Genomic DNA, 57671 nt, shown 5'->3' with positions numbered 1-57671 from the left:
GAAACGTTTGGTCAGTTTTTTTCCAAGTTCCTCCACATTTGTTTCAATGTCTCCTTCTTTATAAGGTACTTTGAAACCGCTTCCGAAGTCAATAAATTCAAGGTTTTCAAAATTTTCCGCTGCATTGAAAAGTATTTCCGAAGCGTAGAGGAACACATCAATATCAAGAATATCACTACCCGTATGCATATGGATTCCGTTTATATTCATGCCGGTATTTTCAACAATCCTTTTCAACAATGGCATTTGGTGGATTGAAATCCCAAACTTACTATCAATATGTCCCACGGAAATATTTGCATTTCCACCCGCCATAACGTGGGGGTTTATTCGAATACAAACAGGCGTTTTTGGATGCTTGGTTCCAAATTGTTCCAAAATTGAAAGATTGTCAATATTAATCTGCACACCAAGTTTTGCAGCCTTTTCTATCTCTTCTAAAGAAATCCCATTGGGCGTGTAGATAATGTCTTCGGGTTTAGCGCCAGCTTCTAAGCCAAGCATCACTTCTTGGATTGAAACCGTGTCTAAACCACTTCCCATATTAATGAGTAATTTTAATATCGAAATATTTGAAAGTGCTTTTACCGCATAATTTATTCTCAAACTTTCTACCTTATCAAAAGCGCTGGTTAGACGTTTATACTGCTTTTCAATTTTAGCGGCATCATAAACATAAACAGGGCTTCCGAATTCTTTGGCAATTGCCAAAAGGTCTTGATTTTTCATCTGGACAAAATATTTGAGATATAAGAAGATGGAATGCCCAAAACATCCTCGATTAGTCTAATAATTTTTAATGGGCATTTCATGGTTTTAAGAATAAATTTTAAAAATTAAGGCGTAAAAATAGGGATGTCTTCAGAAATACTTCATTAATAAATACTTAATTTTTCATTTTAGCAAATCTTTAATCTTCTAGAAGTACAATGCTTTAAAAAACATTAGTGCATTCCTGTTACATTTGTTATTTTTGCAATCCATAAACAAGTACAAAACCGCTACTATGAATTTACACGAATATCAGGGAAAAGAAATTTTAAACAGTTTTGGCGTTGAGATACAGCGCGGTATCGTTGCTACTACCCCAAAAGAGGCAGTTGAGGCAGCAAAAAAACTTACCGAAACAACCGGAACAGGCTGGCACGTTATCAAGGCGCAGGTTCACGCTGGTGGTCGTGGTAAAGGCGGCGGTGTAAAACTTGCAAAGAATTTACAGGAAGTTGAAGATATTGCTGGAAATATAATCGGGATGAACCTGGTTACTCCGCAAACCTCTGCCGAAGGAAAAAAAGTACATCAAGTTTTGATAGCTGAAGATGTTTATTACCCAGGCGATAGTGAGCCAGAAGAATATTACATGAGTGTTCTTTTGAACCGTTCCACAGGAAGAAATATGATTATGTACTCTACCGAAGGTGGAATGGATATTGAAACAGTTGCCGAGGAAACACCTCATTTAATTTTTACTGAAGAAATTGACCCAGCCGTTGGCATTTTAGGATTTCAAGCGAGAAGAGTTGCTTTCAACCTTGGATTGAGCGGAAAGGCATTTAAGGAAATGACAAAATTTGTTACTGCGCTTTACACAGCTTATAACGAGTCTGATTCTTCCCTATTTGAAATAAACCCGGTTTTAAAAACCAGTGATGATAGAATTATCGCGGTTGATGCAAAAGTGAGCATTGATGACAATGCACTTTTCCGTCATAAAGATTATTTGGAAATGCGTGATATTCGCGAAGAAAATCCGGTTGAAGTTGAGGCAAAGGAAAAAGGTTTAAATTATGTTGATCTTGACGGAAACGTTGGCTGTATGGTGAATGGTGCTGGGCTAGCAATGGCAACAATGGATCTTATTAAACAAGCTGGTGGTGAGCCTGCAAACTTTCTTGACGTAGGTGGAACGGCAGATGCAGAACGTGTTGAGGCAGCTTTCAAATTGATTTTGAAAGACCCTAGCGTTAAAGCAATCTTAGTAAATATTTTCGGTGGAATTGTTCGTTGTGACCGTGTGGCACAAGGAATAGTTGATGCATATAAAAACATGGGAACCATCAATGTACCAATCATTGTGCGTTTGCAAGGTACCAATGCAGATATTGCAAAAGAATTAATTGATAGTAGCGGTTTGGATGTTCAGAGTGCTATTGAATTTCAAGAAGCTGCAGATAAAGTTAAAGCAGTGCTTTCTTAAGACTTTATTTTACAGAAAAGCCCTTCGCATTATGCAAGGGCTTTTTTTTTGACCTTTTTTAATATGGAAAAAAATTCAAAAGCCCTTCTTAGCGATTTAATTAATATGGTAATGGCCGACGGAAAAATAAACGTTTCCGAATTGGAGTTTATTCAAAAAATAGCGCGGCGAATGGAAATTTCCAATCAAGAGGTTATCGATCTTTTTGAAAACCCCCAACCATCACAGATTTTATTTAGTGAGGTTGAACGCATAACCCACTTCTATAAGTTAATGTTGGTAATGAATGTGGATAACGAAACCCACGAAAAGGAAGTGATCGCCTTGAAAAATTTTGGATTAAAAATGGGTATCCGCTCAGTTGTAGCTGATCAAATCCTTAGAAAAATGGATCAATATGATAATAAGTTGGTTCCTGCGGAAGAACTACTGAAAATTTTCAAAATATATTACAATTAGTCTGAAGCCATATTCTCAATGGCAATTTCATCCTTTTTTGAATCAAATGCTTTCTTTGCTTGTTTCAACAATGTTTTCATTTCATTCTTCACTGCATTGCGGTATTCCTCCGAGGCAGCAGGCTGTACTTGAAGATATTTCAACATCCACAATAATTTTTCAACCATAATTGGATCATGCTTGCAATAGGTTCGCAGTGAGGCCATCACATTATAAATAAGCTCCTCAAAGCTAACGACTGCAATTTTAAGGGTAGCCTTTTCATCTTGCACAATAACCCCGTTATCCTTTTTTTGCATTCTTAATGCAAAGAGATCTGTAAGATAATCAATGGCATTTATTGCTGTTCCCGGGTCATTTATCCCTGGCGACATTGCCTTTACGGCAATTTCCGTAATTTGTTTGAAAGCCAATATATAGTTATCTTCAATCAACTCACCTCTCGCAAAGCTTATATTGGAAATAATAGAATCTACTATCTTTTCATCAAGTTTCTTTTCAGACTTTATAAAAACGCTATTCTTCAAAACAAAAAATCCTTTTGGAACTGTTAAATAGATCTTGGTTTTTTCTTCTTCACAAATATTCAAAATATTCATTATTGAAATATTCTGAAAATAGCCGCTGCGCCCCGCTTTGTATTCATACCAATTGTCTGTATTTGGAAAGTCATTATTTGCGCTATCCTCAGATTCTATTAATTTTTGAAGCCTTTTTTCAGCACTCTGAAAAATATTATCCAGAATATTGTTTATCTGTATGCTTTGCGAAATATTATGAATAAAATAGATAAAAGCCGCTAAGCATAGAATTGTAAAACCAATACCCAAAAGAACCGAAAACCCAGGAAGTGTATATTTCTTTTCGCTAGGCTCTATGGAAAAAAGCGTAAAAATATTATATAGAATTGTTGCCATATAAACACCCAGAATAAGTTGATGACGCTTATCGCTAATCAACCCAGGAAGTAAACGCGGAGAATAGTTGTTAGAGGCTTGACTAAGCAATAACATAACCATAGAGAAACTGAAAACCATCAAGGAAATTAATCCACCAAGACAAGCACTAAGTACGGTTAATGCCGTGTCACCATCTTCTACCATCAATAATGGAAACACATCCATTATTTTTCTTGAAATGCCATGTTGCTCCAAGTAAATCATTAAAAGAGCTACGAGAAAACCAGAGAATGCCAATAAAGTTGGATAAAATGCTATTTTACTCTCAATGGTGTTGAAGAAATCAAAAATACGAATGAAGAGTTTTTTCATAATTCAAAGTTAGTACTTTTTAAAAGTACTGAAACCCATATAAAATTCTTAAAAAGGAATTAAATATTCTGAAAGCCATTATTGAAAATGTCAAAAAGTCATACAAAATTATCGAAAATAAGTCAAAATGTCCTAATTTAAATATTGGAATTATTATTGAACATTGATCTGCAAACAGTGATAAATAAAAATATTCAAATATGAAAACAGTTAGTAAAAATAACATTTGGTTACCAGGACTTTTGGATAATTTTCTACTTGAGAATAAGTTAGATGCCTTTAATAAGAATTATGAAACATTTAGCATTCCAGCAGTAAATATTACTGAAAATTTCCCGAATTTTGTAGTCGAATTGGCTACGCCAGGATTACAAAAAGAAGATTTTACCATTGAAATTGAGGAAGATACCTTAAAAATAGCTTCCAAAAAGGTAGAAAAAAACAAAGACGAAAACAGTGATTCCCGTTCTTTAAAACAGGAATTTAATTATAAGGGTTTTGAGCGTTCTTTCAAGCTCCCCGAAAATATTAAAACTGAAGACATTCAGGCCCATTACGAAAATGGTATTTTAAAGATTACGCTTCCAAAGATGGAAGAAAAGAAAGCATTGAAGAAAATGGTTGAGATTTCATAATTGAAATTTAATTTGGTTAGTTAGTTGAAAATGACCGCGTGCTACTCAATCGGTGCGCGGTTTTTTCATGGGGTTACCTAGGCCCTCTTCTCCTTTTTCCACCTGTAGTTTTTTGTTCCCTTTTTAAATTTCTTTCCTCTCGCCTTTTTACTTCGGGCTTTATCGTTTCTTCTATTTTTGGTCTATTACTTCTATCATATACTTTAGGTAAACCATCGCTATCTTTTACAGCCTCTCTTAATGTTTTCAATTCTTCTGGGGTAAGATCGCGCCACTCACCAACTGGCAAATCGCCCAATTCCAGATCCATTATTCGAATGCGTTGCAAAGCCACAACTTCATAACCCAAATATTCACACATTCTTCTTATTTGGCGATTTAAGCCTTGCACCAAAATAATTCGAAATTCAAACCTACTTACTCTTTCAACTTTACAACGTTTCGTTACCGTTTCTAAAATAGGAATTCCTGAGCCCATGCGTTTTACAAATTCATCCGTAACATGTCTATCAACTTTAACGATGTACTCTTTTTCATGTTTATTTCCAGCACGGAGTATTTTGTTTACAATATCACCTTCATTAGTCAATAGAAGTAGCCCTTCACTGGGCTTGTCCAATCTCCCCACAGGGAAAATCCGCTCGGGATGTTTTACAAAATCTACAACATTATCATCAAACCGAGTATCTGTTGTGCAAGTGATTCCCACTGGTTTATTCAACATTATAAATACTTCTGTATTGTTTTCCTTGATAAGTTTTCCATCTACACGCACCTCATCTTCTGGCATTACTCTGTCTCCGAGCCCACTTTTTTCATTGTTTACAGTTACTAGTCCCTTTTCAATTAAAGTATCGGCTTCGCGGCGGGAACAGTAACCGCTGTCGCTTATTGCTTTGTTCAATCTTACGGAATCTGGATGATGCATCTCTTTTTTTTGTAAAGATACTATTTATGAAGCGCAAAAGGAAAAGGTTAAAATTGATTTAATTGCTACTTCAAACTTTATGAAAAATTGTAGTTTCAACAAAAATTTTAAAAATGGCAATTCTCGGCTCTATAATTAAAACCGCTATAGATTTACGCGGAGCAATCGTTTCAGAAAAATCACCGGTTGAATCTCAGCGTGAAGTTTTAAGAAATCTGCTTGAAAAAGCGCGCAATACTGCTTTTGGGAAATACTATGGCTTCTCAAAAATCTTGGAAGCCGACGATATTCAAAAATCATTTTCTGAAAATATTCCCTATTTTGATTATCACGAAATGGAAACTGAATGGTGGAGCAAGACGCAAGAAGGTTTAGAAGATATTAGTTGGCCTGGAAAACCTAGCTACTTTGCCAGAAGCAGTGGTACTACCGGTAAGTCTTCAAAGAGAATTCCTGTAACTGATGATATGATTGAAGCAATCAGAACTACGGGGATAAAACAGGTTGGCGCACTAACAAATTTTGACATTCCTTCAGATTTTTACGAAAAGGAAATAATGATGTTGGGCAGCAGCACGAATCTTGAAAAACAGGATCAATTCCTAGAAGGTGAGATTAGCGGTATAAGCGCAAGCAATATTCCATTTTGGTTTCGCGGGTTTTACAAACCAGGCGAAAAAATAGCACAGATGGAAGATTGGGACAAAAAGGTGGAAACCATTGCCAAGCGCGCTCTTGAATGGGACATAGGTGCTTTAAGCGGTATTCCCTCTTGGATGGAATTAATGCTTAAAAAAGTAATTGAACATCACGACGCAAAAACAATTCACGATGTTTGGCCTAATTTAAAGGTATATACATCTGGCGGTGTGGCTTTTCAACCTTATGAAAAAAGTTTTAATCAACTTCTCTCACATCCTATTACAATTATTGACACATATTTAGCCTCAGAAGGTTTCTTGGCTTTTCAAAATCGTCCTGAAACAACTTCAATGAAATTGGTGACTGACAATGGAATTTATTTTGAATTTGTCCCCTTTAAACCGGAATACATTAATGAAGATGGGTCGCTTTCAAAAGACGCCCCAGCTTTAACCCTTGCTGAAGTAGAACCCAATGTAGATTATGTTTTAATTATCACTACCGTTTCTGGTGCATGGCGTTATTTAATTGGAGACACTATTGCATTTACAGATGTTGAAAGAGCCGAAATAAAAATCACAGGTCGGACTAAATTCTTTTTGAATGTAGTTGGTTCACAATTGTCGGTTAACAAAATGGAAGTGGCTTTACGCGAAATGGAGGAGAAATTCGATATTAAAATTCCTGAATTTACACTTGCTGCGGTAAAGATTGATGGCGAGTTTTACCATCATTGGTATCTGGGAACTGAAACTGAAATCAATTCTGAAGAAATAGCCAGTGCTTTGGACGAAGCTTTAAAAGAAGCTAATAAAAATTATGCAGTCGCACGATCAAAAGCATTGAAGGGCGTAATAGTAAACACTATAAATCCAGAAGTTTTTCACGAATGGAACGCCAAGAATAAAAAGAAGGGCGGCCAAGTAAAGATGGAAAAAGTGATGGCTGAAGAAAAATTTAAAGCTTGGGAAAAATTTGCGAAATCACAGAAACCCTCAGAATAATTAATCCTCCATTTCAACAATTTCGGGTTCTTTCTCTACTTTATTCTCATTGATAAGTTCCATTACCTCTTCCGGAGAAATATATAATCTACGGATTCGGTCTTTGTACTTTTCTGAAAGATTGGCATTATCGAGAATGAAGTTTTTCGTTTTTAAAATGTAATCTCCCATGCCGTGGGCAATCGCGTAAGTATCTGCTGTGCGCTCCACCTCTTTAATATGAGCTGAAGAGAAAAGATACTTTATTCCAAATATTAACATCCCCAGATTTGTGCGTTCGCGATAATCCATAACATGACCCAATTCGTGACCAATCCAACCCACTTTTACTTCCGAAGGAATATCGTCCATTGTAAACTTCTCACCTTCAATTTGAATTCTTTTACTTATCAGAATTAAGTATTCGCGATTCTGCTTTGCTTTAAAAAAACTCGCAAACCGCGGTTGGGCCTGCATGGTAGATTTTTTAATATCATCTTTGAATTTGAATTCAATTGCTGTATCGTATAATTCTGGGTAAAAAGAAAGAGCCTCAATTACTTCTTTTTTGATACTTTCAGGAATTATTTTATTGTCTAAATTGATGCTTTGTGTTTGGGTCATAGAGAGGGTAAAGTACAAAATAGGTTTTATGAGTGACGTTAAAAGCATTATAAAATATATCGGTTTTACGTTATCGGTTATCGTTTATTTCTAGGCTCTAAGATTAAATTTCTTGTAATTGTTTCTGAAATGTATTTATTTTATCACGAAGCTTGGCAGCCATCATAAAGTCTAAATCTTTTGCAGCTTTTTCCATAGCTTTGCGAGTATCTCGGATTTTCTTTTCAATTTGGGCCTTAGTTAAATATTCGGTTTCGGCTTCTGCAGCAAGTGATTCTGCAGATTCAAAAGTATATGCGGTCTGCTTGGATTTTGTCAATGAATTTTCAAAAGATTTTTTAATAGCTGTTGGGGTAATGCCGTGCTCTTCGTTGTAGGCAATCTGCTTTTCTCTTTTATAAAGTGTATTGTCAATGGTTTGCTGCATACTCTTTGTTATTTTATCAGCATACATAATTGCTTTTCCATTTAGATTTCTGGCGGCGCGGCCTACGGTTTGCGTAAGCGAACGGTTGCTTCGTAAAAAACCTTCCTTGTCGGCGTCTAAAATTGCTACCAATGAAACTTCTGGTAAATCAAGACCTTCACGCAATAAATTCACTCCCACCAACACATCAAAAAGTCCAAGACGCAAATCCTGCATAATTTCCACACGCTCCAAGGTGTCCACATCACTGTGAATATAACGTGTTCTAACTTGAACGCGGATCAAATATTTGGTTAGTTCCTCCGCCATTCTTTTGGTTAGTGTTGTTACCAAAATACGTTCATCCTTTTCTATCCTAAGATGTATTTCTTCGAGCAAATCGTCAATTTGGTTTAAACTGGGACGCACTTCAATAGGAGGATCAAGTAAACCTGTGGGACGGATAATTTGTTCCACATAAACACCTCCACTTTTTTCCAATTCATAATCGGCCGGGGTTGCGCTAACGTAGATTACTTGGTTTTGCAGTGCTTCAAATTCCTCAAATTTCAACGGACGGTTGTCCATGGCAGCGGGCAAGCGGAATCCATAATCCACCAAATTTTCCTTGCGGGAACGGTCACCTCCATACATCGCACCTACTTGTGGGATGGAAACGTGGCTTTCATCTACAATCATTAAATAATCCTTCGGAAAGTAATCCAACAAGCAGAACGGACGCGTGCCCGGCAATCGTTGGTCCAAATAGCGCGAATAGTTTTCAATGCCGCTACAATAGCCAAGTTCGCGAATCATTTCAAGGTCAAAATTGGTGCGTTCCTCCAAACGTTTTGCCTCCAAATGTTTACCGATTTCTTTGAAATATTCAATTTGTAAAACCAAATCATCCTGTATTGAACGGATAGCGCCCTGCAAGACATCGGGCGAGGTTACGAACATATTTGCGGGATAAATGTTCAAGCGGTCGTACTTCGCTTTTATAGTATTGTTTAGTGGATCAAAAACTTCAATTTCTTCAATTTCATCACCAAAAAAGTGAATTCGGTACGCATCATCGGCATAGCCGGGGAACACATCTACCGTATCTCCTTTAATGCGGAAACGGCCGTGGTTGAATTCTGCTTCCGTTCGGGAATAGAGGCTTTGCACCAAACGGTGTAACAATTTAGTTCGGGAGATGGTCTGCCCTTTTTCCAAACTGATCACGTTTTTTTGAAACTCCACAGGGTTTCCGATACCGTACAGACAGGAAACCGAGGAAACTACCAACACATCCCTCCTACCCGAAAGCAAGGACGAGGTGGTACTGAGACGCATTTTTTCAATCTCTTCGTTTATGGAAAGATCTTTTTCAATATAGGTACCACTACTGGGAATAAATGCCTCTGGCTGGTAATAATCGTAATAGGAAACAAAATACTCTACTGCGTTTTCTGGGAAGAGGTTTTTAAACTCCGTGTATAATTGTGCTGCCAACGTTTTGTTGTGTGCCAGCACTAAAGTTGGCTTTTGAACCTGCTGCACCACATTGCCCACGGTAAAGGTTTTCCCGGAGCCAGTAACACCCAATAGGGTTTGGTATTTTTCGCCAGCTTCTAGGCCTTCCACCAAAGCTTTTATGGCTTGGGGTTGGTCTCCAGCAGGCTCAAATTCTGAGGATATTTTAAAGTTCATGTATTCTTTTTCATTGCGCTACAAAAGTAGTGAAAATAGAAGTGAATAGATAGTCGTGAGTAGTTAGTATTGAGTAAAGAGAGTTTTGGGATTTTGATTGAGACTCTGATTACATGAGCGGAACGCATGCACTTGTAGGGTAGTTATTTATTAAATCCAATAGGGCTATTACCCTTCCCATTATTTATTAGTTCTTTTTTTAAACTTTCAAATTCATCTAGCGTGATAATTTCTCGGTCCTTTAACCAAGATATATTCATTAATTGAGGTTCAAGAGGCATGTCTAGATCAATTGTTCCATATTTTAGTTTAAGGTATGAGGTTATTCTATTTGATAGCTCCCTTAAAAATTCATCAAACTCTTTTTGATTTGGTTTCGCTTTTAACAATTCAATATACCCATGATTTATAGTCGGGATCAATACCAAGTTTTTAGATTTAACATAAGTAATTATCGCGCTAAAAAATGTAAGTATGAAAATGAAAAGCGCAATACCAAACCATCCCTCATCTTTATAATTGTCTGGGTTCAATAAATAAATGATAAAAAACCCACCAAACAGGAAAGAGATTATTAACATTAAATTGTCTGTCTTTTTTTGAAAGATAAGCTTAGAGATGTCAATTTCTTCATAAGAAATATTCAATTCCTCAGAGCTGGTTAAGTCCGATGATTTAATGTTTAATTCTCCTTTATTCATTGTAAACTCTCTTCGTAGAAAGAGTTTCCTTTGTAATAGAGTCATATTCTTTCTTTAATTAAACACTAAGTGTTGGCATTAGATTAGTTGGATTATTTAAGCGTCTAATTTAGCAAATAAAAACTGACTCGAAAATCTGCGAGGCAAAAGCGGAACGCTTGCGCTAGTGGGGGAAAATTTCATTTTTAGAGATTATATATATTAATATGTCAGTCTACCATTACAGGATTGAATTTAATGTTTTTCGGATAGGCACCGACGTTAGGAATTACGCGTGGATTTGGATGCAGTCCAATCCGCCGTAATTTCGGTTAAGTATTGTTGTAGGTAGTTTTTTTATTACACCATACATATCCTATAAGTCCAATTCCAACAACTGTCATTAAAGTTTAATTTCAAATATAGCACAAAACCCAACTACTTCCCCACCACAGCCACCAAGGTTTCCACCTTATTTTTCAACTTCTTTTCCTTCGACATCGTAGCAATAAACATTTAACGGCAGCTTGGGGGACATAGCTTAACCACCAAAGAAAAATTATTCAGAAAGGATTTTTTTTTGCAAGCACTCTAATATTACATCAAAAAAATACTGCACGGATTACGCTTCTGGATCTCTTCTAAAAACCTCGACCAAATTAAATATCAAGATACAGAAAAACACCCAAATTAATCCTGCAATATATCCGCCAGCAATGTCAGAAGGAAAATGTACGCCTAGGTAAATACGGCTAATACCAATGCTCAGGATAACAAGGCATAATAAAAGAATGATACTATATTTGAGCCAACTTTTCATTTTGAATCTGTAAAAAAGATAAATTAAAAAGCCATAAAATGCCATGGCGCTCATAGCGTGGCCGCTTGGGTAACTTAATGTTTCTACGGAAACTAAATGCTCAATTCCAGGTCTTGCACGATCTATAAACCTTTTTAGCATAGTGTTTGAAATGGAAGCCAAAAGCAACACTAATACGGTTTGAGCAATGTAGCGCCAGTTTTTAAAAAACACCCATGAAACTATTAATGCAAGAATGAGTACAACTAGATAACCGTAAAAATCCCCAACATTAGTCATAAAAATAAAATATTGAGTGAGCGGAGGGCTTCGGTGGGCAATGAAAAAGTCAGTAATCTGCCGGTCATATTTGACTAGCATGTTTTCCTTTAATGTTTCAGTTAGTTCAATGAAAAGGTTTAATCCGCCAACAACTACAATAAATGCAACAATAACGATAAGAATATAAGGCAGTTTAGGATTATCCTTATGAAAGGTACGCCACAGAAAGTTTCTGAAATTCTTTATAAATACTATTAGGGATTGTCTCATTTTAAAAGGCAAAATTTAAAGATAAATACATTTTTGGTATTAGCACTTGAAAGCTCAAAGTGGATTATAAAAAAACCCAAAAAAGACTCCAAACTGGGGTCTTTTTGAGTTAATATATTTTAAATCAAAAGAATTTTAAATTTTTTGACAACCTATTTAGAAGAAAGGATTTCAATCTTTTGTATTTTCGGATCCTCTGAGAGCAGTGTGCTGGCATTGGCCATCAAGGCTTTTGCTATATCGCCGTTAAGGTGTGCCTCGCGGCCTTCTTCATTTTCAAAAGTATCAAATATTCCGAAGGTGTTGCTATCTATTTTAAAACTGTACCACGTAAGCGTTTTGTTCTCTTGACGGGCAAGATCTATAGCGCCTTTTATAAATGATTCTACTTCTGCTTCTTTACCTGTTTTAGCCTTTAGCGTAGCCAATAATCCTAACTTTTTCATTGCTTAATATTTTTTATAATTAGTAATTAATAAAGATAAATAGCTTGATTTTAAAAGTCGTGAAGATTGTGTTAAGGTGTGGCGCTGTTCTTATTCAATAAGGTTTTCGCTTCAATCCATTTGCTCAAATACTTTGTGCTTTGCAAACTGTGGTGCTGCAGGATTTGTCCTATGAAGTTTTCTTGGCGATGTTTTTCAAGATTTTTAGAAAGAGTGCGAACGTGTTTTTTAAAATCTTCGGAAAAAAGATCTTTTAGAAAGCGCTTTTGAATGATTTCGAAACCATTTTGTCGGGCTTCCTTCCAAAGTTTTTCATCAGTATATAATTTTATCGAAGCATTTATAAAGTCTTCATTTGAAGTGGTAATGCTTCCGCCGAATTGAAATTCCCCGCACATACCTTCAACTCCTACTTTTGTGGTTACAGAGGGCAATCCAAAGTGCATAGCATCCAAAAGTTTGCCTTTTAGTCCTGCGCCAAATCGCAAAGGTGAAAGTTGTAAGCGATAATTTTTCATAACCGTTTCCACATCTGCTGCCCAACCTTTAATTATAAATCCATCTTTTTTATTGTTAAGCTGAAGAATTTGTTGAGGCGCATAGGCTCCATATATATGAAGTTCTGCCTTTGGAAGTTGTTTTTTTATCTCTGGCCAGATTTGCTTTAGCTGCACGACCGAATCAACATTTGGTGCGTGCAAGAGATTACCGATAGCTAGAAAATTCTGTCGGTCTTCAAAAGAAGGAATTGATTTTTCTTCTGAAAAGGTTTCGACCAAAAAAGGCAGGTAGTAAAGTATTTCTGAAGAAATATTAAACGTATTTTGAAGCAATTCCATCTCATATTCCGAGATGATTAAAGACAGATCACAACGTAAAATACTTGCCAATTCACGTTTGGCATTTTCAGAAAAAAGATTTGCTTCGGAAACAGCATTGCCTCTTTTTATTGCTTCTTCCCTAGCCTTCCGCAGAAAATGTAAATCTTCGGTGTCGAGTATTTTTAAAGTTTTAGGACAATTTTCAGAAACCCGCCAACCGAATTGTTCTTCGGTAATGTAGCGATCAAAAATGACGGTTTCGGGATTTAATTCTTTTATAAATTCATCAAAAGAAACATCATTTAACAGAATATTTTTTACTGAAATATTTCGCTTTTGGAGATTAGCAGTTCTTTCAGAAATAGCGGCGGTACTGGCAAAAGTGATTTGGTAATGCTTTTCAGCAAACAATGCAACCAATTGCATCATTCTGTTTCCCGCAGCGGTGGTGCTAGGTTCTGGAAAGGTGTGGCCTATTATTAAAAGTTGTTTCAATTTTTGGATTTCAAGTTTGGAGTTTCTGGTTTCTTTACAGATTTTTCAGTAAACTTTTATATTCTCTATAGATTTACAAAATTACATAAAGAATGACAGCGTTTAACCACAGTTGTGTTTTCTATGATAGAAATTGAAATCCTTAACTGGGGTTTCTTTAGTTAAATTGAATGCAAAATAATTTAAAAAACCTTCCTGAAAGTTATTCCAGAAAGGCTTTTTAAATTTGGTCAATTATTGAAAGTGCTTAGTTCACCTTCAAATTATTTTTAGTTACTTGTACTCCCTAAATTACCTCCCCTTAAAACAAGAGGAGAGGTAACTATTAAAGGCTAATTAAATAATCATTCTTACTCTTTTATAATTTTATAGGTACCTGTTTGGCCATCTACCTCAACTTTCATCACATAGATGCCAGAAGCAAGTGAAGAAATGTTGAGGGATGGACTTTTCTGTTTTGGAGAAGATTGCAGTACTTCCTGCCCCAACAAAGAATATATTGAAACATTTTCAATGGTATTTTTTGCGGAAAGATTTACAATATCTTGCGTTGGGTTTGGATAGAAAGTGAAATCTTTTAAACTGTTTTGTTCCACACCCAAAGTAGACTTACGATCAAAGTAGAGATTATAGCCGTATCGAATTCCTGTACTAACATCTGTTCCTGCAAAGGCCACACAAGGCAATTCGTCTTCGGTCTCTGCAATTACCGATGGAAAGCCTTCAAAAACATCTTTATTGGCATCGGCTACTGGTTCAAAAGAGTCAAAACTGGTACCGTTAAAGGTCAATGATCTATTGGTGTTATTTTCGGACTCGTCTATTCTATTACGAACATAGGCGGTGCGGATTATTTCAGTATCATTAGTTTTACGCACCCAGCTGTCTGGTTGCACAATACTCCAATCGCCTCCACCACCTGCGGGATAATTATTGAACTCAGCAAAGCTTCCACCATTTTCACGGATATATCCTTTTGCGTCATAATTATCTGTAGTTCCCGCATTCCTAGATGAAGTAAAGATAATTACCTTATCTGAAGCAGGAGCATATCTAGCAGCGCGAATAGTGGGATTAAGAGACTCCAATGTCGAGCCGTTAACAATATTGTCATTATTTTCCCAGGAACCCGGATCGTTACTGCTGGAATTAAATTTAGCATATAAACTACCGCTAACACCTCCAATAAAAGTGGTATAGCTTCCGCCATCCCTTCCGTATGCAAAATCCAGTTGTCTTGCACATGTGCCCAGATTGGTTTCATCTACCCAATCAAATCCATAACTGCCAGCCGTACTTCTTGCTGAAACCAACAAATCTCCATCACTACAGCCTCCATCTGTCTTTAAATAGGTAGCATAAACTCGCTGTCCAGAAGTGCTTCCCGGATAGTTCCTGTCCACTCCAAAATCGGTCACATCCGTACTAACAATATCGTTATCAACATCTTTTGTAGCCATATTAATTCTTACGGCAAAGAACAATGAATTTTCGTCCAACATATAAGCAAGCAGATAATTATCACCGCTACCATCTATGGAGATGGTCTCAATTTTCTCAAAAACTGTGTTATTGAATACGATACTTTTCCATAGCTCAAAAGAAGTACCGTAATCTGTAGAGCGATAGACATAGAGGTTTGCATCGGTTCCTACATAGTTTTCGAAGGCGGTAACATAGATATCACCATTATTACTCGAGACATCCATATCTAAGCCATCAATAAAACCCTCGCGTAGGAGACCATCGCTATCCCAATCTTGAGGAGACCTTGATTCGTCATAACTTCCTTCAGACATTGTTGGCAGGCTCACATTTCCGGTTTCAGTAGGCTTATAAAGTGCGGCTACTGCAGGATCTACTTCCTGCCACGCATTTTTAATGGCAAGTCGGTTGGCATTGATTTCTGCCGCCGTTCCATTATTTTCAAGCTGGTTAGTCTGTAAGTACAAGGCCTCGAGCTCTGGTGTTCTTTCGGGAATTACCATTTGGCTTCCACTAAGATCTGTTTGAGCAATACCTGTGAAGACACAGAGGGTGCACATTAAAAAAGTAATTACATTTTTCATGATTTCTGTTTTTTAAAATTAATTTTAGTTTATTTCACTTTAATAATTGAGGAGTTTTTTTCTACGTGATCGTAAACTTGATAAAAATCTGTAGTCTAGTTTGCGGCGAAAATATTTTTGCACCGAAAATTGTTATCCAAAAAAATCTTAAGATTCTTCAAAAACTTTAAGAAGAGCCTTCGTTTTGTAGAAGTTTTTTTCATAATTGCAATGATTTGGATTTTATATTTGTAAGAATTAAGATACAAACTTACCCATATAGATCTCTCAATAAAACCCACAGCTAGCATTTGGCAAGGATCAATTAGAATTCGGGAAAAAGTAGAAAAGCACACCGAATACTAAATAAAAGCTACCGAATTCTAAAAAACTCAGGAATGTAGCAGATAGAATAGTATTTTAGTAAACTGATGAAAATTCGACTTTTATTAGCGCTTTGTCTTTTAGCCAATTTGACACAACTTTATGGTCAAATTAGGGTCGATTCTATGGCAAATAAACTTCCGCTGGTTAATAATGAATTTGTCCAAGCTTTAGAAACAGCTTTAGAAACTCCTTTTGAAGCCATCAGGAAAAAAAACAATTGGAAGCCTTATGATGCTTCATACAAGGCAAAACCAAACACAGCGCTTTGGTTAAAATTTCAGCTTGAAAACCGAACGGAAGATACACTTCACAGCTATTTATACAGCTTAGACCATTTTACTACCATTTATCAGCAAAAAGGAGAAAATTTTAAAACCTTTAAAAACGGCACGTTCGTACCGTTACCGGAACGTGCAAATAAATCGATAGACTTTTTTACAGAATTAACTTTGGAGCCTTTTAAAAAGTCACAGTTTTATGTTAAGCTAAATGCCAACCATTTTACGGGAATACTCAATTACCCTATTATTTATAGTGACAAAGGCCATTTTAACTATTTTCAAAACAATTATGAATACCAATCAAACGAGATAGCATTTATTTATTTTTATATCATTTCGTTGATTACCATTATCATTTTTATGGTGGTATTTTGGCTACGGCTATCTGCAAACCTTTACCTGTATTATTTAGGCTATCTTTTTTTTCAACTCATTTATGGATTTATAGTGCTAAGAAGCACCTTGGCGCCGGTTGGGAATTTTTTTGAATATTTCCCAAAGCTTTCCTATAATCTAAATGAGCCCGTACAATTCGCCTTTATTGGGTTTTATATTTTTTTCATTATAAACTTGCTAACTGTAGAAAAATATGACAAAGCATTGGCGCGAGCCCTGAAATATTTAGGTTACGCTTGTTTTATATATGCCATATCCCGTTTTCTCATCGCGCAATTTTTTTATGATGCGTATTTAATGGTTCTTGTTTTTACGATAGTGAGAATAATTATTCTTCCATTAAACTTCGTTTTGATTTTTTGGATAATATTCAAGGTGAAACATCCCTTATTAATCTATTTCATTGTTGGACAATCGTTCTTTTTTATTGCTGCCTTATCGGCTTCCTATATTGGTTCTGCCGGATTGCAATATTCATCAGACAGCATCTTTGGTTTTAATGAATCGCCAAATATTATTTTTCAAATTGGGCTATTGATAGAGGTTTATTGCTTTTCGCTGGCTTTGGGGGAAAATGTAATTCTACTTCAGAAAGAAAAAGAAATTGCCAATGATGCCTTGATAACACAATTACAGGAAAACAAGCTTTTACAGGAAAATATGAATCTGGAACTGGACAAGCAGATAAGTGAGAAAACGGCAGAATTAATCAAGCTTTATTCTAAAATTGAAAAGGAAAAAGAGCAAAAAATAAAGGACGATTTTACCCAAAAAATAAAAGAAACCGAAATGGTTGCATTGCGCTCCCAAATGAATCCACATTTCATTTTTAACAGTCTAAGCGCGATTAAACACTTAATAATGACTTCCAGGAACGATGATGCCGTAAAATATCTTGATGATTTTTCCAGCCTGCTTCGTGGCATACTAAAAAACAGTAATCTAAAAAAAATAACTGTTGAAGAGGAACTAGAAATTTTAGAACTTTATTTATCCCTTGAAGAAAACCGTATGGGAACAGAATTTAGTTACAGCATTCAATATGTTTCCAAAGAAGCGCTTTCCCAATTTCAAATTCCCCCATTATTATTACAACCTTTGGTGGAAAATGCCATTTGGCACGGATTGCATCCCAGCTTAAAAATTAAGAAGAAACTCAACGTAATCTTCGACACCACAGAAAATCTACAGATAATAATTGAAGACAACGGCATAGGCAGAAAAGAAAGTGGAAAGAAGAAAAAACTACACGAATCTATGGGCACAACCATTGTTCAAGATCGGTTAACACTTTACAACCACTTAAATGATCAAGCAATTCACTTTAAAATTATAGATCTAGAAAACGAAGGAAGGGCGTTGGGAACTAAAATAATATTAACTTATGAAGATTAACTGATGACGAAAATAATTATAATAGACGATGAAAAGCACTGCACGAACGTGCTGCAGAATTTAATAGAAAAAACACATTCTGATTATACCATAACGGGCATTTTTAACAACCCGCTTCAAGGATTGGAGTTTATCAAGAAAAATCCGCCTGATTTATTATTTTTAGATATTGAAATGCCCAATTTAAATGGTTTCACTTTGTTAGACAATCTACTTCCAATAGATTTTGATATTATATTCACCACCGCTTATGATCAATATGCTATAAAAGCATTTCGCTACAGCGCAATCAATTATTTACTGAAACCGATCACAGAAAAAAATATTGTAAAAGCATTCTCAAATTGGGAGAAGCGAAGAAATAAAACAAGCGAAAAGCAATGGCAACTATTTCATAACCAATTGCACAATCCCAAAAAGGAATGTTCACAAATTGCATTGCCAACGGGTGTAGGTTACAAAATTGTAGAAATAAAAAATATTGTCCGGTGCCAATCAGATAGTAATTACACCAACATTTTCTGTAAAGACGGAAACAAAATCCTAATCAGCAGAACCTTAAAGGAAATTGAAGAACTACTTACAGATCACGGATTTTTTAGAGTGCACCAATCACATTTAATAAACCCACAATTTGTAAATGGAATATTAAAACAAGACGGTGGCAGTTTAATTATGAACGATGATATAGAAATACCTGTATCCAGACAAAAGTCAAAACAGATAAACGAAATTTTAAAAATGATGATTCGGTTTAAGTAACGGTTTAGCTTCACTATTTGTTTATAATCTGAAAAAGCAGATTTGTTTTTATACAAAAAAAGCACAGCGTATATCCGTGCTTTTCTATCTGAAATTCTTTAAAATAATCTAGAAAGTATATCCAGCAGAAACCTGAAAAACATTGCTCTGGTTTTTATAGCTATATGTTACGCCTTCTTCCGTATAATCCTCATTTACGTTCAGCAACCCTTTATTATAGCGAAGGCTAAAAAACACGCCCATATCTAAACGGTATGAAGCGCCTATTCCAAATGCGGCATCAAAGGTTTTGTATTCATCTTTAATGTCAAAATCGTCTGTCTTTGCAGATACCAATACGCCAAATACCGGTCCTGCCTCTGCGCTAAGACCTTCAATAATATAATATTTTGCCAATACGGGAACACGAACGTAATCTAACTTTATATTGTTGCCACCACTTCCGAAGCTCCAATCTGATCCTTCTGAGGAGTACAATAATTCTGGTTGTAATGCAAGTTTACCCATTAAAGGAATTTCTGCAAGACCACCAATATGGAAACTTGTTCTTGCTCCCAAGCTTCCAATGCCGTAACTATCGCCACCTAAGGATGCAACATTTAAACCCAATTTCGCCCCTAAACGAAACTCTTGTGATTGTGCTGCATTAAAAGATAATACCGCAACTGCAAAAAATAATACTAATTTTTTCATAATAAATCTAAATTTGATGTTGATTAATACCAATAAAAAGAATTTCTGACAATTAAGCTACTTTCCTTTTTATATGATTCAGTTTTGTTTAATAACGGGCAAATCTATTTAACCCTTTGGCAGAACACAACCGTTACTTAGCATACAGTAACTATGGCTTAGAATTCGGTTTTTTTATAAAATGGCTTCAAGAAATCTTCACAATAAATTTGATATTTCCCACACTTTAAATACCTAATTCTAAGCCATAACCACCAAATTCTAATTGGGGGTTGTAAGGCATTTCGCTCTTGAATAAGTTTGCTTTTTATATTTATAAAATTTAAAATTAAATCACGATGAAAAAATCATATATCTTCTTTTTGGTATCCTTACTTGTATTCCTATTTATCGCTCCCGCACAAGCACAACGTGGCTTTATTAAGAGTAAAATAAAAAAGAAAGTGAGAAACGATATGGAGGAAAAATATGCAGAACCTGAAAGAGAAAAGGGAAAAAAAGCACTTGAGGATATTACCTATGAAAACGATAGTCGCTATCCAATTCCTGAAAATCCAGTACAAGCAACCTTGGTGATGGAAACGCAGAACTTTAAAAAGAATGGAAAGCTAGATAACACCATGACCGCAAAAATGGTTTTTGGAAAAACAGGAGAATGTATGGTAATGAACGAAGGCAATAAAAACGAAACCCGAATGCTTTTTGATTATAAAGGCGCCGCCACTTATATGGTAAATGAAAAGGAAAAAACCGCCATGAAAATGCCAATGATTAATTTTCAGAAAATGGCCGAAAAAATGGCGAGCCAAGGTGCAGACTTGGACGACGATGCGGGCCAATGGACGCGTACCAATGAACGTAAAGAAATAAACGGCTATAACTGCCAGAAATACATATATCTAAATACAAAGGAAAAAACTAAAATGGACGCTTGGGTTACGCAAGACATCAGTATCGATTTGAGTGGCAACCATCTTTTTGGTGGGCAGATCAGGGATTTTTCTACTAAAGTATCTTCCAATACTCCTTCCAAAATGGATAAAAACTTTCCAAGAGGAATGATGGTTCGCAGTATATATTTTGAAAAGAACAACGATACGCCTAGTATGCAAATGGACATTACCAATTTCAAAAAATCATCAGACCCTAAATATTTCGATTTAAGCGATTACGAAGTAAACGATATTTTGGGGAAGCTTTAAGTATTCACTAAAACTTGTGCTCTTAAAATTATTTGTAAAGACCACGAGCAACCTGAAGGCAAACAGGAATTAACAACTAATTATTCTACCAAATACCACTGCTCAAAAATTGGAAAGAAAACTTAAAATATAAAAATTAATGAAAACGCATAGTATAAATTTTTTACATTTGAGAACTACTTTTACCTTCCTCTTGATAACAACATTTTTCGCAACCAATCTTGTAGCCCAAGATTTTGAATTAGTCAAAGACATTAACCCTACCGGAGATAGTGGCTTTTATATTATATCAGAGGTCTCTAATGGTGAATTCTATCTTTATGCAGACGACGGAATTCATGGTAGGGAGCCATGGGTGAGCGATGGCACTACCGCTGGAACACACATATTAAAAGATATTAATCCTGGGAATAATGATAGTGATACAGAGTATTTTGTACCCTTAAACGGAAAGTTCTATTTCACATCAAATGATGGCACAAATTATAGCAGACTCTGGACGAGCGATGGAACAGCTTCAGGCACTCAAATTGTGAATCCTAGCAATCCAGATGGACCATTTGGCCCTCAAAACTATATAGAATATAACGGAAAATTGATTTTTGAAGCTGTTCATAACACTAATGGTGATGAACTATGGGAAACAGATGGAACCGTTGGAGGTACCCAATTGTTAAAAGACATTAACTCCGGCACCAACAATGGTAGTCCATATTCTTTCATCAACTTTAATGATAAAGTATATTTTACTGCAGATGACAATACCCATGGACGAGAGTTTTGGGTAACCGATGGCACTACTGTTGGCACCCAAATGATCAAAGATATTAACCTGGGTAGTCTTGATGGAGTCAACGGTCCATTTACAGAATATAATGGGAAATTATATTTCAGGGCAAATGACGGTGAATTGTGGGTGTCAGATGGAACGGAGAGTGGTACACAAATGCTAAAGGATATTGATCCAGACCAATATGTATTTGGGGTCTATAACGGACAATTATATTTTACTGCAGACGATGGCACCAATGGTTTTCAACTCTGGGTCACAGATGGCACAACGTCTGGAACTTCCATGGTCAAATTAATCAACACAGCTGGTGATAGCGATATTTACAATTTCCAGGTTTATAATAACAAATTATATTTCTCTGCAGATGACGGCACTCATGGTCTAGAATTCTGGGTAACCGATGGGAGCCCCTCAGGAACTCAGTTGGTGAAGGATATCAATCCAGGCACAGATGATTCTAGTTCTTATGGATTAGGATTCTTCGAGTATAATGATAAGTTATATTTTAGAGCAGATAATGGTACCAATGGTGTGCAACTTTGGGAATCTGACGGAACGCAATTAGGGACATCAATGATTTCGCCAGAATCTAACCCTACCTCTTCTTCTTTGGAAGAGTTTTACGGTTTTATTGATTTTGACGGATCACTTTATTTTTCTGCCAACTATGACAGTCGCGGTTATGAATTATGGAGACTGACCACACCTTTGAGCGTTGAAGATTACACAAAGAATAAATTCATTGCGTATCCAAATCCGGTACAGGACATCTTGCATCTAGAAACTAAAACCAATAACATACAAGAAATAGATCTTTTTTCCATCACTGGCCAACGTTTAAAAAGCTGGCAAGGAAAATCTGAAATTGAGCTGTCACAATTTGCGTCGGGGAGTTATTTCGTAAAGATTATAACAGAAGATGGCCAAGAAATGGTAAAACATATAGTTAAAAACTAATTAGCTTAATGATTCTATATACTTGTTAAAGCAAGAAAATCCTCACGGAAAAATTAATTGCATATCTTTTGTTGGGGTACTCGCAACTGAAGAAAGTAATTTAAAACAATAAACTTTTTCAGAATACCTCAGCAATTAGTTTTACAGAAAGCAAAAAAAATAAGAGTTAAAAACAATAAGTTTTATATTTATAAAGAAGTGGAATTATTTTTTCTTTTTCTGGAATAAACTATGACTAATAATGACGCCAATACAATCAGCAGTGCTATTATAACTATTGGTTTTTGCCAAAATGGTTCTGAAAAATGGATGGGAGAATTGTCTCCTGAAATTACAAAACCTGCCCAGTAGAAAGGATGTTGTAACTTTTCCGTCTTCGCGTTTTTCAAGTATTCCAATTTAGCTTGTTGAAGTGCTTGAGCCTTGTTTTGTCCTTTCTTTAAGTTTTTATAAAATGACAACATAATTTCTGGAGTTTCCCGATCGGGCGCAGGCCATAAGCTCATGACCGTACTTTTCACCCCAGCATAGGTAAAAGCCCGGGAAAGACTCTGTACACCTTCACCTCGTTTTATTTCGCCGGCGCCAGTATTACATGCGCTCAAAACGGCGAGTTTTGCGGGAATCTGCAATTGATAGAATTCGGGAAGGTATAGTTTTTCATTGTTCTCAAAAATGAGACTGGACTTGGCAGGATTGTCCTCGTCCAAAACGGCGTGCATCGCCAAATGAAGTACATCATAGTTTGAAACATTTGACACAAAATTATTTTTTGTAGCTTTTTCCGAAGAAAAAAGCATTCCATCGAAAAGCGCATTTATTGTTTTTGCTTCCCTTTCTGCACCTAACAGCTGGTAATTTCCCTCACGAACCAAATCCTTAACAGTTTTATCTTCTGTATTTGCGGCGAATGACAATTTGTAATTTGGCGAAAAAGCCGCAAATTTAGTTGAGGGATTCGCATTGCTTTCGTTTTGAATACTCCAAAGTTTCAGCGAAGTGGAATAGGATATTTGGTAGTCTTCCAACAAAAAGCTATTGTTTTCATTGATTAAGGTTTCAAATGGAAGATAGCCCAAAAAACCATCATTGATAATAGTTAGTTTTTTATATTTTTCGACAGCCATAGGCTTTATCAAAACTCCATATAACTTTTCTGATTTTTCGCGATAAGAGGTTTTGAAGTTCTTAAGATCGGAAAGATAATCATCGATGGATTCCCTTAGTTTCAACTTGTTGATAGGCAGCTTTTTTAACAATAGTTTGTTTTTTGTGATGCCAAAGGCAAAAACTATTGAATCTGTTAAAACATAGCGGAGAACTAATTCATTATCACCAACTTTACTTTGCAGCCTTTTTAAATCAAAATCCTTCTGTGAAAATTCGTAAAATGAAGGATAATTTTTTACGATTCTGGTCTGTAATTCTGTAATTGCTTCGGTAAGTTTTTCCAATTTTGTTTTTAGAGAATCCTTTGTTGTTTTCGAATTGTTTTTTGCTACTAACTCAGTTTTGTCCTTTTCGTTATTCAGCGAATCTATTTTAGCTTGAAGCATTGATCCTGCTATTGATGAATCTTTTTGATTGTCCAAAAATCGCGACCAAAGCAAATCGGAATTATTAATTTCCACCCGTTCGGCAGCTTCCTGAAAATGTTCATCCAACATAGTGGCACATAAAAGCATACCTTCGTTAATTTGACCCTGATAAGTAGCCAACTGGTCATTGAATTTCCCGCCACGGTAGAGCCTTGAAAATATAATGGAAGAAAGATGATAGGCTTTGTAGGCTTCTTCCAAATATTTGCTATCAGATTGTTTTTGGTGCATTTTTAAATACACTCCTGCAATCTCATTTAAGTTTTGAATAGCAAAAAAATTATTCACATCTTCATCTGCAGAAAAATAGTGTTTCAGCACTTTGTTAAAAACAACAAAAGCTTTTTCGTAATTTCCTTTCCCATAATAAGCGTGCCCGAGGTTATTCTGCATAGTCATGGACTGGTTGAATTTTTTAATATCGGGATTCTCAAAAGCCAGATCTACATAATGAATAACATCATCCCATTTTTGATTATCCGCTGCAGCGGTGCTCATAATCCAATAGGCTTGTAAAACACCGAAATTATAGTTGATGCTTTGGGAAAACTTTAGCGCATTGGAATAATATTTTATTGCTTTTTCATAATTTCCTGAGTGATGGAAAAGAAAGCCGGTTTCTAAACTGAATTTTGAGAGGGTGTTACGTTCTCTTGGCGAATAGGACCGAGAGCCTTGAAGCATGATTTCCTTTTGAAAACGGGCATAGACTTTTTCGGTCTCAGTAAAATCTTGCCTTGCGGTGGCATTTTGCAATTTTCGATATAAGTAAATGGACTTGGCGGCGTTCAAGTTGGGAAAATCCTGATGTTCGTAATTAAGGAGGTAGGTTTTATTTTTATTGAAATATTCCGTTAATTTTTCCATCAACTCACCGGTTTTTTCTAAATCACCATACTTTTTAAAGTTAGATAAATTGTTTGCATATTGCTGAAACAGTAAGAATTTGTTTTCGGGTTGGATTTTCTCGTAAATTTCCTGTGCCTTCAACCCGTAATCTAAGCCGGTATTAAAATCGGGGGTGAAACTATACAAATCAGAAAGTAAGGTACAGTTGTTTGCGGTTTCTAGTGAATAATAGCCGTAAATCTCAGTAGTTTTTTCAATAGCCTTTTTAAAATATGGAATTGCGGTTTCCCATTCTTGCATAAACCATTTGATGTTTCCGAGGCCTTGGAGGATTTTGGCGGTCTGTGCTCCAAATTTTTCAGAATTTTTTTGAGCTAAGACAAGATTATGGGCCTGTGATGCGACTTGCAACGCCTTTTCCAAATCCTCATTAGGTATCAACACATTAAAATATTCGATATTTATTTGGATCTTTTCATGTGGGGTCTTTTTTTCTATCCCGTTGAAAATTGTTATAGCTTCTTCTACCAAGCTCAGCATTTCAGCATAATCAGAGATGAGGTACGATTCCGCTATTTTTATCTTATAAAGTTGTCTTTTATAAGCATCTGAATTTTTATCGTCAATGGATTTTAAGATTTCTTTCCGAACAGCTATTGCTTCGGTATAAGCTTCATTCGAAAAAAGAAGTTCAGCTTTTTCATTTTTGGAATTTTGTGCGAATAAGGCACCAAAAGAAAGGAAAAGTAGGAGGAGAAAATATTTTTTTTTCATAAGGAGGGCTAGACTTATAGTGTCTAAAGATAAAAAAAAGACCTCATTATTGTAATTTTCGTAAAATTTCTTTTGCTTGTTTTGTCAAAGGCTTGCCCGAAACGGCTACTTTTTTTAAGTAAAATATGGCTTTTTCTTTATTGCCAAGCTTTAAATACCCTAAGCCTAAATACCAATGTGTAATGGTTTGGTAGTTTTGTGGTTCATTCCAACTATGCTGTTCTAAGGTAGAGATAGCTTTTGTGGTTTCTCCTGCACCCATTAAACTTACCGAGTAGTAAAAAAAGGCGTAATCCTCATCGGTTTCATTATACAATAACTTAAAAATATCAGCAGCTTTAGCATAGCCCTTGTTATCGTAATAACGAAATGCCAAGGACATTTTGTTTTCATTGGGAGCTTCATTACCGCGCACTATGGGAGCAATTACATTGGGGTAAGCTTCAAAGTTTTTGGCATACAGCTCTTGATAATCTGGTTGTGAATTGTAAAATAAAGAACCAATGGCGATAAGAATAGTAGCGGCAGCTGCATAAAGATACCACTTGGTTTTTGGAGCAGATTTTTGGTCTAGTTGGTCAAGTCGCTCTTTTAAAGGAATATTTTTTTCTTGGGCAATAATTTGCTGAACTTCCAATTGAGCGTAAAAATCTTTTTTAAACGCACGGTCTTTTTCCAATAAGGTCTTTAACGCTAAAAAAGACTCTTGGGAAATCTGTCCGCTAAAATACTGCGCTATTAATTCTTCCTTATTCATATCTCTTTGTCACAAGTTCTTTTAGCTGCTTTAAACATCTTGATTTTTGACTTTTCAATACATCTTTAGAACTATAATTTAAAAAGTTTTGTATTTCATCTAAAGTCAGGCCTTCGTAATAAAAAAGTTCTAACACTTCTTTGCATTTAGCTCCTAAATTGTAAAGAGCTTCTTTTAATACTTTCTGCCTTTTTTTGCTTACTTCTACTTCAAAGATTTTTAGCTCTTCGTCGGAATGGATAATTAGTTCGTCCACGAAACTCAACTTATTATTTTTGAGCTGCCTATAGATCTTGAACTTTCCAATAGCGAACAAATACGTTTTTATTGAGCTTGTTAATTGGTTGAGTTTTCCTTTTGTAATATTTTCATAAAAACTAATAACCGTCTCTTGATATACATCTGCTATATCGTCTTCTGAAACGGAAAACGTTCTGGCAAACAAGAAAAACTCCTCTTTATAGGCAAGGTAAATCCTATCTAAGACTATTAATTTTTTTTGTTTGAGATCTTCTATTAATTGTTGGTCTTCAATCATTAATACATGAGGAGTTGAAAAGTAAACAAAAACAAAGTTAAACTTTTTTTAAACTGAAATAAAGAGATAATGAAGCAATTGGGACTTGGTGCTTATTGCTTAGATTGTTTTGCCTCAAACGGCATTGATATCCAGGGTCCTAAATAATTTTTTTAATTTTTTTTTATTAAAAATGTTTACTTCTCCTTTTCAAAGACATAAATGGGTAAACAATTAAAATTAATATCAATTTAAAAGCAAATAATGAAAACGACAATCATTTTAAAACAATTAATCCTGCTATTGGCTTTATGCTTCAGCATTAGCTTTAATGCACAAGATGTTTATGTGGCAGGATATGACAATGATGGTTCTTCCTCCAATATTGCCCAAATTTGGCATGGAGATGGCTCAAAACACGATCTTACTAACGGAAACAGTTCTGCTCAAGCCAATGATGTATTTATTTATAATGGCAATGAATATGTGGCAGGGAATGAAGATCAAGGTAATTACTATGTGGCCATGCTGTGGAAAAATGGGATTCCGCAAAACCTTACCAATGGAAACTATGATGCTAATGCCGAAGCTGTCTTTGTTTATAATGATGATGTTTACGTAGCTGGATATCAGGGTAATGGAACAACCCTTGTTGCCGAGCTATGGAAAAATGGAAATGTACAATATCTTGATGAATCTAATGGCGCTTTTGCCAAATCCGTATTTGTTGTCGATGACGACGTATATGTAGCGGGATATGGAACTGATGGATCAAACGTATTCGCCAAGATATGGAAAAACGGAGATGCACAAAACCTAAACGATGGGTCTGATTTTGCTGAAGCCGAATCCGTATTTGTTTTCAATAACGATGTTTACGTAGCTGGATACCAGTACAACGGAACAAGTTTTGTCGCCACGCTATGGAAAAACGGAAACACACAAAACCTAACCGATGGGTCTTCAGATGCTTATGCCAATTCCGTATTTGTTTATAATAATGATGTATATGTGGCCGGATACGATGGCACCGAACCCAAACTTTGGAAAAACGGAGTGGTGGAGACCCTTAATTATAATGGTAATTTAGATGGAGGCCAAGCCTATTCAGTATATGTTTCGGGAAATGATATTTATGTGTCAGGGACTTTACAAGAAAATAATGGTAATCAACAATGTAATTTCGCTGCATTGTGGAAGAATGGACAAGTAGCATTTACTAGTCCTTCACCTGCTTGTACAGATGATACAGCGATGTATTCCGTATTTGTGGATGACGGCCAGCTGGGCATCGAAAATAATGCAAATCCGCAAAATAATATTGTCCTCTCTCCCAACCCAGTGCAAGAAATTCTGCACCTAGAAACTAAAACCAATAACATACAAGAAATAGCTCTTTTTTCCATCACCGGCCAACGCTTAAAAACTTGGGAAGGAAAATCTGAAATTAACCTGGCCCAATTTGCAACAGGCAGTTATTTCTTAAAAATCACAACAGGAGATGGCCAAAACGTGACAAAACAGATCGTTAAAAACTAAGTTTCGTAATACTCCTATATAATTGGTAAAGCAAGAGAACCTTCAAAGAAAGTTAATTGCGCATTCTATATATAGGGACTATGTTAATTCGAATTTAGAAAAAACACCAAATTCTAAACCAACTGTACTAAATACTAATTGTGTATTGCCATAGCATCAAAGCACATTTACTTTTGGCAGATTAGTAGTAATAGCATACTACTTCAACACTCATATTTAACTCCTCAGTTATATATAAACTTTAAAAATTTTATAACTAAAAAAAATGAAAATGAAAACAATTCAAATTAAATTCAAAACATTATTTATTCTTCTTATACTTAGCTGCGCCTTTAGTAGTTGTACTAAAGAAGACGAACCAGATCCACAGGGTAACGACCTACCTATTGCATTAGATTGCAACTCTTTTCAAAGTAACAATAGTAACGCCATAAGTGTTCTAGAAAATAGAAGCGATGGTGTGGATTATATTATTAATTGTGTAATTCCTGTTGAAGTTGACCTGAAAATTCAACCAGGAGTGGTAATTGAGTTCACCGATGCGGCAGGTATGGAAATTAAAGAATCAGGTTCTATAAATGCTGTAGGTTCTCAAAGTGAGCCAATACTCTTTACTGCTTCTACTAAAACCAAAGGTGCCTGGAAGGGTATTATTTCTCGCAGTCAAAGTGTAAAAAATCGTTTTGATTACGTAACCATTGAATATGCTGGTGATGGTGGTTTAAGTGGTAATGGTGAAGAAGGAAGCTTAATTTTTAGGGCAGAGACTTATTTTAGGCTAAATAATGTAACCATTAAAAATGGACTAAATTATGGTATAAACTCTATTTGGTATAATTATGATGTTGAAATTAATAACTGTACCATAACAGGTTGCGAAATGCCAATATTTGCAGATACCAATATTGTGAAAAATATTTCTGGTGGTGATTTTACAGGAAACACAACCGATGTTATTAGATTATTTGCTGGTGATCAAGGAGCAATAGGAAATTCTCAAACTTGGAAGAAGTTATCTGTTCCCTATCGTACTTCTGGTGATATAGTTATTGTAGATGGTGCAAAATTAACGTTAGAGCCTGGTCTCGTTCTCGAATTTGAAGAAACGAGGGGTCTTGTTTTGGATAAGCTCTTTGATGAAGGTAGTGCATTAATTGCGGTAGGAACTCCTTCAAATCCAATTATTTTTACAGGAGTTACTAAAGTTCCAGGTTCTTGGGGAACTCTTTCCATTCGCAGATCTACATCGGTACAAAACAAAATAGATAATGTACTAATAGAGTATGCTGGAGGTTCAGGAGCTGGTGGTGCTATTGAAATGTGGGTAGATCCTTATTTAACGGTTACTAATACCACCTTTAAAGATATTGATGCATGTGCATTGTATAGCAAATATACCCCAACAAATCCAAATCTTACTGAAGGCAATAATACATTGATAAATGTAAATGGCGATTATATGTGTAGCCAATAATAACACATATTAAAATGTTATAGAGCAAAAAAACCTCCGTGTGATGCCGTGAAAACTATCACTCATCTACACAGAGGTTTTTATTTTAAAATAGGTCTGAATGATTAAATATTCAATCCATTGCGAATATCATTTAAGGTTTAAAAACCCGTGAAAAAATTTTAAATATAAAAACTATGCAAATTAAATTCAAAACTTTATTGCTTTTACTTTTGGTAGGCATCGCCTTTACCAGCTGTCGCAATGGAAAAGATAGCGAAGCATCAAATGATGACTCAAATTTAGAGCAAGTAGAGAACACATCAAATAATGATGGAATTACAAGTAAAGATTCACAGCAAGACATCAGTACAACCATAACAGAAGAAGATGGAGGTGCTACAAGCCCAAATTCTCCAAAAGGAAATAAAGCGCCTTTAACATTAGACTGCAATTATTTTAGAGATAATCCTAATACTGTTTTAAAAGATAATCCCGAGGCTCCTGTAGATTATATCATTAGCTGTTTTACTCGCATTGATGGAAAGCTAACCATCGAACCCGGAGTTGTTATTGCTTTTGAACAAAATGCAGGGATGGAATTTAAGGATAAAGCTGCCTTTAGTATGAAAGGTACTGCCGCAAAACCAATTCTGCTAACCGGGAAAGAAAAAAGAGCAGGCTCTTGGCGTGGTATTCACACAGAAAGTCCAAGTTCTACTAATATAATGACTTACGTAACTATAGATTATGCGGGAGGCGGCACTTCAAGAGCTGCGCTGGCAATTTATAGAGAAGCGAGCAATTTAACTATGGAAAATTGCACAGTTTCAAACAGCAAATTTATCGGAATCCTGGTTAAAGATGATGTGGCAAAGGATGTGCGTAATATTAATATGAAAAATTGCATCTTCACCAAAAATAATATTCCGTTGCAAACCAATATTACACGTATAGGCATGCTTAACGGTACTAACAGTTTTTCTGGAAACAAAAACGATTATGTCTATATAGATCGCGAGAATCTTAAAGGCGATGCCACTTGGGCAAAATTAGATGTGCCTTATTTTCTCCAAGATAATTTTAGATATCATGACGGTGTACTAACCGTAGAACCAGGAGTGGTAATTATAATGTCTGCCCAAAACTGGATGCATATTTCCAATAAAGCTTCTTTGGTAATGGTGGGCACTGCAGCAGATCCAATTATTATTCGGGGCGAACACGATGTTGCTGGTTTTTGGCAACAATTAAACATCGATTCTAGCAGCCCGTTAAATAAAATTGGCCATGCAATTTTTAAAAATGCTGGTAGAACCACAGAAGAGCCAAATGGAGCAATATTTCTTGGACGTTCAAAATTTTTGAGTATCCATGATGTGGTATTTAACAATTGTTTTGAGTATGGGCTAAGCATTCAAGATGCCTCAAAGTCTCATTTTGAATACAGCAATTTAACGTTGGAAAAAACCTCCAAATTACTCTCGGATTACAGTGGAAAAGAAATTGATGATCTCAATAAATCCTAGCGAAAATAAAGGTCGCAATGATTTCAAAAAAATATTTAAAATTTAAAAAGACCTATTTCGAATCATTTCATAGGATTTAAATAAAAAATTTTTAAAACACAATATTATGTTTAAAACAAAACGCTTAGTACTACTTTTAGGAATCTTCACACTCATTATGACGGGATGTAAGGAGAATACAAAAAATAAAAATGGCACTGCTGATAAGGCATTACCCAAAACAGAGACAGAGGCCGGTTCTTATGCCATTATTCATTTAGATGATGGGAGGGACATTGAACTAAATGCCAAAACAATATCGGGAAAAGCATTTTCTCCAAAACTTCCTACCGTTAGTTTGACCGATTACAGTTTACTTCTTATGCTTAGATTGAACTTTTTAGAAAATCCTGTAGAAGAAAAACCTTATGATGAACCATACGCTAATATAACTTTACAAAATGTAAAAAATGACGGTCCGCTCACCGAGGTGTATCGCACCCAATATAAAAGTGCGGACGGGAAGGAAGGCAAAACTACAATTACCATCACTTCCATTGGAGATACTCATTCCGAAGGTACTTTCACAGGAACCTTGTATTCAAAAAATCATAAAAAAGCAGTTATTGAAGGAAAGTTTAATATTGAAGAGAAGAAGTAATTAAAAAGGCGCCTTTATTTCTTATCAACTTTTAAAAGAATATCGATTCCCTGCAAAATGTAAACCACCCCGACACTTATCGACTCAGACATTTAAAATCAATTTATCCAAATAGTAAAGTTTAAAACTTACTAAAAACGAATGCACCAATTTTATAAGGGAATACCTCTTAAACACCATTAAACCTGAAAATTATGAAAAGAATTTTAGTATTACTTCCCCTCTTTATTTTAACGATTGCCTGTGGAAATTCTGAAAAATCCAATTCAGAAGAATCACTAATAGATAACATTGTTCCTGCTTCATCTAAAGTAGCAGAGCAATCGCCTTGCGAGCTGCTGTCCGAGTCTGAAATAAAAGATGCATTGTCAATTCCTGCAGATACAGAAACCACTGTGAAGGAAAAAAACATTACCTATCCCAGTTGTTTTTACAAATGGGAATCAATCACTTGGCCTTATGAAGTAATGAAGGGACATATGGCGGATTATACTGCTGAAATGAGCATCGTATTGGTTACTGGTATGAACAAAAAGAATTATGAAACTGCCGTGTCCTATTACAAAGATGGCAAAGTGATAAAAGATGTGGGAGATATGGCAAGGTGGGACGAAAAAAAGACCCAGATTACCTTTTTATATAAAGGCTACTTAATACATGTGCATACCAAAACTTCTGCCGATGCGGCTTCCAATAAGGTTAAAACCATCAAAGTCGCCAAACTGATAGTTGGGATACTATAAGCGTCTTATGAAATATTTAAAAATGAAGAATGCACTTTTAATATTAATTTTAAGCAATATCACAATGGGTTGTGTAACAATGCAGCAACCGCTACCAGGAAGTCTTTGGGGCGATTGGGCGTTTATACAAACTGGCACCATTATCAATGGTTCAAAACAAAAGCTATACGACTACAGAAATGAGTGTGATAGAAATAGCGATCAATTACGCTTTTCGTCAGATAGCAAAGTGTCGCTGCGCTGGTATGATGAACATTGTGCCATACAGGAGTATTTGATTGGTAGATATTATGTTGAAGGTAGCAGGCTAAAAGTTAATCTGGCAAAAAGCAGCCCGTATCAGGATAGTCCATTTCCACCGATAACTGAGTATAGAATTATTCAGATAACTCCTACTACTTTAACGCTCGAGGAAATTCCTGACGAGTATAAGCGTCAAAAATATCATGGAAAACCATCTGGTTCTGAGCTTACGGTTTTTATTTTTTCGAGAGTTGAATGAGTTCGTTGTAAGGCTAATTAGCCGTGAAGCAACACGACACCGGACCTAGAAAATTTTAAGTATAACCGCTAAATAGGGTAAAATATCCGAAAAGATATTATTAATCATAAAAACAATGAATCATGAAAAAAGCAATTTTATTTATTGGAACACTATTCTTCTTGCTAATGACGATGCCGTCTTATACGCAAAAAACCTCCAAAAAACAGGAAGAAAGTAAAACTAAAATGGAAAAGATTCAGAAGAATACTAATTCCAAAGTAGAAGAAAAAGGAGTGTCCACACCAGATCATTGGCATAACCCTAAAAACAAAAGCAATATTGCAAGGCTTTCTCATAAATTGATGTTGAAGAATAGTGCTTTTCAATTAAAACTGAATGATAATGGATTTGATCTTTATGAAAACGGTTCGTCCAAGGTTTATGCAAAATTGGTACCTACTCCAAAAGAAGGCTTATACCGCTATACATCTTCAACTATAAATGGCGCGGCTCATTTTGATGCCAAAGGCAATTTAGTTCTGAAATATTTGGATAATGACACTGGTAAAATGAAAGAAATACAGTTTCAATCAAATTAGACTGTTTTTAGCAAATACTAGTAATTATTGTAATAACAAAAAGTTTAAAATTCACTTTAATAAATACCAAAAAAAATTATGGAAAACGATACAAACTCACAAACACAGCCAAACACTTCTTCAATTGTCATTGAAGAAGGAAAAACAATTGCGTTAATTGCCTATATCACGATTTTTGGGCTAATAATTGCTTTTGTGATGAACAACGAGAAAAAAAATTCTTTTGCCGCGTATCACATACGTCAATCGCTAGGCTTAGGAATAACGGGACTTGCATTATCTATTATAAATGTAATTCCAATCTTGGGGTGGTTAATATCAATTCTGGGAAGCATTTTCTTAATTATCCTCTGGATTATAGGGCTTATGGGAGCTATAAACGGAAAAGAAAAACCAGTTCCTTTGCTAGGTGAAAAATTTCAGGAATTGTTAAAAAACATTTAAGGCAATGGGCAAAACAAATAACACAACTAATAATTTGCCTTTTTAGTCTGATGACCAACACGTAAACGGAATATTTTCTGGGAAGCTATATTCTAAATGTGGAAAAAAAGTGACTATTGAAAGAAAATTTACAACCCAAGAAAAAAGCAATATATAATAAATTGAGTGATGGTATTATTATAAAACCATCACTCATAATTTATTTTAGACTTAAAAGTCTCTTGAAGAAATTAGGTTATTTAAACAACTTCAGCATATAAATCAAAATCTTCGGCAGCAGTAATTTTTACATTAAAAAATTCTCCCGTTCGCATATATCCTTCTTCCGCATTTATCAATACTTCATTGTCTACATCAGGACTATCAAATTCTGTTCTTCCAACAAAGTAACTACCTTCCTTTCTATCAATCACAACGCGGAATTCCTTTCCTATTTTTTGTTGGTTCAGTTCCCAAGAAATCTGAGATTGTATTTCCATAATTTCATTGGCACGATCCATTTTCACATCTTCAGGTACATCGTCTTCCAGATTATATGCATGTGTGTTTTCTTCGTGACTGTATGTAAAACAACCCAAGCGCTCAAAACGCATATCTTTTACCCATTGTTTCAGGGTTTGGAAATCTTCTTCCGTTTCCCCAGGATAACCAACAATCAAAGTGGTGCGAATAGCCATTTCAGGAACTGCAGCTCTGAATTCTTCCAACAATTTTGTCGTTTTCGCTTTAGTTGTTCCACGGCGCATTGACTTCAAAATTGGATCTGCAATGTGTTGCAGCGGAATATCAATATAATTACAGATTTTTGGCTCGTTGCGCATTACTTCCAAAACATCCATCGGAAAACCCGTTGGAAAGGCATAATGCAAACGAATCCACTCAATACCTTCAACTTTCACCAATTTTTGAAGTAGTTCTGCAAGGTTTCTTTTTTTATAAAGATCTAGTCCATAATAAGTTAAATCCTGTGCAATAAGTATTAACTCCTTCACTCCTTTTGCAGCAAGCTTTTCGGCTTCTGTAACCAAATCTTCCATTGGCGTACTACGGTGTTTTCCGCGCATAATTGGGATTGCACAGAACGAGCAAGGACGGTCACAGCCCTCAGCAATTTTAAAATATGCGTAGTTCTTTGGAGTTGTTGTGATTCGTTCGCCAATCAATTCGTGTTTGTAATCAGCTCCCAAAGCTTTTAGTAGTCCCGGAAGTTCAGTAGTTCCAAAATATTCATCCACATTCGGAATTTCCTTTTGAAGATCGGGCTTATACCTTTCGGAAAGACAACCTGTAACAAAAACTTTATCTACCGTCCCTTCTTCCTTTTTTTGAACGTATTCAAGAATGGTATTGATGCTTTCTTCCTTCGCATTCGCAATAAATCCGCAAGTGTTTATAACCACAATATTGCCTTCCTCTTCGTGCACAACCTCTTTGTTGCTGGCGCGTAATTGGCCCATCAGCACTTCACTGTCATACACATTTTTAGAGCAACCAAGGGTTACAACGTTTATCTTGTTCTTTTTTAAGGTTTTGGTACGCATATAAATTTTTATTATCGGGGTGCAAAGATACCACGAAAAAACCGAAACAAATCACAAAACAAGCTACGGAATATGAGGTGACTAATACTGGCTTTCTGCCAACTGCAACTGAATACTGCCAACTTTTTTGAGTAACTTTACACTTCTTAAAAATTCAATATTTACACTGATGAAAAAAATAACTTTCTTGCTAGCCTTTCTATGCGCTGGCTTTTTATTCGCACAAAAAACAATGACACCGGAGCTTTTATGGCAGGTGAAAAAAGTAAGTCCGATTGGAATTTCCGATGACGGAAAAGAGCTGTTTTATAAAGTTTCCACACCAAATATGGAAGAAAACAGTTTTGATTCCAAATATTACCAAATGCCTGTTAATGGTGGGAATTTTACTGAAATTTCAAAAGATGAAGCAAAGGTTACCGATAAAAATATTTCTCCAAACGGACAATATCTTCTTGAAAATAAAGCTGTCCACGTCAAAGATGTTGCAGGAAAAGATATTTATAAAGATTTACCAAAAAGCGATGCTTATGTTTATACCTCTTTAGATTATAGACATTGGGATACATATAACGACGGCAGCTATAACCACGTTTTTTACAAAGACACTAAGACAGGTGCTGAGACTGACATTACACCTGGGCAACCCTATTATACTCCACAAGCTCCTTTTGGTGGCGATGAGGATTATGTTTGGGGGCCAAAAGGGGAAAATATTTATTACGTAAGTAAAAAATCTGCTGGAACAGATTATGCAATTAGTACCAATACAGATATTTACAAATATAATCTGGCCGATAAAAGAACAGAAAATTTAACCGAAGACAATAAAGGTTACGATACACAGCCAGCCTTTTCTAAAACGGGCGCTATGGCCTATTTACAAATGAAAACAGCAGGCTATGAAGCGGATAAGAATGACATCCTAGTTTTGGAAAATGGTGTGAAACAAAACCTTACCACACAATGGGACGGAACGGTAAACGGATTTATCTGGGCAAGCAACAATAAGGATATTTATTTTACTGCACCTGTAGATGGTACGCAACAAATTTTTAAAGTTGACTATCCTGGAAAAACCAGAAAAATGGCCGTCGTGGAACAACTTTCAAGAGGACAATTTGACGTTACAGGAATTGTTGCCGAAAATAACGGTCAGTTGATTGTTACGAGAACAGATATGAATCATGCTTCGGAAATTTTTTCTTTCAATTTGAAAAGTAAAACTTTCAAACAGCTTACGCAGGTGAATACAGAATTTTACGGAAAGTTAGATTTACCAACAGTTGAAAAAAGAATGGTAACAACCAAAGACAACCAACAAATGTTGGTTTGGGTTATTCTTCCTCCAAATTTCGATAAGAACAAAAAATACCCAACCTTACTCTACGCACAGGGCGGACCACAATCTGCTTTATCGCAATTTTATTCCACCCGTTGGAATTTCCAGCTGATGGCTTCAGAAGGCTATATTATTGTAGCGCCAAACCGTCGCGGAATGCCAGGCCATGGTGTGGAATGGAATGCTGAAATAAGTGGTGATTGGGGTGGAAAAGCAATGCAGGATTACCTTGATGCTATTGATGATGTAGCAAAAGAACCGTATGTTGACAAAAATCGCTTGGGCGCGATTGGAGCAAGTTTTGGTGGTTATTCCGTGTTTTGGTTAGCTGGAAATCACGACGGTCGTTTTAAGACTTTTATTGCCCACGATGGGGTTTTTGATACGCGTAGTATGTACAGTACAACAGAAGAATTGTTTTTTGTAAACCACGACCTCGGCGGGGCTTATTGGGAAAAAGATAATGCTGTGGCTCAAAAATCCTTTAATGAATTCAACCCTATAACATATGTTGATAAATGGGACACTCCTATAATGATTGTACAAGGCGGAAAAGACTACAGAGTTCCTATTGAACAAGGACTGGGAGCTTTTCAAGCTGCACAACTCAAGGGAATAAAAAGTAAATTGCTATATCTTCCAGAAGAAAACCATTGGGTACTTCAGCCACAGAATGCATTGGTTTGGCAACGCGAATTTTTCAGCTGGCTGAAAGAGACATTGTAAATAGAATAGAAAGTAAAAAAGCTCCAAAAGACGAAAGTACTTTGGGGCTTTTTTTATCCCCCATAAGGGTTAAAACTGCTGATGAATTCAAACAGGCTGTCTTGTGAAAGGTGAAATAGTAGAATTAATATGATATAAAAAATAACATGTCCTTTTTTGAAATACTTTTTTTGGATAAAATAGATTCCCAAAAAAAGTAAAGCCAAGAGAAAAGGAATAAAAGATAAATAAGGAAAAGCTATATATTTATAAAAATCCAATGGCATCAAGGGATTTGCAATAGGTTTTACAAAATACTCAATAATTTTAAAGGAGTGGTAACCAGTTAAAATTCCTATATAACCAACCAAAGCCCATAAAATATACTGAAAGAGCCTAGTTTTCTTTTGAGCTTTTTTTACTTCCATCTATTTAAAAAATGAATCCACAAATTCAAATTTATTGAATACCTGCAGATCTTCCATACCTTCGCCAACGCCAATATATTTCACAGGAATTTGAAACTGATCACTGATCCCGATTACAACACCGCCTTTTGCGGTACCATCCAATTTTGTAACGGCGAGTGAAGTAACTTCAGTAGCAGCAGTAAACTGTTTTGCCTGTTCAAAAGCATTTTGTCCTGTGGAACCATCCAAAACTAACAGCACTTCGTGGGGAGCGTCCGGTATAACCTTTTGCATTACACGTTTTACCTTGGTAAGCTCACTCATTAGGTTCACTTTATTATGAAGGCGTCCTGCGGTGTCAATAATAACAACGTCAGCATTTTGGTTCACAGCACTCTGTAACGTATCGAAAGCTACGCTGGCAGGATCGCTGCCCATACTTTGCTTTACTAAACTTACACCAGTTCTATCGGCCCAAATTTGGAGTTGGTCTATTGCAGCTGCACGAAAGGTATCAGCGGCTCCTAGAACAACTGTTTTTCCTGCCTTTTTAAACTGATACGCAAGTTTTCCGATAGTAGTAGTTTTTCCAACGCCGTTTACACCAACCACCATTATAACGTATGGTTTTTTGTTTTGAGGAATTTCAAATTCGGTGGCGTTTCCGGAATCTATTTCACTTAAAAGTCCAGCTATCTCTTCACGGAGAATTTTATTGAGTTCATCTGTTCCTAAGTATTTATCCTTTGAAACACGTTCTTCAATTCTGTCAATTATTTTTAATGTTGTATTCACACCTACATCGCTGGAAACAAGAATTTCTTCAAGGTTATCCAAAACATCATCGTCAACCTTGCTTTTTCCGGCAACAGCTTTGCTCAATTTATCAAAAAAGGATGCTTTGGATTTTTCAAGTCCTTTGTCAAGCGTTTCTTTTTTCTCTTTGGAAAATATTTTTTTAAATAGACTCATCGTTAGGTTGTAGGTTATCGATTGCGGATTTTATAAAACAGAATGCCTAAATTAATTTTCGAAAAGACAAAAATACGAAAAGCCACCTTCGTAAAAAAGTGGCTTTTTATCAATATTTTAAGCTGGTTATTTTTTGTTTAACCAGTCGTTTACCATTTCTGGAGTCATAATAGACTCAGAAAATGTATATGCTCCTGTCTTTGGCGATTTAACCATTTTTATTGCTTTGGTTAAACGCTTAGTTGATGTCTGTATAGATCCTACTGTTTTCTTAGCCATGACTTATATTATTTAATCTCTTTATGAACCGTCATTTTCTTAAGAATTGGGTTGAATTTCTTCAACTCCATTCTATCCGGTGTATTCTTTTTATTTTTGGTAGTGATATAACGAGAAGTTCCTGGTTGTCCAGACTCCTTGTGCTCTGTGCACTCCAAAATTACTTGTACTCTATTTCCTTTTTTAGCCATTGTAACAGACTTTATTGATTATTGCAATTATTTATTTAAAAAGCCTTTTTCGCGAGCTTCTTTGATAACCGCAGAAATACCTTTTTTATTGATGTTTTTTATAGCTGAAGCCGAAACGCGAAGGGTTACCCACTTATCCTCTTCAGGAATGTAAAAACGCTTTTTAAGCAAATTTACATCAAACTTACGTTTGGTTTTATTCATCGCGTGCGATACGTTATTTCCAACCATCGCTTTCTTTCCGGTAAGTTCACAAACTCTTGACATTTCTTTAACTTTTTTAAGTTATTTTAAAACAGGGTGCAAATTTAAGTAATTCTTTTGTGATGTACAACAAAAGAAAATCAGTTTTTTGAAATTTCTTTTAGAAGCATCTCGAAGGCTTTGTTTGTGGCCTTTTCAATTACGCGGAAACGGTCATTCCCAAAACTGAATTTTTCTGAAAAAACACCGTTAGGCGTACCAATAGCAATACATACGGTACCTACTTCATCTTCTCCGTCTCCCTTAGTTGGACCAGCAATACCCGTAGTTGCTATAGAAAAATCTGTGCTGAAAAGCTTACAACAATTTATCGCCATACTTTCAGCAACTTCAATACTTACCACAGAATGCTTTTCTATTAGTGAAGAAGGAACGCCAAGTATTCTCGTTTTTAGCTCAGTTTTATAAGGAATAATACTTCCCAAGAAAAAAGATGAAGCACCGGCCTCTGCGGTAATCTGTTCTACTATAGATCCGCCCGTGCAGCTTTCTGCCAAACTTAAAGTTTGATTTTTTTCATTTAAGATATGTGCAATTCTGCCAACAATACTCGTTTCATCCTCATAGCCAACCGCAATATCAGAAAGTAATTCACTTAAAGAATCCATTTGTGAGTCGATGCCTTCTTGCAGCAATTTTTCATTTTTACCAATAGAAGACAAACGCAAACGCACTCTTCCTAAAGAAGGCAAATAGGCAAGTTTAATATTTTCCGGCAAATTGTTTTCCCAATCGGCAATTCTTTCGGAAATAGCACTTTCACCCAAACCATAAGTTAAAAGCGTTTTGTGATATATAAAAGGTCTGTTAAAACGTTTTACAACTCTTGGCAGAACTTCTTCCTGCAATAGATGTTTCATTTCATAGGGCACACCCGGTAAAGAGACAAAAACAACCTCGTCTTTCTCCATCCACATTCCAGGGGCGGTTCCGTGAAGATTGGCAAGAATAGTTGCTTTGGAAGGCACCATCGCCTGTTGAAAATTGGCCGGTAACGGTTTGTTGAGCTGATATTTTTTGAAAAGTTGCTTAACGTTTTCAATTACATTCTGGTCTTCAACCAAAGTATCATCAAAGAAATCACAGAATGTCTGCTTTGTGATATCGTCTTTAGTGGGGCCCAAACCGCCGGTTACTATAACAAGATCGGCATGTTTTTTGGCATCATTGAATGCTTGTAAAATATGGTCCCGGTCATCTTGTATGGAAGTAATTTGATAAACTTTTACGCCTATCTTATTCAGCTCTTTTGAAATATAAGCTGAATTGGTATCAATAATTTGACCGATGAGAATTTCATCGCCTATGGTTATAATTTCTGCAAGCATTTTATAATTGGAAGTCTTGTCTCAGTTCATCAAACACATGGTTCAAGGTAGTAAGCGCGTTTTCCAAATGTGGAAGAACCGTAGCTTTATTTTTTGATGTTTTTGACCAGGCTTCTATGCTGGTAATATCTTTTAGAGCGTCTATGCCAAACATCTCTATATTGGGTTTCATTTTATGTGCAAATTGATATGCCAATTCCCTATTTTCATTCTCAATAGCTTCTTTCATGGAATATAAATCTGGTGGAATCTCTTCTAAAAATGTCTGTGCCAATATTTTTAAAAAATCTTGATCCCCATCAGCGATTTCACTTAAATTTTCCTTTGCATAATATTTCGTCATCTCACTTAACTTTTATGGAAAACATTTCTGTTTCACCAATAAATCCCGTCAATATATCATTGGCTTCAACCCTGCCAACCCCTGCGGGAGTTCCGGTAAAGATAACATCCCCAATTTTCAGTGTAAAATATTTTGAAATATATTCGATTAAAGCATCAATTTTCCATATCATCAGCATAGAATTGCCCTTTTGAACAGTTTTTCCATTACTTTTTAAGCTAAATTCTATATTATTTATATCTTTAAAATTTTCTTTTTTAATGAAATTTCCTACAACAGCAGCACCGTCAAATGCTTTTGCCTTTTCCCAAGGCAACCCTTTTTCTTTCAATTCTGCTTGTAAATCCCTGGCAGTGAAGTCGATTCCCAAACCAATTTCATCATAATATTTATGAGCAAATTTTTTATCGATATGCTTTCCTATTTTATTGATGCGAACCAACAATTCCACCTCGTGATGTACGTCATTTGAAAATTCTGGAATAAAAAACGGCTGCTTCTTTAATAAGATTGCGGTATCAGGTTTTAAAAAGATAACTGGTTCCGTAGGTATAGCACTTTTAAGCTCACTAATATGATCGGCATAATTTCGACCTATACAAATTATTTTCATTGTATTATTAAAGTTTTGTGTTCAACTTTTGAAGACGGATTCGCGTCAATACTTTTTTGGTATATAGCGGAAAATCTGCATTTAGCAACCACCCAAAATATCCTGAATCTTTCTCCATAATTTCGGTAACTAAGCTTCCTTTATATTTTCCAAAAGAAAAAACCTCAACACCATCTTCATTATAACTTATGAAGCCCGCAAAATCAGCATGGTCGCGATGAGAACTAAAATCTGCCAAAAAGCTTATATCGTTTTCCAAATCGGCGTATCTATCAAGCTGCGATTTTAAAACCTCATACGTAGCGTTTGTATCTGCAGCAGCACTGTGCGCATCTTTTAAGTCTTTATCGCAATAAAATTTATAGGCTGCTTCCAAAGTGCGCTTTTCCATTTTATGAAAAATGGTCTGCACATCAACAGACATTGCTTTTTTCATATCAAAATCCACTTCGGAACGGAGCAGTTCTTCCGCAAGCAGCGGGATATCAAAACGATTGGAGTTAAAACCGCCAAGATCACTATCCTTTATTAATGCGTAAACTTTTGCAGCCAACTCTTTAAAAGTGGGCTCATTTGCAACCATCTCGTCAGTAATTCCATGTATAGCTGAAGACTCTGCTGGAATTGCCATTTCAGGATTTACACGCCACGTATGACTCTCCTTATTTCCATTTGGAAAGACTTTTAATATTGCTATTTCCACGATTCTGTCTTTCGACACGTTAATTCCAGTGGTTTCAAGATCGAAGAAACAGATTGGTTTTTTTAAGTTGAGCTCCATTGTTTTATTTTGTAGTGCAAAGATACTTTTTATTGAAGTTTTTAAAAGAAGATATAAAAAAGAAAAGGGGATTTTGATATCAAAATCCCCTCTTTAAATTATAATATATCTAAATTATATTTCTCTATTAACATCCCACGCTTCCAAATAATCGGCAACGCGTTTTACAAATTGCCCACCCAAAGAACCGTTCACAACCCTATGGTCATAACTGTGGGAAAGAAACATTTTGAAACGAATTCCAATAAAGTCACCTTCCGGGGTTTCAATAACTGCGGGCACTTTCCTAATGGCGCCTAAGGCCAAAATACCCACTTGTGGCTGGTTGATTATAGGCGTACCCATAATGCTGCCAAAAGTTCCAACATTAGTAACGGTATACGTTCCACCTTGTATTTCGTCTGGCTTCAGTTTGTTTTCTCTTGCGCGGTTGGCAAGATCGTTCACCGCCTTGCTCATTCCAAGGAGGTTTAAACGATCGGCATTCTTTATAACCGGAACTATCAAGTTTCCGTCAGGCAGAGATGCAGCCATTCCGAGGTTTATATTTTTACGCTTAATGATGTTATTGCCATCAACCGCAATATTCATCAATGGGAAGTCTTTCAGCGCTTTTGCAACAGCTTCCATAAATATGGGCGTGAAAGTTAAGTTCTCACCTTCGCGTTTTGCGAATGAGCCTTTTACTTTATTTCTCCAGTTCCAAACATTGGTTACATCACATTCCACAAACGATTGAACGTGTGCGGAAGTTTGTGTGCTTTCAACCATGTGGTGAGCAATCAGTTTGCCCATTCTAGTCATTTCTATAATTTCATCTTCCCCGCTTACAGATACTGCAGCTTTCGGTTTTGCAGGCTCTGAGGATTGTGCTTTTGCCGTTTCGGGATTTTTAGCCTCTACAACAGTTTGAGGCTGCGGTTTTTCCGAAGAACGATTTTCAACATAATCCAAAATATCGTTTTTGGTTACACGACCATCTTTTCCGGTACCAGAAATTCCATCAAGTTCTGTTTGAGAAATATTTTCTGCAGCAGCAATATTTTTTACCAAAGGAGAATAAAAACGATCACCGGTATTTTCAATTGGTGTTTGGGTTGCCTGTTTGGCAGTATCAACATGTTTTTCAACTTCCTTCACAGCCTCTGGTGAAGGAGCGCTTTCAGTTACAGCTTTTTCGCTTTCATTACTACCGCCAGCAGTTTCAATTATTGCGATTGTCTGGCCTACTTGAACCACATCATCCACATTAAAAAGTTTTTCAATCAAAACGCCATCTACCTCACTTGGCACTTCGCTGTCAACCTTATCGGTCGCTATTTCGAGTACCGCTTCATCGGCTTCAATGGTATCACCCACTTCTTTTAGCCAGTTAGTTAGCGTTGCCTCTGCAACGCTTTCGCCCATTTTGGGTAGTTTCAATTCAAATTTTGCCATAATATAATTTCAATATCGAATTTTGGTAAGCACAAAAAGTGCTTGTTTTAAAACTTTGCAAAATTAGTTAAAATTTGTTCGTTTCGGGTTTCAATTTTCTTAAAAAACAACCACGCCACCCTTTTCGTCGCTTTGGTCACTTCCTATTATAAAATTACAGCCAGGCGGGCGTATGCGGAAAATATTGCCATTACCTTTTAGTTGTTGCATTAAAGTGAATATTTCTTTATAGGAAATATATTCAGCGTCAAAAACTAATAAACTGTTTTTTAGTATAATTAATGAATGCATATTTTTAGAAACCATTTGAAATACTGTAGCGGTAGTTGCGGAAAGTGTTTCGAGCAGTACGATATCTTCGGTGAAAAAATAATTTCTTTCAAGTTTTGGTATTGGTTTTATCTTTTTGTTGGGAGAAAATCTCCTTGCTTTTTTTGCCAAAGCCACTCCCGCCGAAACGGAACTTTCAAGTAGAAAGTTTTTATTGAAATGCTTTCGATAGAAAATCTGCATTGCGCCGTAAAATCGTTCAAAATACGCATCGTCCTTTTTGGTGCTTTCGCCTTTATAATGCAGGACAGTAGTAGTTCCCAAATAATGGTTTTTGTAGCCTGCCTGAGTTATTTTATAGGAGAGGTCAATGTCTTCACCGTACATAAAATAATCTTCGTCAAAACCACCAACTTCTTTATAAATACTTCTTTTCAAAAGCATAAAGGCACCTACCAATACCTCTACTTCACCATAGGAAGTTTCTGAAATATGGTTTGAATAATATTTTTTCGCAAAACCTGTAAGCTTCATCAATGAAACCTTTGGAGTTGGGAGGTTCCGTTTACTTTCTGGAAGAAAATTTCCAGTTCCGTCCATTAAATAAACACCCAATGCTCCAATATCTTTAATGCTTTGTGAATATTCAACAGCTTGCCTAAAAGTATCTTCGGAAACAGCGGTGTCTGGGTTTAAAATACATACATAATCCCCTTTTGCAACAGCTACAGCTTGATTGTTCGCTTTGCTAAAACCTACGTTCTCTTTGTTTTCAATTAAAATAACATTTGGGAAAAGAGTTTTTACCATTTGGCAACTATCGTCTTTCGAGTCGTTGTCTATCACAATAATTTCAGCTTCCCAATTTTCAAGTGCCTTTTGAACAGAGCATATACACTGCTCCAAAAAATAGCGCACATTATAATTAAGGATAATAACGGAGAGCTTCATCGGCTTTAAAAATTTAAGATATAGGAAGATGGAATGCCATTATAAACATATTTAATTGGGTTACTACTTATACATGGGCATTTCAAACTATGTGTTTTTTAGTGAAGATTCAAACGGGATTCGGTGTAAAATACTTCTACCTAAGGTAACCTCATCTGCATATTCTAGCTCATCGCCTACCGAAATTCCACGAGCGATAGTGGTCGTGGTTATATTGTAAGGTTCAATTTGTTTATAGATGTAAAAATTTGTGGTGTCGCCTTCCATGGTGGAGCTTAGTGCAAAAATAATTTCGCGGACATTGCCAATTTTTATTTTTTCAACTAAAGAAGTAATGGTCAAATCGCCCGGGCCAATACCGTCCATTGGTGAAATTTTTCCACCCAAAACGTGATAGTGACCGCGATACTGGCTGGTATTTTCAATAGCCATTACATCCCGAATGTCTTCAACTACGCAGACCAGTTGCTCATCACGCCGCGGATTGGCACATATTTCGCAAAGTTTAGTATCGCTTATGTTGTGGCAGTTAGCGCAAAAATTTATTTCGTCGCGCATTTTCACCAAACTGGAAGCTAATTTTCGTGATTGTTCTTTGGGTTGTTTCAATAAATGAAGCACTAAACGCAGGGCGGTCCGCTTACCAATTCCGGGGAGTTGCGACATTTCGTTTACTGCACTTTCAAGAAGTTTTGAAGAAAATTCCATAGCATAATTCCTGCCGGCAAGATAAAAAAAATGCTTCAGAAAAAAGGTTTTCCTGAAGCATTCCTATATTAGAAATAACTCTTAGTTTATAAGAAGTTTTTTTGTTGCGGTACCTTCTTCTGTATTAAGACGAACAAAATATGTTCCCGAAGAAAGTGATGAAACATCTACGGTGTGCTTGTTTGAAATTAATGCATTAACTTCATAGATGAGAAGTTTTCCGGTAATATCAAAAACTCGAACTTCTGCTTTCATCGTTTTTGGCAAAGCAATTGTAAATTCTGAAGTTGCCGGGTTTGGATAAATGCTAACGCTATTTCCAGAGATTATATCTTCAACACCAGCAGTACCTTCTACCACAGGTGAAACCCAAAGGCCTCTTCCGTAAGTTCCAGCATAAAGCATGTTGGTTACATCATTTATTTCCAATTCATTAATAATTACATTTGGAAGTAAATTACTGTAGGGTTGCCAATCTGTAAAAGTGTTATCGATATAATAAATTCCGTAATCCATTCCTAAATAAAGCCCATCTTTACCATTGTTATCCCAAACTAACGCAAGAGCACTGAAGTTTGGAAGGTTCTTTTTGTAATCTATCCAAGTATCACCACCATCGTTAGAAACAAGTACCTGGCTATTTCCTGTAGTTGCAACGGCAATTTTATTTGGGTTTGTTGGGTGAATAGCTATAGAATTCACGCTACCTCCCGGCATCGCTGTTTGAATCCAATCTGTTGCACCAGCATCTTCTGTTTTATATAGAAATGGGCCTCTAGAAACATACATAACTTGATTGTTTGAAGAAGCAATTTTTAAATTATTTGCGTTACCTACAAAATCTTGTGAAATACTTGTCCAAGCTCCACCAAAGTTTACTGATTTATAAACTCGGTTGTAGCCAACATAAATAGTATTTGCATCGGTTGGATCTTGCTCAAAGGGTGTTACCCAGTTTCCAGAACCATTTCCTGGTTCGTTTAGACCTGTATATGAATTACCACCATTCAACGTTTTATACATTTGACCATTTTGACTGGTTCCGTAAAAAAAATTGCTGTTGTCCTTATCTATAAAAGATTCCATACCATCTGCTCCTAACCAATCTTTCCAACCGGTTGCAGCTTTGTAGAAAGATGTTCCATTGTCTTGGGCACCTCCGGAAACAATTACATCTGCAGTTTGTGAAATACCTATTTTATAAAACTGTCTAATTCCTAATCCACTGGTCAGGTCTTCAAAATAATCAGCATTTACAACAGCTGTATTCTCCGCTTTATAAATACCACCATCCGTAATTGCGAAAAGAGTGGTTCCGTAAAATTGAAGGTCATCAACATCGGAATGGCAATAGCCAATATTTTCAGACTGGGCCAAACCTGGCTGCCAATCTGAAGTGCAAGTAAAGTTTACACCCCCATTTGTAGATCTCCAAGTAAGGAGTCCTGCAATATGCACTTCATTTACATCTGTTGGGTTTACAGCAATACCCATATCGCGGGGAGCTTGGCCACTGTTATCATTACCTGTAATGCTGTATCCAAAAAAGTTAAGGCTGCCGTGGTTTAATTTTGTAAAAGCGTCTCCGCTATCATTAGAAGAATAAAAAGCTCCAAATCTACTGCCAGAAGCTTCCAATACATAAACAACACTTGCATCATCTGCAGATACTCCAATCATTTTTGGGCCGTTTGAAAAACCACCTATCGTTGTAAAAGTAGCACCTCCATCTGTTGACTTGTGAAATCCGGTTCCCGAAGCATAAACAACAGAAAGATCCCCAGGTTTAAACTCCACATCGTATCCTCTTGCATCGTCGGTAACAACTTTCACCCAATTAACCCCGCCATCTATAGATCTATAAATTCCCACGTTTTCAGCAGTTGCGAACATAATGTTCGTATTTGATGGATTAATAAGAATTTTATTCACAATACTGTTTGCTGTGCTTCCTTGTAGATTCCAAGTTGCGCCAGCATCTGTAGATTTAAAGATTTTACCGTTTGTAGAACCAAAAAAGTAAGTATCTGAATCTGATGGATCAATCGCTACAGAATATACTGATAGGTTTGAAAAATAGTCACTCAAGGGAGTCCAAGTTTGGGCACCATCGGTAGTTCTCCAAACACCTCCTGTATTTGCCCCAACAATCATATGATTAATATCTCCTTCATCAATAGCAAGACCTGTAATTCTGCCAACACCTGGATTCCATCCTGAAGTGGCACTCCAAGCCGTAGGGCCAAGTTCTTGCCAGTTATCTGCTAGAACCGCTCTGTTTGCTGCGGTATTGTTTAAATATGAATTCCAAAGTTGCAGTTCATTTAAACGCTCCTCGGTAGTTGGAAGATAGCCATTCTCTTTTACCATACGGAGGGCATTATACTCCCATCTTTTAAATTGTTTGTAACCAGTTCCGCGACCTTTGTCTTTATTAGCAAAATAGGTTTCGGCACTGTCAATAATTTCCTGCACTTTATAGGTGCCGTCATCAATCATTTGAAGATATTCCTGAGCTTGACTAGCAAAGGAACCAAAAAGCAATGCAAAAAGGAGTAGTAATTTTAAACGCATCTTTTTAATTTTTAGGGAGTTATATAATTATTAATTCAAGAATTTCAAAAGTATTAAAAATAAAAATGTTGTGGTATGCAAACTTTGTATTTTTACCAAAAAAATATTCCTAAAACATTAGTCTTAAATCTTATGCAACCCTTACATATTCTGTTATTAATCGTAGGTTATTTTTTGGTTTTAATTTTAGTTTCCTTTTTAACCAATAGAGGCGGAAGTAATGCAGATTTCTTTAAGGCAGGAAAACAGTCTCCTTGGTATTTGGTTGCTTTTGGAATGATTGGCGCTTCTTTGAGCGGGGTAACTTTTATTTCAGTACCCGGCTGGGTGGAAGCTTCAAAGTTTAGTTATTTTCAAGTCGTGCTTGGTTATATTGTAGGATATGCAGTTATTGGCACTGTCTTGCTTCCGCTATATTACCGTTTAAATTTAACCTCCATTTACACTTATTTGGAAGGTAGGTTTGGTAAGGCTTCCTATAAAACTGGCGCTTCTTTCTTTCTTCTCTCAAGAGTAGTGGGCGCAAGTTTTCGACTATACTTAGTAGCAGTTGTATTGCAAAGTTTGATTTTTGATGATATGAACATACCTTTTTGGGTAACCGTTACCATCACTATTTTGTTGATCTGGCTCTATACCTTCAAGAGTGGAATAAAAACAATTGTTTGGACTGACACGCTGCAAACGTTCTTTATGCTTGTAGCCGTTGGTGTATCGGTTTATTATGTTTCTACAGATTTAGGGCTTTCGGGAAGTAAACTTTTTACATTTATTGCAGATAGCGATATGAGTCAAATTTTCTTTTTTGACGATTGGAAATCTAGCGACTTTTTTGTAAAACAATTTTTAAGCGGAGCTTTTATAGCCATTGTAATGACAGGACTTGATCAAGATATGATGCAGAAAAACCTAACGTGCCGCAATCTAAAAGATGCCCAGAAAAACATGTTTTGGTTTACCATCGTTTTGACAATTGTAAATTTCGTCTTTTTAGTTTTAGGGCTTTTACTCACTGTTTATGCACAACAAAATGGAATAGATTCACATAAAGACCAATTGTACCCTATGCTAGCAATGCAGAATGAGTTTGGAATTGGCGTAGCCATACTTTTCATTTTAGGATTAATTGCAGCAGCATATAGCAGTGCGGATAGTGCATTAACGTCATTAACCACATCTTTTAGTATTGACATTCTTGATATCGAAAAAAGATATGATGAAAAAAAACAAGTCCGCGTCCGCAAGCTAATTCACATTCTGGTCTCTGTTGTATTGATAGCAGTTATCATAATTTTTAAATATGCAATTGCTGATGATTCGGTGATTTCAAAACTCTTTGTATTCGCTGGCTATACGTATGGTCCACTTTTGGGATTGTATGCTTACGGTCTTTTTACAAAATGGAAGGTAAAGGACAAGCTCGTTCCAATAGTTGCGATATTAACTCCATTTTTGGGATATGCCATAAGCTATCTTTCTTTGGAATATCTCAACTTTGAATTCGGGTTTTTTATATTAATACTGAATGGAGCGCTGACTTTTTTGGGTTTAATATTGATTCGTACCCAAAAGAACTAAAGTACAAGCAACTTCAGTTTCAATATTGTTTTCTCGAAGCATTTTATAAAACTCGGGGTTTTCAGTTCCTGGATTGAAAATGACGCGTTTGGGCTTCAAGGAAATTATATATTCATAATATTCCAATTGTCTTTTCGGATTTAAATATAGGGTTACAGTATCTATATTTTCAAAATCTTCCTTTTCCGTTGAAATATCAACGCCCGCAACCACTCCTTTTTTCAAACCAACAGCTTCAACAATATGTCCGTGATTTACCAATCGATTGATTGCAAGGTTTGAATAACGGCTTGGATTTAGGCTGGCGCCAAGTACTAATGTCTTCTTCATTTCTAATCGTTTTTTTTATGAAAATACAATTCTCATTTTCAAGATTTCATAAATGTTCGTTAAAAAGAAAAGAGCAATGAAACATTATTAAATTTTGAACGTCTATATAGTAGTTAGAATTTATTCTTTACTGCGACAATTTTTACGTTGATGGTTAGTGTTAATAATTGCAGTAAAGATTCAAACCCGAAGCACTTGCTTCGGGTTTATTTTTTTATGGACTCCATGTTATTGTTCTGTTAAATAATGGGTTGTAGTGAAACTATTTAGCCTTTCCCCTCGTCTATATAGAAAGTACCTAAAACTTCATTTTATAATTTATTTGAATTAGCCTTTAACGAATTATACCTTTTTTAGGTAAAAGAAAAGCCTTTCAACTTTGTTGAAAGGCTTTCTTACTTCTATATATATTTTAATGAACTAGATATCGCGATCCATCCTCTTTTTATAAAATCTATTAATGAATAAAATAATCAAGAACAGAAAAACAAAAACAAACCGAGAAAATATAGGGAATACAAGAGCCAGTATTCCGGAAATCACCCAGATAAATATTCCGTTTATTGCTCGTGCTTTATGCCATTTTGCCAAAATTCCAGTAAGACCTGTTTTACCTTTTTCTTTTTTTACTACATATCGAATCATCAAATAATTGAATAATCCAATGACCGCCAAATTAAAACAGTAAAAAACATACGGTCCAGTTAAAAAGAAACTTCCTACATAAAAAGCCGTGGAAAAAGGGAGTAATACTACAAAAAGCAATAAAAATATATTTAACCACAAAAGTTTGCTGTCAACGTCAGTAACGTATTTCATCAAGCGTAAGTGTGCCACCCAATAAATTGCGGTAACAAGAAAACTTACAACAAGACCAATAAAACTTGGAATTCTGGCTTCAAGTATTTTCCAAGTTCCGTATTCATTTACAGATTCGCCATTTGGTACGGCTATTTCTAAAATGAGCAGCGTCATTGCTATTGAAAAAATAGCATCGCTAAAACCGATTATTCTACTTTTATCAAAAGCAATATCATCCATAAGTTATCTCTGTGCAATTACTTACCATCTAATAATCACGCTTCCCCAAGTAAAACCGCTTCCGAAAGCAGCCAAAACAACCAAATCACCTTCTTTAATCCTTCCTTCTTCCCATGCTTCTGTTAGCGCAATAGGAATAGAGGCGGCGGTGGTATTTCCATATTTTTGAATATTATTGAAAACTTGGTCATCCCTCAATTTTAATTTATGCTGAATAAATTGCGAAATGCGAAGGTTCGCTTGATGTGGAATCAATATATCAATATCTTCTACTTTTAAATTATTTGCATCCAAACCTTCTTTAATTACCTCAGCAAAACGGACTATAGCGTGTTTAAAAACAAACTGCCCATTCATAACCGGATAATACGGAATGTCTTCTGTAGGATTTTCAGCAATAATTTGTGGCACCCAATGTTCTGTGCTTGGTCCTTTTAACGAAAGTTCATTTTTGTGTTGCCCCTCGCTGTGCAGATGTGTTGAAAGAATTCCGCCTTTTCCACTTTCATTTCTGGATACTACCGCAGCGCCACTGCCATCTCCAAAAATCACAGATACATTTCTACCCCGGGTGGTAAAATCAAGACCACCACTATGGTTTTCACTTCCAATAACGAGGATGTTTTTATACATTCCTGTTTTTATAAATTGGTCTGCTACTGAAATTGCATAAATAAAGCCGCTACATTGATTACGAACATCTAGTGCAGGAACAGTTCGCATATTCATCATTTCTTGCACCTCTACTCCGCCGCCTGGAAAATACATATCAGGACTTAGTGTAGCAAAGACAATCATATCAATATCATTCGGCGCAAGTTTGGCGCGCTCCAAAGCAATCGTGGAAGCTTTTACAGCCATAACTGAGGTTGAGTTTCCGTCGCCTTTTTTAATGTGTCTTCGTTCTTTAATGCCCGTCCGTTCCTGAATCCAAGCATCGTTGGTATCCATTAATTTTGAAAGATCATCATTAGTGACCACATTTTCGGGCACATAATAACCTAAACCGGTAATTTTTGAGGTATACATTATATGTTTTTTAAATCAAGTGGAAAGATAAGTATCTGTTGTAATTCAGAGAAACAAATTGCAATTTATATAGTATGCACGCATAGCAAAAAAGCATATAGCTAATGTATAAAACTAAAAAAGGGCGCAAAAATTGCGCCCTTCTTAAACAACCTAACCAATTAAATAATAGAATATTTTTACTTTTTCATAGCAATTTAATATTCGATTACTTACCGTAAAGATAACACACATTGTTTATTGAAGTTGTTAAAGCATTAAACAAAGTTTTGTTAAAGTTTAACTGTAATTTTTATAATTATTGATAGAAACCTTAGCGCCTAAATCATTCATCAAATTATAAAGACCGAAAAATGTTCTATTTATATAAAGAAAATGTTTAGATCCGCGATTACCGTTCATCTTTCTAATTTCGGTGTCTTTGGAATATTTGTTACTGAGCTCCGCAATTTTTCCGAAGAACTCTGTGTCGGAAAAATCAAAGGTTTCACTGTGAAATGGTTTTGTAAAAAGGCTCAGCATTTCAAAAAACAATTCAGAAAAGAACTTGGTTTCTTCTGGCGAATCTTCCTTCTTTAAAATTTCCAAAGCGTACATTTTTTCTAAGAAAACAACCGGATCGTTTATGTTTTCAGGTTTTGCCAACTCGAAATAAGGCACATAAAATTCCTCAGGAACAGTTTTTACACAACCAAAATCTATGGCTATAAGATTAGCATCTTCATCTACCAAAAAGTTTCCAGGATGCGGATCTGCATGAACCCGCTTCAACTCGTGCATTTGGAACATATAAAAATCCCAGAGCGTCTGCCCTACTTTATCTGCCTTTGCTTTATCTGTATTTATTTTGGTGAACTCAGATAGGTGCTTCCCCGTCATCCAATCCATCGTAATAATTCGTTCTCCCGATAGTTCTTCGTAATATTTTGGAAATTTTAAATTTGGAATGCTTTTGCATGCTTCGGTAATTTCCTTACTCTGTTCAACTTCCAACATATAATCAGTTTCTTCAAGCAATTTATCTTCTACTTCCCTGAAATATTTATCGCTATCTTTTCCTTTAATATTAAACATTTTCATTGCCACTGGTTTCACCATCGCCAAATCGCTACTAATGCTTTCGGCAACACCCGGATACTGTATTTTTACTGCGAGGTTTTTACCGTCTTTGGTTGCTTTGTGAACCTGCCCAATACTTGCTGCTGCAACAGATTCTGCATCGAAAGTATCAAAAAGACTTTCTGGCGTGTCGCCAAAATATTTTTTAAAAGTTTTTCGAACTAATGGCGCAGAAAGTGGCGGAACTTGAAACTGCGCCAATGAAAATTTTTCAACATATGCCTTGGGCATTATGTTTTTTTCCATACTCAACATCTGGGCAACTTTCAAGGCGCTGCCTTTTAGATTTTTTAAACCATCATAAATGTCTTCGGCGTTGCTTTCGTTTAATTCGTCTCGTGTAGTTTCAGAATTGACTAGCTTTTTTCCGTAATATTTTAAATAATTTCCGCCAACCTTTACGCCAGTAGACATTAATTTTGAAGCTCTTTGAATTTTATTTGTGGGAATTTTGTCTATTGTCTTCATTATACCATTTTTTCTTTCCACAAAAATTTTCCAAAATCCAGCACGCTTTCCAAAGGTTGGGTATCAAAAACATCAAAGATGGCGCGAACTGATTTTTCAATAACGATATCTGTATTTTCAAAACCTGCAGAATTATCATCCATCCAATATTTTAAAAGGAAGAGAGTTTGGATCCAAGCTCCTTCAGAAAAAATAGTGACCGATTGTTTCAAGATTTTAAGCTTTTTATCTTCATTATTTTCTTGAATCAATTCAGTAGCAAAATGTTTGATGTTTCTGCGAAGCCCTTTCAACTGACTTAAATTTTTCATCATATTTTTATGCTCTCTTAAAGCAAAAAGAACATAACTACGGTTTAATGTAAGCAACTCAAAAAAGGTATAGAAGAATGTGAGCATCTTCTCTTGATTGGAATAGTTGCAATACGATTCATCCTTATTAGCCAAAATAATTGTTTTCTCATAAAACGAATTCCAAATATCTATCTGAAGGCCTTCAAAAGAGCCAAAGTAAGAGTAAAACTCAGCCTCCGTATAATTATTTTCTTTACAGAATTTAAATACGCTGATAGGTGCTTTTTCTTTTAAAAGAACCCACTCCATATATGCGGTTATTATTTTATCCTTAGTTACCTTACTCTTTGGAACAGATTTTTTGGATGTCGGGTGATCTTTATCTACAGTTGCCATTTTATATTAAGTATTTAAAAATGAATTGAAATTGACTTATTATCAATTTATCAATCTTATTATCAATACACAAAGATAATGACTGTTCAATGTTTTTAAACATTTCTTAAACAAAATGTTCTGTTAAAGTTTCTATTGGTTTTCTATAAATTGCTTCGTGACATCGTGTCAGCATATTAGTGCTTGGTACTTTATTTGACTATTATAAATTGTTTAAATAGAATTTAAAAAAATAACAATAAACAATAATAAAATGAGCAAAGGAACTATCAATGTATCAGTGGACAACATTTTTCCGCTGATTAAAAAGTTTTTATACAGCGATCACGAGATTTTTCTTCGTGAATTGATTTCGAACGCTACGGATGCTACTCTAAAAATGAAGCATTTGGCAAATATTGGCGAAGCTGATGGTGTAGAATATGGCGAACCAATGATTGAAGTGAAGTTGGACAAAAAGAAAAAAGAACTTCGCATTACAGACCAAGGAATTGGGATGACAAAAGACGAGGTTGAAAAATATATTAACGAAATAGCCTTTTCCGGTGCCGAGGAATTTATAGAAAAATACAAAGATAAAAACGGAAAAGATGCTGGAATCATTGGGCATTTCGGCCTTGGTTTCTATTCAGCTTTTATGGTTGCAGAAAAAGTTGAAATCATTACCAAAAGCTATAAAGACGAGCCCGCAGTGCATTGGTCATGCGATGGTTCGCCAGAATTTACACTTGAAGAAGCTGATAAAAAAGAGCGAGGAACAGAAATTATACTTCATATAGCTGAAGACTCTACAGAGTTTTTGGAAAAAAATCGCATTGACGAATTGTTGGTGAAGTACAACAAGTTTATGCCAATTCCAATAAAATTCGGAACTCGAACTGAAACCCTTCCGAAGCCTGAAGATGCAAAAGAGGAAGACAAAGCGCCAACAAAGAAAGTTGACAACGTAATAAATAATCCCAATCCTGCTTGGACTAAACTACCAACTGAACTGGAAGATAAAGATTACAATTCTTTTTACAGAGAATTGTACCCTATGCAGTTTGAAGAGCCCCTTTTTCACATTCACCTAAACGTTGACTATCCGTTCAATCTAACGGGAATTCTTTATTTCCCAAAGATGACGAACGATATGAGCATTCAAAAGGACAAAATTCAGCTTTATCAAAACCAAGTATTTGTTACAGATAATGTTGAGGGAATTGTCCCGGAATTTTTAACGATGCTCCGCGGTGTTATTGACAGTCCAGATATTCCGCTTAATGTTTCGCGAAGCTATTTGCAAGCAGATGGTGCCGTAAAAAAGATCTCGAGTTATATTACACGAAAAGTTGCTGATAAGCTGAAAAGTCTTTTCAACAGTGACCGCGAAGGTTTTGAAAAGAAATGGAATGACATTAAAATTGTGATTGAATACGGAATGCTTACCGAAGATAAATTCTTTGAAAAGGCTCAAGATTTCGCGCTTTACCCAACTGTGGACAATAATTATTACACCCTTTCAGAATTGAAAGAAAAGATAAAAGATTCCCAAACAGATAAAGACGGAAACCTTGTAATTCTTTATGCTTCAAATAAAGAAGAGCAACATAGTTACATTGAAGCAACCAAAGAAAAAGGTTATGAAGTATTGCTTTTAGATTCGCCAATCATAACCCATTTGCTTCAGAAAGTTGAAGGTAGCGAAGAAAAAGTTTCCTTTATACGCGTTGATAGTGACCACGTAGAAAATCTTATTAAAAAAGATGAGGAACAAATTTCAAAACTTTCCGATGAAGAAAAGGAAAGCTTAAAAACATTTTTGGACAGTGTGATTCCGAAAGAAAAGTTCAGTGTTCAATTGGAGGCTTTAGATAGCAATGCCAATCCATTCATTATAACCGAACCAGAATTTATGCGTAGAATGAAAGATATGCAGAAAACTGGAGGGGGTGGAATGTTCGGAATGGGAGGTTTTCCCGATATGTATAATTTGATTGTAAATACTAATAATGAATTGGTAATTGAAATCTTAAATACTAAAACAGAAAAGAAAAAAGAACGTTTGGTAAATCAGGCACTCGATTTGGCAAGGTTGAGTAAAAATTTATTGAAAGGTGAAGAACTAACTGCTTTTATAAAGCGTAGTTATGAGATGATTAAGTAGAAAAAATTAAAAATACTATTTAGTAAAACCCGTTGCTGAAAATTCAGCAGCGGGTTTTTTTTATTATTTAAGGTTATGATATTTAGATT

At 35.8% G+C, this 57671-nt stretch carries 52 protein-coding genes (1 of these 52 running past the window's edge); 19 read left to right on the top strand and 33 right to left on the bottom strand.

What is annotated here, in order from left to right:
• Positions 1-729, bottom strand: partial view of a diaminopimelate decarboxylase gene (gene lysA / locus AEQU1_RS12145; protein WP_111881518.1) — the 5' portion only. Its footprint begins 477 nt before the window's first position; only the first 729 of its 1206 coding nucleotides appear in the window; the start codon lies at positions 727-729; its stop codon lies off the left edge, out of view.
• A 277-nt stretch (positions 730-1006) separates the two neighbouring features.
• On the opposite strand from lysA, the gene sucC reads away from it, so the two are divergent.
• Together sucC and AEQU1_RS12135 are read left to right on the top strand one after the other, a co-directional pair.
• Complete coding sequence (gene sucC / locus AEQU1_RS12140; protein WP_111881517.1) at positions 1007-2197, top strand: ADP-forming succinate--CoA ligase subunit beta; 1191 nt, start codon at positions 1007-1009, stop codon at positions 2195-2197.
• Positions 2198-2260: 63 nt separating this feature from the next.
• Positions 2261-2656 (top strand): TerB family tellurite resistance protein, encoded by a 396-nt coding sequence (locus AEQU1_RS12135; protein WP_111881515.1) that lies wholly within the window; start codon positions 2261-2263, stop codon positions 2654-2656.
• Here AEQU1_RS12135 and AEQU1_RS12130 read toward each other — a convergent pair.
• Entirely contained in the window at positions 2653-3927 is a 1275-nt protein-coding gene (locus AEQU1_RS12130) for a DUF2254 domain-containing protein (protein WP_111881513.1), read from the bottom strand. The two genes, AEQU1_RS12135 and AEQU1_RS12130, sit on opposite strands and share 4 nt — an antisense overlap.
• A gap of 200 nt (positions 3928-4127) precedes the next feature.
• On the opposite strand from AEQU1_RS12130, the gene AEQU1_RS12125 reads away from it, so the two are divergent.
• The gene (locus tag AEQU1_RS12125; RefSeq protein ID WP_111881512.1) at positions 4128-4562 is read left to right on the top strand and encodes an Hsp20/alpha crystallin family protein; all 435 of its coding nucleotides are present in this window, start codon (positions 4128-4130) and stop codon (positions 4560-4562) included.
• 73 nt (positions 4563-4635) lie between these two features.
• On the opposite strand, the gene rluF is transcribed toward AEQU1_RS12125, so the two are convergent.
• A complete protein-coding gene (gene rluF, locus AEQU1_RS12120; RefSeq protein WP_111881510.1) occupies positions 4636-5490 on the bottom strand; it encodes a 23S rRNA pseudouridine(2604) synthase RluF in 855 nt (284 codons plus the stop codon).
• Positions 5491-5603: 113 nt separating this feature from the next.
• Between rluF and AEQU1_RS12115 the strand changes: the two genes are divergently transcribed.
• Positions 5604-7136, top strand: coding sequence for a GH3 auxin-responsive promoter family protein (locus AEQU1_RS12115; RefSeq protein WP_111881508.1), 1533 nt, complete (start codon positions 5604-5606; stop codon positions 7134-7136).
• Here the strand turns inward: AEQU1_RS12115 and AEQU1_RS12110 are convergent, their stop codons facing one another.
• From AEQU1_RS12110 to AEQU1_RS12080, 7 genes are all read right to left on the bottom strand, one after another.
• Positions 7137-7787, bottom strand: coding sequence for a hypothetical protein (locus tag AEQU1_RS12110; protein WP_111881506.1), 651 nt, complete (start codon positions 7785-7787; stop codon positions 7137-7139).
• Positions 7788-7842: 55 nt separating this feature from the next.
• A complete protein-coding gene (gene uvrB, locus AEQU1_RS12105; protein ID WP_111881505.1) occupies positions 7843-9840 on the bottom strand; it encodes an excinuclease ABC subunit UvrB in 1998 nt (665 codons plus the stop codon).
• 143 nt (positions 9841-9983) lie between these two features.
• A complete protein-coding gene (locus AEQU1_RS12100; RefSeq protein WP_111881503.1) occupies positions 9984-10541 on the bottom strand; it encodes a hypothetical protein in 558 nt (185 codons plus the stop codon).
• 601 nt (positions 10542-11142) lie between these two features.
• A complete protein-coding gene (locus AEQU1_RS12095) occupies positions 11143-11871 on the bottom strand; it encodes a phosphatase PAP2 family protein (protein WP_111881501.1) in 729 nt (242 codons plus the stop codon).
• Between the two features lie 152 nt (positions 11872-12023).
• Positions 12024-12317 carry a putative quinol monooxygenase gene (locus AEQU1_RS12090; RefSeq protein ID WP_111881499.1) on the bottom strand — a complete coding sequence of 98 codons (294 nt, stop codon included), beginning with the start codon at positions 12315-12317 and terminating at the stop codon, positions 12024-12026.
• Positions 12318-12388: 71 nt separating this feature from the next.
• On the bottom strand, positions 12389-13633 hold the full coding sequence (locus tag AEQU1_RS12085) for a glycosyltransferase (RefSeq protein WP_111881498.1): 1245 nt from the start codon (positions 13631-13633) through the stop codon (positions 12389-12391).
• 350 nt (positions 13634-13983) lie between these two features.
• A complete protein-coding gene (locus AEQU1_RS12080) occupies positions 13984-15702 on the bottom strand; it encodes a T9SS type A sorting domain-containing protein (protein ID WP_258455290.1) in 1719 nt (572 codons plus the stop codon).
• Positions 15703-16190: 488 nt separating this feature from the next.
• Here AEQU1_RS12080 and AEQU1_RS12075 point away from each other — a divergent pair, with 488 nt between their 5' ends.
• Positions 16191-18140 carry a histidine kinase gene (locus tag AEQU1_RS12075; RefSeq protein WP_258455289.1) on the top strand — a complete coding sequence of 650 codons (1950 nt, stop codon included), beginning with the start codon at positions 16191-16193 and terminating at the stop codon, positions 18138-18140.
• 3 nt (positions 18141-18143) lie between these two features.
• A complete protein-coding gene (locus AEQU1_RS12070) occupies positions 18144-18902 on the top strand; it encodes a LytTR family DNA-binding domain-containing protein (RefSeq protein WP_111881493.1) in 759 nt (252 codons plus the stop codon).
• A gap of 108 nt (positions 18903-19010) precedes the next feature.
• Here the strand turns inward: AEQU1_RS12070 and AEQU1_RS12065 are convergent, their stop codons facing one another.
• Positions 19011-19595, bottom strand: a complete 585-nt coding sequence (locus AEQU1_RS12065) for a porin family protein (protein WP_111881491.1) — start codon at positions 19593-19595, stop codon at positions 19011-19013.
• A gap of 338 nt (positions 19596-19933) precedes the next feature.
• On the opposite strand from AEQU1_RS12065, the gene AEQU1_RS12060 reads away from it, so the two are divergent.
• Entirely contained in the window at positions 19934-20797 is an 864-nt protein-coding gene (locus AEQU1_RS12060; protein WP_111881490.1) for a DUF4412 domain-containing protein, read from the top strand.
• A gap of 139 nt (positions 20798-20936) precedes the next feature.
• On the top strand, positions 20937-22547 hold the full coding sequence (locus AEQU1_RS12055; protein ID WP_111881488.1) for an ELWxxDGT repeat protein: 1611 nt from the start codon (positions 20937-20939) through the stop codon (positions 22545-22547).
• A gap of 188 nt (positions 22548-22735) precedes the next feature.
• Here AEQU1_RS12055 and AEQU1_RS12050 read toward each other — a convergent pair whose 3' ends face one another.
• The 3 genes from AEQU1_RS12050 to AEQU1_RS12040 are packed head-to-tail and all read right to left on the bottom strand — an operon-like array spanning position 22736 to position 27063.
• Positions 22736-25768, bottom strand: a complete 3033-nt coding sequence (locus AEQU1_RS12050) for a CHAT domain-containing tetratricopeptide repeat protein (protein WP_111881486.1) — start codon at positions 25766-25768, stop codon at positions 22736-22738.
• 46 nt (positions 25769-25814) lie between these two features.
• Positions 25815-26525, bottom strand: coding sequence for a tol-pal system YbgF family protein (locus AEQU1_RS12045; RefSeq protein ID WP_111881485.1), 711 nt, complete (start codon positions 26523-26525; stop codon positions 25815-25817).
• Positions 26518-27063, bottom strand: coding sequence for an RNA polymerase sigma factor (locus AEQU1_RS12040; protein ID WP_111881483.1), 546 nt, complete (start codon positions 27061-27063; stop codon positions 26518-26520). Before AEQU1_RS12040 ends, AEQU1_RS12045 begins: the two co-directional genes overlap by 8 nt.
• A gap of 243 nt (positions 27064-27306) precedes the next feature.
• On the opposite strand from AEQU1_RS12040, the gene AEQU1_RS12035 reads away from it, so the two are divergent.
• The 8 genes from AEQU1_RS12035 (at position 27307) to AEQU1_RS12000 (ending at position 34473) form a co-directional block, all read left to right on the top strand.
• A complete protein-coding gene (locus tag AEQU1_RS12035) occupies positions 27307-28581 on the top strand; it encodes a T9SS type A sorting domain-containing protein (RefSeq protein WP_111881482.1) in 1275 nt (424 codons plus the stop codon).
• A gap of 271 nt (positions 28582-28852) precedes the next feature.
• Positions 28853-30055, top strand: a complete 1203-nt coding sequence (locus AEQU1_RS12030) for a hypothetical protein (RefSeq protein WP_146743750.1) — start codon at positions 28853-28855, stop codon at positions 30053-30055.
• Positions 30056-30231: 176 nt separating this feature from the next.
• Positions 30232-31563: a hypothetical protein gene (locus AEQU1_RS12025; protein ID WP_258455288.1), complete on the top strand. Its 1332-nt coding sequence runs from the start codon at positions 30232-30234 to the stop codon at positions 31561-31563.
• A 106-nt stretch (positions 31564-31669) separates the two neighbouring features.
• Positions 31670-32203, top strand: coding sequence for a hypothetical protein (locus AEQU1_RS12020; RefSeq protein WP_111881477.1), 534 nt, complete (start codon positions 31670-31672; stop codon positions 32201-32203).
• 194 nt (positions 32204-32397) lie between these two features.
• Complete coding sequence (locus tag AEQU1_RS12015) at positions 32398-32946, top strand: hypothetical protein (protein ID WP_111881475.1); 549 nt, start codon at positions 32398-32400, stop codon at positions 32944-32946.
• 22 nt (positions 32947-32968) lie between these two features.
• Positions 32969-33448, top strand: coding sequence for a hypothetical protein (locus AEQU1_RS12010; RefSeq protein ID WP_258455287.1), 480 nt, complete (start codon positions 32969-32971; stop codon positions 33446-33448).
• A gap of 122 nt (positions 33449-33570) precedes the next feature.
• On the top strand, positions 33571-34029 hold the full coding sequence (locus tag AEQU1_RS12005) for a hypothetical protein (protein ID WP_146743749.1): 459 nt from the start codon (positions 33571-33573) through the stop codon (positions 34027-34029).
• A 78-nt stretch (positions 34030-34107) separates the two neighbouring features.
• Positions 34108-34473 carry a DUF4870 domain-containing protein gene (locus AEQU1_RS12000; protein WP_111881472.1) on the top strand — a complete coding sequence of 122 codons (366 nt, stop codon included), beginning with the start codon at positions 34108-34110 and terminating at the stop codon, positions 34471-34473.
• 239 nt (positions 34474-34712) lie between these two features.
• Here the strand turns inward: AEQU1_RS12000 and rimO are convergent, their stop codons facing one another.
• Positions 34713-36014 (bottom strand): 30S ribosomal protein S12 methylthiotransferase RimO, encoded by a 1302-nt coding sequence (gene rimO / locus AEQU1_RS11995; RefSeq protein ID WP_111881470.1) that lies wholly within the window; start codon positions 36012-36014, stop codon positions 34713-34715.
• A 169-nt stretch (positions 36015-36183) separates the two neighbouring features.
• Between rimO and AEQU1_RS11990 the strand changes: the two genes are divergently transcribed.
• Positions 36184-38082, top strand: a complete 1899-nt coding sequence (locus AEQU1_RS11990) for a S9 family peptidase (protein ID WP_111881468.1) — start codon at positions 36184-36186, stop codon at positions 38080-38082.
• A gap of 53 nt (positions 38083-38135) precedes the next feature.
• Here AEQU1_RS11990 and AEQU1_RS11985 read toward each other — a convergent pair whose 3' ends face one another.
• From AEQU1_RS11985 to AEQU1_RS11925, 13 genes are all read right to left on the bottom strand, one after another.
• A complete protein-coding gene (locus tag AEQU1_RS11985) occupies positions 38136-38489 on the bottom strand; it encodes a hypothetical protein (RefSeq protein WP_111881467.1) in 354 nt (117 codons plus the stop codon).
• Positions 38490-39443, bottom strand: a complete 954-nt coding sequence (ftsY, locus tag AEQU1_RS11980) for a signal recognition particle-docking protein FtsY (protein ID WP_111881465.1) — start codon at positions 39441-39443, stop codon at positions 38490-38492.
• Positions 39444-39569: 126 nt separating this feature from the next.
• Positions 39570-39722, bottom strand: a complete 153-nt coding sequence (locus AEQU1_RS11975; RefSeq protein WP_111881463.1) for a DUF4295 domain-containing protein — start codon at positions 39720-39722, stop codon at positions 39570-39572.
• A gap of 8 nt (positions 39723-39730) precedes the next feature.
• Positions 39731-39913: a 50S ribosomal protein L33 gene (gene rpmG / locus AEQU1_RS11970; RefSeq protein ID WP_081211513.1), complete on the bottom strand. Its 183-nt coding sequence runs from the start codon at positions 39911-39913 to the stop codon at positions 39731-39733.
• A gap of 27 nt (positions 39914-39940) precedes the next feature.
• Positions 39941-40180: a 50S ribosomal protein L28 gene (rpmB, locus tag AEQU1_RS11965; protein ID WP_111881461.1), complete on the bottom strand. Its 240-nt coding sequence runs from the start codon at positions 40178-40180 to the stop codon at positions 39941-39943.
• Positions 40181-40257: 77 nt separating this feature from the next.
• Positions 40258-41505, bottom strand: a complete 1248-nt coding sequence (locus AEQU1_RS11960) for a competence/damage-inducible protein A (RefSeq protein ID WP_111881460.1) — start codon at positions 41503-41505, stop codon at positions 40258-40260.
• Position 41506: 1 nt separating this feature from the next.
• The gene (locus tag AEQU1_RS11955) at positions 41507-41848 is read right to left on the bottom strand and encodes an Hpt domain-containing protein (RefSeq protein WP_111881458.1); all 342 of its coding nucleotides are present in this window, start codon (positions 41846-41848) and stop codon (positions 41507-41509) included.
• Between the two features lies 1 nt (position 41849).
• Positions 41850-42461 (bottom strand): fumarylacetoacetate hydrolase family protein, encoded by a 612-nt coding sequence (locus AEQU1_RS11950; protein WP_111881456.1) that lies wholly within the window; start codon positions 42459-42461, stop codon positions 41850-41852.
• 7 nt (positions 42462-42468) lie between these two features.
• Positions 42469-43242: a 3'-5' exonuclease gene (locus AEQU1_RS11945; protein WP_111881455.1), complete on the bottom strand. Its 774-nt coding sequence runs from the start codon at positions 43240-43242 to the stop codon at positions 42469-42471.
• Between the two features lie 114 nt (positions 43243-43356).
• Positions 43357-44679 carry a dihydrolipoamide acetyltransferase family protein gene (locus AEQU1_RS11940; protein WP_111881453.1) on the bottom strand — a complete coding sequence of 441 codons (1323 nt, stop codon included), beginning with the start codon at positions 44677-44679 and terminating at the stop codon, positions 43357-43359.
• Between the two features lie 99 nt (positions 44680-44778).
• The gene (locus AEQU1_RS11935) at positions 44779-45900 is read right to left on the bottom strand and encodes a glycosyltransferase family 2 protein (RefSeq protein ID WP_111881452.1); all 1122 of its coding nucleotides are present in this window, start codon (positions 45898-45900) and stop codon (positions 44779-44781) included.
• An 87-nt stretch (positions 45901-45987) separates the two neighbouring features.
• Positions 45988-46608, bottom strand: coding sequence for a recombination mediator RecR (gene recR, locus AEQU1_RS11930; protein WP_111881450.1), 621 nt, complete (start codon positions 46606-46608; stop codon positions 45988-45990).
• 81 nt (positions 46609-46689) lie between these two features.
• Positions 46690-49182, bottom strand: coding sequence for a T9SS type A sorting domain-containing protein (locus AEQU1_RS11925; RefSeq protein ID WP_111881449.1), 2493 nt, complete (start codon positions 49180-49182; stop codon positions 46690-46692).
• A 132-nt stretch (positions 49183-49314) separates the two neighbouring features.
• Between AEQU1_RS11925 and AEQU1_RS11920 the strand changes: the two genes are divergently transcribed.
• Complete coding sequence (locus tag AEQU1_RS11920; RefSeq protein ID WP_111881735.1) at positions 49315-50760, top strand: sodium:solute symporter; 1446 nt, start codon at positions 49315-49317, stop codon at positions 50758-50760.
• Here AEQU1_RS11920 and AEQU1_RS11915 read toward each other — a convergent pair.
• The 5 genes from AEQU1_RS11915 to AEQU1_RS11895 all read right to left on the bottom strand — a co-directional run bounded on the left by AEQU1_RS11915 (position 50731) and on the right by AEQU1_RS11895 (position 55436).
• Positions 50731-51090, bottom strand: coding sequence for a CoA-binding protein (locus tag AEQU1_RS11915; RefSeq protein WP_111881447.1), 360 nt, complete (start codon positions 51088-51090; stop codon positions 50731-50733). The two genes, AEQU1_RS11920 and AEQU1_RS11915, sit on opposite strands and share 30 nt — an antisense overlap.
• 420 nt (positions 51091-51510) lie before the next feature.
• Positions 51511-52131 (bottom strand): TMEM175 family protein, encoded by a 621-nt coding sequence (locus tag AEQU1_RS11910; protein ID WP_111881445.1) that lies wholly within the window; start codon positions 52129-52131, stop codon positions 51511-51513.
• A 21-nt stretch (positions 52132-52152) separates the two neighbouring features.
• On the bottom strand, positions 52153-53160 hold the full coding sequence (locus tag AEQU1_RS11905; protein WP_111881444.1) for a 3-oxoacyl-ACP synthase III family protein: 1008 nt from the start codon (positions 53158-53160) through the stop codon (positions 52153-52155).
• A gap of 279 nt (positions 53161-53439) precedes the next feature.
• Positions 53440-54747: an AarF/ABC1/UbiB kinase family protein gene (locus tag AEQU1_RS11900; protein ID WP_111881442.1), complete on the bottom strand. Its 1308-nt coding sequence runs from the start codon at positions 54745-54747 to the stop codon at positions 53440-53442.
• Complete coding sequence (locus AEQU1_RS11895) at positions 54747-55436, bottom strand: TetR family transcriptional regulator C-terminal domain-containing protein (RefSeq protein WP_111881440.1); 690 nt, start codon at positions 55434-55436, stop codon at positions 54747-54749. Before AEQU1_RS11895 ends, AEQU1_RS11900 begins: the two co-directional genes overlap by 1 nt.
• Before the next feature lie 253 nt (positions 55437-55689).
• Here AEQU1_RS11895 and htpG point away from each other — a divergent pair, with 253 nt between their 5' ends.
• Positions 55690-57582, top strand: coding sequence for a molecular chaperone HtpG (htpG, locus tag AEQU1_RS11890; protein ID WP_111881438.1), 1893 nt, complete (start codon positions 55690-55692; stop codon positions 57580-57582).
• Positions 57583-57671 lie beyond the last annotated feature (89 nt).

This window comes from Aequorivita sp. CIP111184 (assembly GCF_900489465.1).
Lineage (GTDB): Bacteria > Bacteroidota > Bacteroidia > Flavobacteriales > Flavobacteriaceae > Aequorivita.
The sequence above is the reverse complement of the archived record's forward strand: the minus strand, read 5'-3'. Positions and strand labels throughout refer to the sequence as shown.

Excerpts from the sequence above, each read along its gene's own strand:
- sucC (WP_111881517.1), top strand. The coding sequence starts at position 1,007 with ATGAATTTACACGAATATCAGGGAAAAGAAATTTTAAACAGTTTTGGC.
- AEQU1_RS12135 (WP_111881515.1), top strand. The coding sequence starts at position 2,261 with ATGGAAAAAAATTCAAAAGCCCTTCTTAGCGATTTAATTAATATGGTA.
- AEQU1_RS12130 (WP_111881513.1), bottom strand. The coding sequence starts at position 3,927 with ATGAAAAAACTCTTCATTCGTATTTTTGATTTCTTCAACACCATTGAG.
- AEQU1_RS12125 (WP_111881512.1), top strand. The coding sequence starts at position 4,128 with ATGAAAACAGTTAGTAAAAATAACATTTGGTTACCAGGACTTTTGGAT.
- rluF (WP_111881510.1), bottom strand. The coding sequence starts at position 5,490 with ATGCATCATCCAGATTCCGTAAGATTGAACAAAGCAATAAGCGACAGC.
- AEQU1_RS12115 (WP_111881508.1), top strand. The coding sequence starts at position 5,604 with ATGGCAATTCTCGGCTCTATAATTAAAACCGCTATAGATTTACGCGGA.
- AEQU1_RS12110 (WP_111881506.1), bottom strand. The coding sequence starts at position 7,787 with ATGCTTTTAACGTCACTCATAAAACCTATTTTGTACTTTACCCTCTCT.
- uvrB (WP_111881505.1), bottom strand. The coding sequence starts at position 9,840 with ATGAACTTTAAAATATCCTCAGAATTTGAGCCTGCTGGAGACCAACCC.
- AEQU1_RS12100 (WP_111881503.1), bottom strand. The coding sequence starts at position 10,541 with ATGAATAAAGGAGAATTAAACATTAAATCATCGGACTTAACCAGCTCT.
- AEQU1_RS12095 (WP_111881501.1), bottom strand. The coding sequence starts at position 11,871 with ATGAGACAATCCCTAATAGTATTTATAAAGAATTTCAGAAACTTTCTG.
- AEQU1_RS12090 (WP_111881499.1), bottom strand. The coding sequence starts at position 12,317 with ATGAAAAAGTTAGGATTATTGGCTACGCTAAAGGCTAAAACAGGTAAA.
- AEQU1_RS12080 (WP_258455290.1), bottom strand. The coding sequence starts at position 15,702 with ATGAAAAATGTAATTACTTTTTTAATGTGCACCCTCTGTGTCTTCACA.
- AEQU1_RS12075 (WP_258455289.1), top strand. The coding sequence starts at position 16,191 with ATGGCAAATAAACTTCCGCTGGTTAATAATGAATTTGTCCAAGCTTTA.
- AEQU1_RS12070 (WP_111881493.1), top strand. The coding sequence starts at position 18,144 with ATGACGAAAATAATTATAATAGACGATGAAAAGCACTGCACGAACGTG.
- AEQU1_RS12065 (WP_111881491.1), bottom strand. The coding sequence starts at position 19,595 with ATGAAAAAATTAGTATTATTTTTTGCAGTTGCGGTATTATCTTTTAAT.
- AEQU1_RS12060 (WP_111881490.1), top strand. The coding sequence starts at position 19,934 with ATGAAAAAATCATATATCTTCTTTTTGGTATCCTTACTTGTATTCCTA.
- AEQU1_RS12055 (WP_111881488.1), top strand. The coding sequence starts at position 20,937 with ATGAAAACGCATAGTATAAATTTTTTACATTTGAGAACTACTTTTACC.
- AEQU1_RS12050 (WP_111881486.1), bottom strand. The coding sequence starts at position 25,768 with ATGAAAAAAAAATATTTTCTCCTCCTACTTTTCCTTTCTTTTGGTGCC.
- AEQU1_RS12045 (WP_111881485.1), bottom strand. The coding sequence starts at position 26,525 with ATGAATAAGGAAGAATTAATAGCGCAGTATTTTAGCGGACAGATTTCC.
- AEQU1_RS12040 (WP_111881483.1), bottom strand. The coding sequence starts at position 27,063 with ATGATTGAAGACCAACAATTAATAGAAGATCTCAAACAAAAAAAATTA.
- AEQU1_RS12035 (WP_111881482.1), top strand. The coding sequence starts at position 27,307 with ATGAAAACGACAATCATTTTAAAACAATTAATCCTGCTATTGGCTTTA.
- AEQU1_RS12030 (WP_146743750.1), top strand. The coding sequence starts at position 28,853 with ATGAAAACAATTCAAATTAAATTCAAAACATTATTTATTCTTCTTATA.
- AEQU1_RS12025 (WP_258455288.1), top strand. The coding sequence starts at position 30,232 with ATGCAAATTAAATTCAAAACTTTATTGCTTTTACTTTTGGTAGGCATC.
- AEQU1_RS12020 (WP_111881477.1), top strand. The coding sequence starts at position 31,670 with ATGTTTAAAACAAAACGCTTAGTACTACTTTTAGGAATCTTCACACTC.
- AEQU1_RS12015 (WP_111881475.1), top strand. The coding sequence starts at position 32,398 with ATGAAAAGAATTTTAGTATTACTTCCCCTCTTTATTTTAACGATTGCC.
- AEQU1_RS12010 (WP_258455287.1), top strand. The coding sequence starts at position 32,969 with ATGAAGAATGCACTTTTAATATTAATTTTAAGCAATATCACAATGGGT.
- AEQU1_RS12005 (WP_146743749.1), top strand. The coding sequence starts at position 33,571 with ATGAAAAAAGCAATTTTATTTATTGGAACACTATTCTTCTTGCTAATG.
- AEQU1_RS12000 (WP_111881472.1), top strand. The coding sequence starts at position 34,108 with ATGGAAAACGATACAAACTCACAAACACAGCCAAACACTTCTTCAATT.
- rimO (WP_111881470.1), bottom strand. The coding sequence starts at position 36,014 with ATGCGTACCAAAACCTTAAAAAAGAACAAGATAAACGTTGTAACCCTT.
- AEQU1_RS11990 (WP_111881468.1), top strand. The coding sequence starts at position 36,184 with ATGAAAAAAATAACTTTCTTGCTAGCCTTTCTATGCGCTGGCTTTTTA.
- AEQU1_RS11985 (WP_111881467.1), bottom strand. The coding sequence starts at position 38,489 with ATGGAAGTAAAAAAAGCTCAAAAGAAAACTAGGCTCTTTCAGTATATT.
- ftsY (WP_111881465.1), bottom strand. The coding sequence starts at position 39,443 with ATGAGTCTATTTAAAAAAATATTTTCCAAAGAGAAAAAAGAAACGCTT.
- AEQU1_RS11975 (WP_111881463.1), bottom strand. The coding sequence starts at position 39,722 with ATGGCTAAGAAAACAGTAGGATCTATACAGACATCAACTAAGCGTTTA.
- rpmG (WP_081211513.1), bottom strand. The coding sequence starts at position 39,913 with ATGGCTAAAAAAGGAAATAGAGTACAAGTAATTTTGGAGTGCACAGAG.
- rpmB (WP_111881461.1), bottom strand. The coding sequence starts at position 40,180 with ATGTCAAGAGTTTGTGAACTTACCGGAAAGAAAGCGATGGTTGGAAAT.
- AEQU1_RS11960 (WP_111881460.1), bottom strand. The coding sequence starts at position 41,505 with ATGCTTGCAGAAATTATAACCATAGGCGATGAAATTCTCATCGGTCAA.
- AEQU1_RS11955 (WP_111881458.1), bottom strand. The coding sequence starts at position 41,848 with ATGACGAAATATTATGCAAAGGAAAATTTAAGTGAAATCGCTGATGGG.
- AEQU1_RS11950 (WP_111881456.1), bottom strand. The coding sequence starts at position 42,461 with ATGAAAATAATTTGTATAGGTCGAAATTATGCCGATCATATTAGTGAG.
- AEQU1_RS11945 (WP_111881455.1), bottom strand. The coding sequence starts at position 43,242 with ATGGAGCTCAACTTAAAAAAACCAATCTGTTTCTTCGATCTTGAAACC.
- AEQU1_RS11940 (WP_111881453.1), bottom strand. The coding sequence starts at position 44,679 with ATGGCAAAATTTGAATTGAAACTACCCAAAATGGGCGAAAGCGTTGCA.
- AEQU1_RS11935 (WP_111881452.1), bottom strand. The coding sequence starts at position 45,900 with ATGAAGCTCTCCGTTATTATCCTTAATTATAATGTGCGCTATTTTTTG.
- recR (WP_111881450.1), bottom strand. The coding sequence starts at position 46,608 with ATGGAATTTTCTTCAAAACTTCTTGAAAGTGCAGTAAACGAAATGTCG.
- AEQU1_RS11925 (WP_111881449.1), bottom strand. The coding sequence starts at position 49,182 with ATGCGTTTAAAATTACTACTCCTTTTTGCATTGCTTTTTGGTTCCTTT.
- AEQU1_RS11920 (WP_111881735.1), top strand. The coding sequence starts at position 49,315 with ATGCAACCCTTACATATTCTGTTATTAATCGTAGGTTATTTTTTGGTT.
- AEQU1_RS11915 (WP_111881447.1), bottom strand. The coding sequence starts at position 51,090 with ATGAAGAAGACATTAGTACTTGGCGCCAGCCTAAATCCAAGCCGTTAT.
- AEQU1_RS11910 (WP_111881445.1), bottom strand. The coding sequence starts at position 52,131 with ATGGATGATATTGCTTTTGATAAAAGTAGAATAATCGGTTTTAGCGAT.
- AEQU1_RS11905 (WP_111881444.1), bottom strand. The coding sequence starts at position 53,160 with ATGTATACCTCAAAAATTACCGGTTTAGGTTATTATGTGCCCGAAAAT.
- AEQU1_RS11900 (WP_111881442.1), bottom strand. The coding sequence starts at position 54,747 with ATGAAGACAATAGACAAAATTCCCACAAATAAAATTCAAAGAGCTTCA.
- AEQU1_RS11895 (WP_111881440.1), bottom strand. The coding sequence starts at position 55,436 with ATGGCAACTGTAGATAAAGATCACCCGACATCCAAAAAATCTGTTCCA.
- htpG (WP_111881438.1), top strand. The coding sequence starts at position 55,690 with ATGAGCAAAGGAACTATCAATGTATCAGTGGACAACATTTTTCCGCTG.